This is a genomic window from Streptomyces sp. NPDC031474, from assembly GCF_055581185.1.
Genome location: NZ_JBVIJX010000007.1, coordinates 307,766 through 363,492, shown reverse-complemented (window position 1 = coordinate 363,492; position 55,727 = coordinate 307,766). Strand labels below are relative to the sequence as shown.

Annotated in this window: 49 protein-coding genes, 7 tRNA genes and 1 pseudogene (2 of these 57 running past the window's edge); 17 read left to right on the top strand and 40 right to left on the bottom strand. The window is 71.6% G+C overall.

Going from position 1 to position 55,727, the window contains the following annotated elements; all coding sequences use genetic code 11:
• The 5 genes and pseudogenes from pdxS to pgsA all read right to left on the bottom strand — a co-directional run.
• Positions 1–282: the start of a pyridoxal 5'-phosphate synthase lyase subunit PdxS gene (pdxS, locus tag ACZ5SK_RS16875; RefSeq protein WP_079663494.1), read on the bottom strand. It extends 630 nt beyond the left edge of the window; only the first 282 of its 912 coding nucleotides appear in the window; the start codon lies at positions 280–282; its stop codon lies beyond the left edge, outside the window.
• Positions 283–436: 154 nt separating this feature from the next.
• A complete protein-coding gene (locus tag ACZ5SK_RS16870; protein WP_334583251.1) occupies positions 437–979 on the bottom strand; it encodes a LemA family protein in 543 nt (180 codons plus the stop codon).
• A gap of 44 nt (positions 980–1,023) precedes the next feature.
• Positions 1,024–2,202 carry a glycosyltransferase family 4 protein gene (locus tag ACZ5SK_RS16865; protein ID WP_334583252.1) on the bottom strand — a complete coding sequence of 393 codons (1,179 nt, stop codon included), beginning with the start codon at positions 2,200–2,202 and terminating at the stop codon, positions 1,024–1,026.
• On the bottom strand, positions 2,199–3,116 hold the full coding sequence (locus ACZ5SK_RS16860; protein WP_334583253.1) for a phosphatidylinositol mannoside acyltransferase: 918 nt from the start codon (positions 3,114–3,116) through the stop codon (positions 2,199–2,201). The genes ACZ5SK_RS16865 and ACZ5SK_RS16860 overlap by 4 nt, the downstream gene beginning before the upstream one ends.
• A pseudogene (pgsA, locus tag ACZ5SK_RS16855) lies at positions 3,113–3,872 on the bottom strand (phosphatidylinositol phosphate synthase). Before pgsA ends, ACZ5SK_RS16860 begins: the two are co-directional and overlap by 4 nt.
• Before the next feature lie 233 nt (positions 3,873–4,105).
• On the opposite strand from pgsA, the gene ACZ5SK_RS16850 reads away from it, so the two are divergent.
• Both ACZ5SK_RS16850 and ACZ5SK_RS16845 read left to right on the top strand, forming a co-directional pair.
• Positions 4,106–6,301, top strand: coding sequence for an elongation factor G-like protein EF-G2 (locus ACZ5SK_RS16850; RefSeq protein ID WP_334583254.1), 2,196 nt, complete (start codon positions 4,106–4,108; stop codon positions 6,299–6,301).
• A gap of 186 nt (positions 6,302–6,487) precedes the next feature.
• Entirely contained in the window at positions 6,488–8,140 is a 1,653-nt protein-coding gene (locus ACZ5SK_RS16845; protein ID WP_334583255.1) for a hypothetical protein, read from the top strand.
• Between the two features lie 136 nt (positions 8,141–8,276).
• Here the strand turns inward: ACZ5SK_RS16845 and ACZ5SK_RS16840 are convergent, their stop codons facing one another.
• Positions 8,277–8,861, bottom strand: coding sequence for an HIT family protein (locus tag ACZ5SK_RS16840; protein WP_334583256.1), 585 nt, complete (start codon positions 8,859–8,861; stop codon positions 8,277–8,279).
• A 67-nt stretch (positions 8,862–8,928) separates the two neighbouring features.
• Between ACZ5SK_RS16840 and ACZ5SK_RS16835 the strand changes: the two genes are divergently transcribed.
• Entirely contained in the window at positions 8,929–9,597 is a 669-nt protein-coding gene (locus ACZ5SK_RS16835) for a potassium channel family protein (protein ID WP_334583257.1), read from the top strand.
• A gap of 100 nt (positions 9,598–9,697) precedes the next feature.
• Here the strand turns inward: ACZ5SK_RS16835 and thrS are convergent, their stop codons facing one another.
• The 3 genes from thrS to ACZ5SK_RS16820 all read right to left on the bottom strand — a co-directional run bounded on the left by thrS (position 9,698) and on the right by ACZ5SK_RS16820 (position 13,554).
• Positions 9,698–11,674, bottom strand: coding sequence for a threonine--tRNA ligase (thrS, locus tag ACZ5SK_RS16830; protein WP_457493944.1), 1,977 nt, complete (start codon positions 11,672–11,674; stop codon positions 9,698–9,700).
• 99 nt (positions 11,675–11,773) lie between these two features.
• A complete protein-coding gene (locus ACZ5SK_RS16825) occupies positions 11,774–12,991 on the bottom strand; it encodes a hypothetical protein (protein ID WP_334583259.1) in 1,218 nt (405 codons plus the stop codon).
• Complete coding sequence (locus tag ACZ5SK_RS16820; protein WP_319334893.1) at positions 12,988–13,554, bottom strand: DUF4365 domain-containing protein; 567 nt, start codon at positions 13,552–13,554, stop codon at positions 12,988–12,990. Before ACZ5SK_RS16820 ends, ACZ5SK_RS16825 begins: the two co-directional genes overlap by 4 nt.
• 168 nt (positions 13,555–13,722) lie before the next feature.
• Between ACZ5SK_RS16820 and ACZ5SK_RS16815 the strand changes: the two genes are divergently transcribed.
• The gene (locus ACZ5SK_RS16815) at positions 13,723–14,448 is read left to right on the top strand and encodes a 3'-5' exonuclease (protein ID WP_319671173.1); all 726 of its coding nucleotides are present in this window, start codon (positions 13,723–13,725) and stop codon (positions 14,446–14,448) included.
• Between the two features lie 55 nt (positions 14,449–14,503).
• Here the strand turns inward: ACZ5SK_RS16815 and ACZ5SK_RS16810 are convergent.
• Together ACZ5SK_RS16810 and ACZ5SK_RS16805 are read right to left on the bottom strand one after the other, a co-directional pair.
• Positions 14,504–14,575: transfer RNA gene (locus ACZ5SK_RS16810), tRNA-Val, on the bottom strand.
• Between the two features lie 39 nt (positions 14,576–14,614).
• Positions 14,615–15,061, bottom strand: coding sequence for an SRPBCC family protein (locus ACZ5SK_RS16805; protein WP_334583260.1), 447 nt, complete (start codon positions 15,059–15,061; stop codon positions 14,615–14,617).
• A 66-nt stretch (positions 15,062–15,127) separates the two neighbouring features.
• On the opposite strand from ACZ5SK_RS16805, the gene ACZ5SK_RS16800 reads away from it, so the two are divergent.
• Positions 15,128–17,533 carry an SCO7613 C-terminal domain-containing membrane protein gene (locus tag ACZ5SK_RS16800; protein WP_361701646.1) on the top strand — a complete coding sequence of 802 codons (2,406 nt, stop codon included), beginning with the start codon at positions 15,128–15,130 and terminating at the stop codon, positions 17,531–17,533.
• 7 nt (positions 17,534–17,540) lie between these two features.
• Here the strand turns inward: ACZ5SK_RS16800 and ACZ5SK_RS16795 are convergent, their stop codons facing one another.
• The 7 genes from ACZ5SK_RS16795 to ACZ5SK_RS16765 all read right to left on the bottom strand — a co-directional run bounded on the left by ACZ5SK_RS16795 (position 17,541) and on the right by ACZ5SK_RS16765 (position 25,606).
• Complete coding sequence (locus ACZ5SK_RS16795; RefSeq protein WP_468156900.1) at positions 17,541–20,276, bottom strand: exo-rhamnogalacturonan lyase family protein; 2,736 nt, start codon at positions 20,274–20,276, stop codon at positions 17,541–17,543.
• Positions 20,277–20,381: 105 nt separating this feature from the next.
• Positions 20,382–20,981: a hypothetical protein gene (locus ACZ5SK_RS16790; RefSeq protein ID WP_468416727.1), complete on the bottom strand. Its 600-nt coding sequence runs from the start codon at positions 20,979–20,981 to the stop codon at positions 20,382–20,384.
• Between the two features lie 10 nt (positions 20,982–20,991).
• Positions 20,992–21,867, bottom strand: a complete 876-nt coding sequence (locus ACZ5SK_RS16785) for a carbohydrate ABC transporter permease (protein WP_334583264.1) — start codon at positions 21,865–21,867, stop codon at positions 20,992–20,994.
• Positions 21,864–22,820: a carbohydrate ABC transporter permease gene (locus ACZ5SK_RS16780; protein WP_334583265.1), complete on the bottom strand. Its 957-nt coding sequence runs from the start codon at positions 22,818–22,820 to the stop codon at positions 21,864–21,866. Before ACZ5SK_RS16780 ends, ACZ5SK_RS16785 begins: the two co-directional genes overlap by 4 nt.
• A gap of 14 nt (positions 22,821–22,834) precedes the next feature.
• Entirely contained in the window at positions 22,835–24,124 is a 1,290-nt protein-coding gene (locus tag ACZ5SK_RS16775) for an ABC transporter substrate-binding protein (RefSeq protein ID WP_334583266.1), read from the bottom strand.
• A 787-nt stretch (positions 24,125–24,911) separates the two neighbouring features.
• Positions 24,912–24,983: transfer RNA gene (locus ACZ5SK_RS16770), tRNA-Val, on the bottom strand.
• Between the two features lie 161 nt (positions 24,984–25,144).
• On the bottom strand, positions 25,145–25,606 hold the full coding sequence (locus ACZ5SK_RS16765; protein WP_334583267.1) for a TIGR02611 family protein: 462 nt from the start codon (positions 25,604–25,606) through the stop codon (positions 25,145–25,147).
• A gap of 191 nt (positions 25,607–25,797) precedes the next feature.
• Between ACZ5SK_RS16765 and ACZ5SK_RS16760 the strand changes: the two genes are divergently transcribed.
• Both ACZ5SK_RS16760 and ACZ5SK_RS16755 read left to right on the top strand, forming a co-directional pair.
• A complete protein-coding gene (locus ACZ5SK_RS16760) occupies positions 25,798–26,211 on the top strand; it encodes an SsgA family sporulation/cell division regulator (RefSeq protein WP_004002642.1) in 414 nt (137 codons plus the stop codon).
• Between the two features lie 332 nt (positions 26,212–26,543).
• Complete coding sequence (locus ACZ5SK_RS16755) at positions 26,544–27,107, top strand: CGNR zinc finger domain-containing protein (RefSeq protein ID WP_334583268.1); 564 nt, start codon at positions 26,544–26,546, stop codon at positions 27,105–27,107.
• A 104-nt stretch (positions 27,108–27,211) separates the two neighbouring features.
• Here the strand turns inward: ACZ5SK_RS16755 and ACZ5SK_RS16750 are convergent, their stop codons facing one another.
• Entirely contained in the window at positions 27,212–27,364 is a 153-nt protein-coding gene (locus ACZ5SK_RS16750) for a hypothetical protein (protein ID WP_173877776.1), read from the bottom strand.
• A 224-nt stretch (positions 27,365–27,588) separates the two neighbouring features.
• Positions 27,589–28,035: a hypothetical protein gene (locus tag ACZ5SK_RS16745; RefSeq protein WP_468576222.1), complete on the bottom strand. Its 447-nt coding sequence runs from the start codon at positions 28,033–28,035 to the stop codon at positions 27,589–27,591.
• A gap of 283 nt (positions 28,036–28,318) precedes the next feature.
• Here ACZ5SK_RS16745 and ACZ5SK_RS16740 point away from each other — a divergent pair, with 283 nt between their 5' ends.
• The gene (locus ACZ5SK_RS16740; RefSeq protein WP_468156904.1) at positions 28,319–28,837 is read left to right on the top strand and encodes a DsbA family protein; all 519 of its coding nucleotides are present in this window, start codon (positions 28,319–28,321) and stop codon (positions 28,835–28,837) included.
• 90 nt (positions 28,838–28,927) lie between these two features.
• Here ACZ5SK_RS16740 and ACZ5SK_RS16735 read toward each other — a convergent pair whose 3' ends face one another.
• The 3 genes from ACZ5SK_RS16735 to ACZ5SK_RS16725 form a co-directional block, all read right to left on the bottom strand.
• Complete coding sequence (locus ACZ5SK_RS16735) at positions 28,928–29,752, bottom strand: GNAT family N-acetyltransferase (RefSeq protein WP_334583270.1); 825 nt, start codon at positions 29,750–29,752, stop codon at positions 28,928–28,930.
• Positions 29,753–29,859: 107 nt separating this feature from the next.
• Positions 29,860–30,681: an aminotransferase class IV gene (locus ACZ5SK_RS16730; RefSeq protein WP_334583271.1), complete on the bottom strand. Its 822-nt coding sequence runs from the start codon at positions 30,679–30,681 to the stop codon at positions 29,860–29,862.
• Positions 30,678–31,730 (bottom strand): chorismate-binding protein, encoded by a 1,053-nt coding sequence (locus ACZ5SK_RS16725; RefSeq protein WP_334583272.1) that lies wholly within the window; start codon positions 31,728–31,730, stop codon positions 30,678–30,680. Before ACZ5SK_RS16725 ends, ACZ5SK_RS16730 begins: the two co-directional genes overlap by 4 nt.
• A 188-nt stretch (positions 31,731–31,918) precedes the next feature.
• Between ACZ5SK_RS16725 and ACZ5SK_RS16720 the strand changes: the two genes are divergently transcribed.
• From ACZ5SK_RS16720 to ACZ5SK_RS16700, 5 genes are all read left to right on the top strand, one after another.
• A tRNA-Gly gene (locus ACZ5SK_RS16720) sits at positions 31,919–31,991 on the top strand.
• Positions 31,992–32,029: 38 nt separating this feature from the next.
• Positions 32,030–32,103 (top strand) — tRNA-Cys (locus ACZ5SK_RS16715).
• 1 nt (position 32,104) lies between these two features.
• Positions 32,105–32,176 (top strand) — tRNA-Val (locus tag ACZ5SK_RS16710).
• Between the two features lie 34 nt (positions 32,177–32,210).
• Positions 32,211–32,282: transfer RNA gene (locus ACZ5SK_RS16705), tRNA-Val, on the top strand.
• 18 nt (positions 32,283–32,300) lie between these two features.
• Positions 32,301–32,372: transfer RNA gene (locus tag ACZ5SK_RS16700), tRNA-Val, on the top strand.
• Positions 32,373–32,425: 53 nt separating this feature from the next.
• Here the strand turns inward: ACZ5SK_RS16700 and ACZ5SK_RS16695 are convergent.
• From ACZ5SK_RS16695 to ACZ5SK_RS16685, 3 genes are all read right to left on the bottom strand, one after another.
• The gene (locus ACZ5SK_RS16695; protein WP_079663466.1) at positions 32,426–32,734 is read right to left on the bottom strand and encodes a TFIIB-type zinc ribbon-containing protein; all 309 of its coding nucleotides are present in this window, start codon (positions 32,732–32,734) and stop codon (positions 32,426–32,428) included.
• A gap of 81 nt (positions 32,735–32,815) precedes the next feature.
• Entirely contained in the window at positions 32,816–33,751 is a 936-nt protein-coding gene (locus tag ACZ5SK_RS16690; RefSeq protein ID WP_468576220.1) for a phosphotransferase family protein, read from the bottom strand.
• Between the two features lie 204 nt (positions 33,752–33,955).
• The gene (locus ACZ5SK_RS16685; protein ID WP_079663464.1) at positions 33,956–34,150 is read right to left on the bottom strand and encodes a hypothetical protein; all 195 of its coding nucleotides are present in this window, start codon (positions 34,148–34,150) and stop codon (positions 33,956–33,958) included.
• A gap of 568 nt (positions 34,151–34,718) precedes the next feature.
• Between ACZ5SK_RS16685 and ACZ5SK_RS16680 the strand changes: the two genes are divergently transcribed.
• Positions 34,719–36,131 (top strand): serine/threonine-protein kinase, encoded by a 1,413-nt coding sequence (locus ACZ5SK_RS16680; protein ID WP_334583274.1) that lies wholly within the window; start codon positions 34,719–34,721, stop codon positions 36,129–36,131.
• Positions 36,132–36,185: 54 nt separating this feature from the next.
• Here ACZ5SK_RS16680 and ACZ5SK_RS16675 read toward each other — a convergent pair whose 3' ends face one another.
• The 8 genes from ACZ5SK_RS16675 to ACZ5SK_RS16640 form a co-directional block, all read right to left on the bottom strand.
• A complete protein-coding gene (locus ACZ5SK_RS16675; RefSeq protein ID WP_334583275.1) occupies positions 36,186–37,004 on the bottom strand; it encodes a TrmH family RNA methyltransferase in 819 nt (272 codons plus the stop codon).
• A 63-nt stretch (positions 37,005–37,067) separates the two neighbouring features.
• The gene (cobA, locus tag ACZ5SK_RS16670) at positions 37,068–38,300 is read right to left on the bottom strand and encodes a uroporphyrinogen-III C-methyltransferase (protein ID WP_334583276.1); all 1,233 of its coding nucleotides are present in this window, start codon (positions 38,298–38,300) and stop codon (positions 37,068–37,070) included.
• A gap of 154 nt (positions 38,301–38,454) precedes the next feature.
• Positions 38,455–42,573: a nicotinate-nucleotide--dimethylbenzimidazole phosphoribosyltransferase gene (cobT, locus tag ACZ5SK_RS16665; RefSeq protein WP_361701657.1), complete on the bottom strand. Its 4,119-nt coding sequence runs from the start codon at positions 42,571–42,573 to the stop codon at positions 38,455–38,457.
• Positions 42,574–42,939: 366 nt separating this feature from the next.
• Positions 42,940–44,157, bottom strand: coding sequence for a precorrin-6y C5,15-methyltransferase (decarboxylating) subunit CbiE (cbiE, locus tag ACZ5SK_RS16660; RefSeq protein WP_334583278.1), 1,218 nt, complete (start codon positions 44,155–44,157; stop codon positions 42,940–42,942).
• Positions 44,158–44,253: 96 nt separating this feature from the next.
• Positions 44,254–44,892 carry a GNAT family N-acetyltransferase gene (locus tag ACZ5SK_RS16655; protein ID WP_361701659.1) on the bottom strand — a complete coding sequence of 213 codons (639 nt, stop codon included), beginning with the start codon at positions 44,890–44,892 and terminating at the stop codon, positions 44,254–44,256.
• Positions 44,893–45,078: 186 nt separating this feature from the next.
• A complete protein-coding gene (locus ACZ5SK_RS16650) occupies positions 45,079–45,912 on the bottom strand; it encodes a MetQ/NlpA family ABC transporter substrate-binding protein (protein ID WP_334583280.1) in 834 nt (277 codons plus the stop codon).
• 82 nt (positions 45,913–45,994) lie between these two features.
• Entirely contained in the window at positions 45,995–46,753 is a 759-nt protein-coding gene (locus tag ACZ5SK_RS16645; protein WP_334583281.1) for a methionine ABC transporter permease, read from the bottom strand.
• A complete protein-coding gene (locus ACZ5SK_RS16640) occupies positions 46,750–47,790 on the bottom strand; it encodes a methionine ABC transporter ATP-binding protein (RefSeq protein ID WP_334583282.1) in 1,041 nt (346 codons plus the stop codon). Before ACZ5SK_RS16640 ends, ACZ5SK_RS16645 begins: the two co-directional genes overlap by 4 nt.
• 487 nt (positions 47,791–48,277) lie before the next feature.
• Here ACZ5SK_RS16640 and ACZ5SK_RS16635 point away from each other — a divergent pair, with 487 nt between their 5' ends.
• Entirely contained in the window at positions 48,278–48,637 is a 360-nt protein-coding gene (locus ACZ5SK_RS16635) for a hypothetical protein (protein ID WP_079663454.1), read from the top strand.
• Entirely contained in the window at positions 48,618–49,073 is a 456-nt protein-coding gene (locus ACZ5SK_RS16630) for a hypothetical protein (protein WP_457493937.1), read from the top strand. Before ACZ5SK_RS16635 ends, ACZ5SK_RS16630 begins: the two co-directional genes overlap by 20 nt.
• On the opposite strand, the gene ACZ5SK_RS16625 is transcribed toward ACZ5SK_RS16630, so the two are convergent.
• The 3 genes from ACZ5SK_RS16625 to ACZ5SK_RS16615 form a co-directional block, all read right to left on the bottom strand.
• Positions 49,063–49,560 (bottom strand): GNAT family N-acetyltransferase, encoded by a 498-nt coding sequence (locus tag ACZ5SK_RS16625; RefSeq protein ID WP_079663452.1) that lies wholly within the window; start codon positions 49,558–49,560, stop codon positions 49,063–49,065. The two genes, ACZ5SK_RS16630 and ACZ5SK_RS16625, sit on opposite strands and share 11 nt — an antisense overlap.
• A 45-nt stretch (positions 49,561–49,605) precedes the next feature.
• Positions 49,606–50,112 (bottom strand): RNA polymerase sigma factor, encoded by a 507-nt coding sequence (locus ACZ5SK_RS16620; protein ID WP_334583284.1) that lies wholly within the window; start codon positions 50,110–50,112, stop codon positions 49,606–49,608.
• Between the two features lie 67 nt (positions 50,113–50,179).
• Positions 50,180–51,370, bottom strand: coding sequence for a glycerophosphodiester phosphodiesterase (locus tag ACZ5SK_RS16615; RefSeq protein WP_468576215.1), 1,191 nt, complete (start codon positions 51,368–51,370; stop codon positions 50,180–50,182).
• Positions 51,371–51,882: 512 nt separating this feature from the next.
• Between ACZ5SK_RS16615 and ACZ5SK_RS16610 the strand changes: the two genes are divergently transcribed.
• On the top strand, positions 51,883–52,557 hold the full coding sequence (locus ACZ5SK_RS16610; RefSeq protein ID WP_334583833.1) for a lysophospholipid acyltransferase family protein: 675 nt from the start codon (positions 51,883–51,885) through the stop codon (positions 52,555–52,557).
• Positions 52,558–52,631: 74 nt separating this feature from the next.
• Here ACZ5SK_RS16610 and ACZ5SK_RS16605 read toward each other — a convergent pair whose 3' ends face one another.
• From ACZ5SK_RS16605 to ACZ5SK_RS16595, 3 genes are all read right to left on the bottom strand, one after another.
• Positions 52,632–54,179 carry an MFS transporter gene (locus ACZ5SK_RS16605; protein ID WP_334583286.1) on the bottom strand — a complete coding sequence of 516 codons (1,548 nt, stop codon included), beginning with the start codon at positions 54,177–54,179 and terminating at the stop codon, positions 52,632–52,634.
• The gene (locus tag ACZ5SK_RS16600) at positions 54,176–54,787 is read right to left on the bottom strand and encodes a TetR/AcrR family transcriptional regulator (protein WP_334583287.1); all 612 of its coding nucleotides are present in this window, start codon (positions 54,785–54,787) and stop codon (positions 54,176–54,178) included. Before ACZ5SK_RS16600 ends, ACZ5SK_RS16605 begins: the two co-directional genes overlap by 4 nt.
• Before the next feature lie 80 nt (positions 54,788–54,867).
• Positions 54,868–55,727: the 3' portion of an aldo/keto reductase gene (locus tag ACZ5SK_RS16595; RefSeq protein ID WP_334583288.1), read on the bottom strand. It continues 112 nt past the right edge of the window; 860 of the gene's 972 nt are visible here — the last part of the coding sequence; its start codon lies beyond the right edge, outside the window; the stop codon is at positions 54,868–54,870.

Sequence of the window (55,727 nt, the reverse complement as noted above, 5' to 3'; positions counted from 1 at the left end):
GCCGATGCGGGACTTGGCCATCACCGGGATGGACACGGCCTCGATGATGCCCTCGATCATGTCCGGGTCGGACATCCGGGCCACGCCGCCGTCCTTGCGGATGTCGGCCGGGACCCGCTCCAGCGCCATGACGGCGACGGCGCCCGCATCCTCGGCGATCTTCGCCTGCTCCGGCGTGACGACGTCCATGATCACGCCGCCCTTGAGCTGCTCGGCCATCCCGCGCTTCACGCGCGCGGTGCCGGTCTCGGGGGTCTGGTTTTCGGAGATCGTGCTGGACACGGGGTGACCTCACTCGTTGAAAAGAGGATTTCTGCACCACCGAGGAAACGCGAATGGACCAGTCCACAGCAAGGGCCAATGAACAGCCGGTGGATCCTTTTCGCTGCTCTCGCCGAACCCGGCGCTCACCTGGCCGGTGTTCTCCCGGTCCGGGTCAGCTCGCGCGGTCGGACAGGGCCGGCGGGGGTTCGTCGTCCATTTCGAAGGCCATCGGGAACGGGGCGTGGCCGGCCAGGCGGAACCAGCGGACCTTGCGGTGTTCGCGGAGGCGGCGGACCGCGCCCACCGCGTCGTTGTGGAAGCGGCGGGCCATGGGAACCCGGCGGACGGCCTCCGCCAGCTCGCGGGCCGCCGCGTCTCCCCCGGGCGCCTCGCGTACGACGTCCAGTTGCCGCGCGTCCGCGAAGACGGCCCGCAGGGCCTGGCTGAGCTCGCTCTCGGCGACCTCCCGCTGCTCCTCCTCGGCCTGGCGTGCGGCGTGCGCGGCCTCGTACAGGACGATCGAGGCGGCCGGGTCCAGGACCTTGGAGGTGGCCAGTTCCTGGGCCACGGAGGCCCGGCGCAGCAGTTGCGCGTCCAGCGCGGCGCGGGCTGCGTCGATACGGGCGTGCAGCCGGTCCAGCCGCCCCGCCGTCCAGCTCAGGTAGAGCCCGACGGCGACGAGGACGACCAGGGTCCAGATCAGGGTTGCGGTCACGGGCCGCAAGGCTACCGGGGCGCGCTACGGCGCCGGGGCAGCGGTCAGTCCCGCGCCAGCCCGAGCCGGGCCCGCAGGCCGGCTGTTCCCGCCGCTCCCCGGTCGTCGTCGGCCGCCACCGCCGCCGCGCCGGCCGTCACCGTCTCGTACACGGACAGGATGTCCGCGCCGACGGTCGACCAGTCGAAGCGCCGGACATGGGCACTGCCCCGTTCCCGCAGTCCGGCCCGCCGGGCGGGGTCGCCCAGCAGCCGTACCGCCGCCTCGGCCAGCGCGTCCGCGTCCTCGTTGGGAAACAGCTCGCCCGCCGCCCCCTGGTCGAGGACCTGGGCGAAGGCGTCGAGGTCGGAGGCGAGCACGGGAGCGCCCGCCGACATGGCCTCGACGAGGATGATGCCGAAGCTCTCGCCGCCGGTGTTGGGCGCCACGTACAGATCGACGCTGCGCAGGAACCGTGCCTTGTCCTCGTCGCTGACCATGCCGAGGAACTCCACGCGCGCGTGCAGCTCCTCGGGGAGGCCGGCCACCGCCTCCTCCTCGTCGCCGCGGCCCGCGACCAGCAGGCGGGCGGCCGGCCGCTCGGCGAAGATCCTCGGCAGGGCCTTGATCAGCACCGGCAGCCCCTTGCGGGGCTCGTCGATGCGCCCCACGAAGCCGATCGTGTCGCCCTGCCAGGCGGGGTTGGGCTCGGCCCGGGCGAAGAAGTCGACGTCGACGCCGTTGGGGATGACCACGGCGTCCCCGCCGAGGTGCTCCACCAGGGTGCGCCGGGCGTACTCGCTGACCGCGATCCGCGCGCTGATCTTCTCCAGGGCGGCCTGGAGGATCGAGTACGCGGCGATCATGGCGCGCGAGCGGGGGTTGGACGTGTGGAAGGTGGCCACTATCGGTCCGGACGCCGCCCAGCAGGTCAGCAGGCCGAGCGACGGCGAGGTCGGCTCATGGATGTGCACGACGTCGAACCCGCCGTCGTGCAGCCAGCGCCGCACGCGCGCGGCGGACAGGAAGCCGAAGTTGAGCCGGGCCACCGAGCCGTTGTACGGCACCGGGACCGCGCGGCCGGCCGAGACGACGTACGGCGGCAGCGGGGTGTCGTCGTCGGCGGGGGCCAGGACGGACACCTCGTGACCGAGCCGGATGAAGTACTCGGCGAGGTCGCGGATGTGGAACTGGACGCCGCCCGGGACGTCCCAGGAGTACGGGCAGACGATGCCGATTCTCAACGGAGGTCCCCGTCCGACGGGCGGGGTTCCAGGTCCGCGAGCCACAAACGCTGGAGCATGTGCCAGTCCTCCGGGTGGTCGGCGATGCCGGTGGCGAAGGCGTCTGCCAGCGCCTGTGTCATGACAGACGTCTTCTCGGCCCGCGTACCTGTCTCGGGTACCTCGATCGGGGGATGCACGCGCCCCTGCATGACGGGCGAGTCGTCGTACCAGAGGGTGACGGGCAGCAGCAGCGCGCCGGTCTGCTGGGCGAGCAGGGCCGGTCCGGCGGGCATCCGGGTCCGGTCCCCGAAGAAGTCCACCTCGACGCCGGAGGCGGACAGGTCGCGCTCGGCGACCAGACAGACCAGGCCGCCGTCGCGCAGCCGCCGGGCCAGCGTGCCGAAGGCGGCGCCGCCGGTGTGCGGCAGCACCTCCATGCCGAGGCCCTCCCGGTAGGCGACGAACCGGTCGTACAGCGTCTCCGGCTTGAGGCGTTCGGCGACCGTGGTGAACGGCGTCTCCAACTTGGTGGTGACCCAGGCGCCGGCCAGGTCCCAGTTGCCCATGTGCGGCAGCGCGAGGACGACGCCCCGGTCGGAGGCGATGCCGTCGGTCAGGTAGTGCACGTCCTTGGGGTCGAAGCCGCCGCGGACGCGCTCCGCGCTCCAGGCCGGCAGCCGGAAGGACTCCATCCAGTAGCGCAGATAGGAGCGCATGCCCGCGCGCGAGAGCTCGGCGAGGCGCTCGGGGCTCGCGTCCGGCACCACGCGCGCGTAGTTGCTCTCCAGCCGCTGCACGCCCTTGCCGCGCCGCTTCCACGCGACGTCGGCGACGGTGCGCCCGAGACGCACGGCGACGGGCTCGGGGAGCTTCTTGACGGTGCTCCAGCCAAGGCCGTACAGCGCGTCGGTCAGGCGCTCCTGGGCGCTCACTTCGCGGCCTCGCTCCCCCGGGCCTCGTGTCCCCGGGCCTCGTGTCCCTGGCCCTCCTGCGCCGCGGCGGCCTCCGCCTCGGCCGACTCCCGCCGCACCGTGACCACCCGCTGGATCAGCGTGACCAGGCTGCCGGCGGCGACGATCCACAGCGCGATCGGCAGCAGCACCTGGATGCCGGGCACGCCGAACGTGTGCAGCCCCGCCAGACCGGCCGCGACCAGGGAGATCACGAGCCGTTCCGCGCGCTCCACGAGCCCGTTGACGGCGACCGGCAGCCCGATCGACTCGCCGCGCGCCTTCGTGTACGACACCACCTGGCCGCTGGTCAGACAGAAGATCGACACGGCGCACAGGACGTTGTCGTCGCCGTTGCCCGCGTACCAGAGCGCGAAGCCGCCGAAGATCGCGCCGTCGGCGACCCGGTCCAGCGTGGAGTCCAGGAAGGCCCCCCAGCGGCTGGTGCGGCCCAGCTGGCGCGCCATGTTGCCGTCGACGAGGTCGGAGAAGACGAAGAGCGTGATGACGATCGTGCCCCAGAAGAACTCCCCCCGCGGGAAGAAGACCAGCGCGCCCGCCATCACTCCGGCGGTGCCGAGGAGCGTGACCGTGTCCGGGCTCACGCCCCGGCGGATGAGAAACGCGGCGAACGGTGTGAGGACACGCGTGAAGAATGCACGCGCGTACTTGTTCAGCATGGCCTTCCCGAGGGTTCGGTGTGGCCGCGCGGCCCCTGCTGGCCACCGGCTGGCCCATCGTAGCCACGCGCGCGTGTGTGCGACGGTCGGGCACCCGGACCCCCGTGTCACAGGCACCCCGCGGCACGGGCCGACGGCATCGGGGTCACGGCCGGGTCGCGTCCGCCGTATGGACGCGCGGTGACGGGAGTGGAAAGCTCGAAGGACCGCGGGCGTCGCCGGAGCCGCCATCGCACGCGGGGCCGTGGTGCCCGCGCCCCAGTGACCTCACCGTGCACGGGAGGCAAGGAAATGGGCGACAAGGCAAACGCACACCCCGGAGCCGCCGGCAGGGCTACAGCGGCCGACCACCCCGCGTCCGTACGGAATGTGGTGCTGGTCGGCCACTCCGGATCCGGCAAGACGACCTTGGTGGAAGCACTCGCGCTCACGGCGGGAGCGGTCAACCGCGCGGGCCGTGTGGAGGACGGCACCGCCGTCTCCGACTACGACGAGATCGAGCACCGGCAGCAGCGCTCGGTGCAGCTCTCCCTGGTGCCCGTCGAATGGGACGGCATCAAGATCAACCTTCTCGACACCCCCGGATACGCCGACTTCGTCGGGGAACTCAGGGCCGGTCTGCGCGCAGCGGACGCGGCCCTCTTCGTCGTCTCGGCGTCGGACGGCGTGGACGGCTCGACCCGCATGGTGTGGGACGAGTGCGCGGCCGTCGGCATGCCCCGCGCGATCGTGGTCACGCACCTGGAGGCCGCCCGCGCGGACTTCGAGGAGATGACCCGCACGTGCGCGGAGGCCTTCGGCGGCGACGATCCGGACGCGGTGCTGCCGCTGTATCTGCCGCTGCGCGGACCCGAGGGCCCGGACGGGCACGCGTCCGTGACCGGGCTGACCGGGCTGCTGTCCCAGAAACTGTTCGACTACTCCTCCGGCGAACGCAAGGAGGCCGAGCCGGGCGAGGACCAGCTGCCGGGCCTCGAGGAGGCCCGCAACCGGCTGATCGAGGGGATCATCGCCGAGAGCGAGGACGAGACCCTCATGGACCGCTACCTCGGCGGCGAGCAGATCGACGTCAAGACGCTCATCGAGGACCTGGAGCGGGCCGTCGCGCGCGGCACGTTCTTCCCCGTCCTGGCGGCCACCCCCGCCGCCGACGGCGCCCGCCAGGGTCTCGGCACGGTCGAGCTGCTGGAGCTGGTCACCAGGGGCTTCCCGACGCCCCTGGAGCGCGAGGCGCCGCGCGTGACGACCGTCGACGGCGCCCCGCGCGAGCTGAAGCGCTGCGATCCGGACGGGCCGCTCGTCGCGGAGGTCGTGAAGACCTCCTCCGACCCCTACGTCGGCCGCGTCTCCCTCGTGCGCGTCTTCTCCGGCACCCTGCACCCCGACGAGACCGTCCACGTCTCCGGGCACGGCCTGGCCGACCGCGGGCACGAGGACCACGACGTGGACGAACGCATCGGCGCGCTGTCCGCGCCGTTCGGAAAGCAGCAGCGGGTCCTGACGCACGCCATCGCGGGCGACCTCGCGTGCGTGGCGAAACTCGGCCGCGCGGAGACCGGCGACACGCTCTCCGCCAAGGACGACCCGCTCTTGATGGAGCCCTGGCAGATGCCCGACCCGCTGCTTCCGCTCGCCATCCAGGCGCACAGCAAGGCCGACGAGGACAAGCTCTCCCAGGGTCTGGGCCGGCTGGTCGCCGAGGACCCGACGATGCGCCTGGAGCAGAACCAGCACACCCACCAGGTGGTCCTGTGGTGCCTCGGCGAGGCCCACTCGGACGTCGCCCTGGAGCGACTGCGCTCCCGCTACGGCGTCCAGGTCGACGTCGTCCCGCACAAGGTCTCCCTGCGGGAGACGTTCGCGGCGAAGTCCGCCGGGCGCGGACGGCATGTGAAGCAGTCCGGCGGGCACGGCCAGTACGCGATCTGCGAGATCGAGGTGGAACCGCTGCCGGGCGGCTCGGGCATCGAGTTCGTGGACAAGGTCGTCGGCGGCGCGGTGCCGCGCCAGTTCATCCCGTCCGTCGAGAAGGGCGTACGGGCCCAGGCTGCGAAGGGGCTGGCGGCCGGGCATCCGCTGGTCGACGTCCGGATCACGCTGCTCGACGGCAAGGCGCACTCGGTGGACTCCTCCGACGCCGCGTTCCAGACGGCCGGCGCGCTCGCCCTGCGGGAGGCGGCCGCCGACGCCCGGATCCATCTCCTCGAGCCGGTGGCCGAGGTGACCGTCCTGGTCGGCGACGCCTATGTGGGCGCCGTGATGAGCGACCTGTCGGGGCGGCGCGGCCGGGTGCTGGGCACGGAACAGACCAGCGGCGGGCGCACGCTCGTACGGGCCGAGGTCCCCGAGATCGAGATCGGCCGGTACGCCGTCGATCTGCGTTCCCTCTCGCACGGCACGGCCCGCTTCCACCGCGCCTATGCCCGGCACGAGCCGATGCCGCCGCAGGTGGCCGAGAAGCTGCGCCAACAGGCGCAGGACAGCTGACGGTTGGGGCTGGTCCCCACTCAAGTGACGCGTGTGGAAGATGATCCTCCACATCGGCGGGCGGCTTCGGTCGTCCGCCGACGCATGTCAGTGGCTGGGGCTACCCTGATGACCTGATCAACAGGTGTGCGGAGTACGGAAGTCGGGAAAGCCGCAGGAGCGGGACGGCGGCGAGTGGGGGCGGGAATGACCGTGGAGGACTTCTTCGGGCCACAGGTGCCCCGGGCGGGCGGCGCGGGCGGTGCCCCGACGTTCGCACTGGCTTCGGCGGCCTACCGGGACACCCCGATGGAGGAGATCAAGAAGGCCGACAACGAGTGGCACCAGTCGACGGTCAAGGACGGCCGGAAGTGGGCGAAGATCTTCCGCCCCAACTTCGGTGAGGCGTACTCGCAGGCGGTCATCGACCGCATGCTGGGCGTCGGCCGCGCGCCGCTCATCCAGTCCTTCGGCAGCGAGCCCCAGGTCGTCGTCGAGCACTGCCTCGCGGCCAACCGCATCCGCCGGGAGCGGGACACCAAGCTGACCGCCCTGATGCTGCTGTGCGGAGTGCTCTTCCTGCCCGGCCTGCTGGTCTGGCTGCTCGTCTTCCAGCTCCGCGCCACCATGGGCAGGACGGACAACAAGCGGATATCCGGGCTCGGCACCGGCCTGCTGGTCGCCGTCGGCGCCCTCGCCGTGATCTTCCTGGTCCGGATGCCGTTCACCGGCTTGGCCGGGTGGTACGCGCGCGGGTGCATCGTGGCCCCCGTGGCCGGCTGGTTCCTGGCCAAGCGGGTCTGCGAGAGCACCGCGAAGGACCTGCGCGAGGCCTGGGACGGCCTGCTCTCGGGCGGCACCGTCGGGGCGAAGGTCCCCGAGGCGGTGCCGACCAGTCCCGACCAGGCCGCGGCCGAGCAGCTGCGGCAGTCCCTGGCCAGGCTCAGCGCCGAACAGCAGTCCAACTCGGTCTTCTACGCCGGTCCCAAGGGCATCCTCGGCATGGGCACCCGCTGGGGCTCCTGGCACCTCGCGGAGGAGTTGGCGCCGCTCGACCCCGTCAAGGGCATCCACGAGTTCCGCAGCTGGACCGTGGTCCGGGCGATCCACGACGAGCTGAGTGTGCTGCACCGGCAGAGTCTGAAGACCGGCGGCTTCCCGGAGCCCCAGGTACGGCACTGGATCGTCACGCATGTGGGCGAGGGCGCCAAGGAGGTGTCCAGGCCCGAAGGGACCGACGTCGAGGCCTACCAGGTCAAGCCCAGGGCCGTGGAGGACATCTGCAACAACCAGCAGTTCGACAGCGGCGACCGCCACTACCTGGGCGTGCAGTGGCCGCACCTGTGGAACGGCAATCTGATCCTGACCCTGATGATCACCGTCACGGTGCTCAAGGAGACCCTGCGCATCGAGGTCACCGGGCATGCCCTGGGGCCGGTCAACGGACTGTTCAGCGCCAAGCCGACGGCGCCCACCAAGGAGGTCGCCAAGACCGTCCGCTTCTGGGAGACCCGGAAGGTCAAGCTGCCGCTGGTCACCGCCGACGAGGTCGTCCGGCTCGCCGCGCGCGCCACGATCAGCTGGTATCCGCCCGTGCTGAAGTGGCTCGGCGGCTCCATAGGCCTGCCCGAGCCCTTCGGCCTGCGGCATGCCTGGGCGGACCAGCCCTGGAGGCACCGCTTCATGGCCGACGACGCGCTGCGCGCGGCGACGCCGGTGCTGCGCGCGGTGCACAGGGCGACGCTGAGGGTGCTCCGCGAGCATGACGTGGACGTGGACAAGTTCAGCTCGCGGGCGGCTGCCCTGAGCGGGGCGGTCCAGGAGGTGTCTCCGAAGAAGGCGGACACCTACGACGCGTAGGCCTCCGGCGGTTGGGCCGGGTTTTCGTGCGGGTGGGCTGGGGGGCCGTACCTGGGGGCCGTGCCCCCAGACCCCCTCCGCCCTTGAGGGGCCTCGTCCTCAAACGCCGGACGGGCTGTTAGAGCCGGCCTCGTCCTCAGACGCCGGACGGGCTGCTGGAAGCAGCTGTCGGCCAGGCCTCTGCCAGCATTTTCCTCGTGTCCGCGAGGAGTTGCGGCAGCACGCGCGTGTGGCCGACCACCGGCATGAAGTTGGTGTCGCCGCCCCAGCGGGGCACGATGTGCTGGTGGAGGTGAGCGGCGATGCCGGCGCCCGCGACGGTCCCCTGGTTCATGCCGATGTTGAAACCGTGCGCGCCGGACGCGGTGCGCAGGGCCGTCATCGCCTGCTTGGTCAGCTCGGCGAGCTCCGCGGTCTCGGGCACCGTCAGATCGGTGTAGTCGGCCACGTGCCGGTAGGGGACGGTCATCAGGTGGCCGCCGTTGTACGGGTAGAGGTTCAGCACCGCGTACACATGCTCACCGCGCCGGACGATCAGCCCGTCCTCGTCGGACTTCGCCGGGATCGAGCAGAACGGGCAGCCGTCCTCGGCCCCCGGGCCGGTCGGCTTGTTCTCGCCCTGGATGTACGCCATCCGGTGGGGCGTCCACAGGCGCTGGAACGCGTCCTGCGTCCCCACTCCGATCTGCTGCTCCGGCTCACTCGTCATGCAAGGCAGCATATGGCTTCGCCCGTTCGCGGCGTGTCGCCGGGGTTCCGCGAAAAGCCACGCGGGCCAAGCTGGGCCGATGGACGAAGACAGCCGTCAGACCCGCTGGGCGCAGCGCGTCGAGATCCCCCTCGCCTTCGCCTCACTGGTGTTCCTCGCCATGTACGCCGTCCTGGTCCTCGCCCAGGGCCTGCCGACAGCGTGGCGGGACGTGTGCACGGCCGTGATGTGCCTCGCCTGGTCGATGTTCGTGGTCGACTACGCGGTGCGCTGGCGGATCAGCGGACAGCGACTGCGCTTCGTCCCCGCGCACAAGCTGGACACCGTGGTCGTCGTCCTGCCGCTGCTGCGCCCGCTGCGGGTGGTCAGGCTGTACGAGGCCGTCCAGCGCCGGCGCGGTGAACCCCGGCTGTCGCTGTACGCGCGCGTGATCGCCTATGCCGGGGTGACGACGGTCCTGCTCGGCTTCGCGTGCTCGCTCGCCGTCTACGACCAGGAGCGGGGGGCGCCGGGCACCCAGATGCACACCTTCGGGGACGCCCTGTGGTGGGCGTGCGCAACGCTGACCACGGTCGGCTACGGCGATGTCGTCCCGGTCACGACCGGTGGCCGGGCGATCGCGGTGGGCCTGATGGCGTGCGGGCTGGCGCTGCTGGGCGCGGTGACGGGCTCGTTCTCGTCGTGGCTGGTGCAGGTGTTCTCGCTGGAGGGCGAACGCCGCGACGGCGAAGGGCCTCCGAGGAGCTGAATCTCCCCGGAGGCCCTTCGTAACGCCGGATCGCACCGGATCGCACCGAACCGGATCGCACCGAACCGGATCGCACCGGATCGCACCGGATCAGGAGGGATCAGACCTGCGTCCGCTCCTCGACGACCTTCGCGATCTTCGCGATGGCCTCGTCGAAGGGGATGCCGTTCTCCTGCGAGCCGTCGCGGTAGCGGAAGGACACCGAGCCGGCCGACATGTCCTCGTCGCCCGCGATGACCATGAAGGGCACCTTCTGCTTCTGGGCGTTGCGGATCTTCTTCTGCATACGGTCGGAGGAGGAGTCGACCTCCACCCGCAGCCCCTGCTTCTTCGCGGCCGCGGCGAACTTCTCCAGATACTCCACGTGCCCGTCGCCGATCGGGATGCCGATCGCCTGGACCGGGGCCAGCCACGCCGGGAAGGCGCCCGCGTAGTGCTCCAGGAGCACCGCGAAGAACCGCTCGATGGAGCCGAACAACGCGCGGTGGATCATGACCGGGCGCTGCTTGGCGCCGTCCGGTCCCGTGTACTCCAGGTCGAAGCGCTCGGGCAGGTTGAAGTCGAGCTGGATGGTCGACATCTGCCAGGTGCGGCCGATGGCGTCCTTGGTCTGGACGGAGATCTTCGGCCCGTAGAAGGCGGCGCCGCCCGGGTCGGGAACGAGCGGGAGGCCCTGCTTCTCGGCGACCTGGCGCAGCGTCTCGGTCGCCTCCTCCCAGGCCTCGTCGGTGCCGACGAACTTCTCCGGGTCCTTGGTGGACAGCTCCAGGTAGAAGTCGGTCAGGCCGTAGTCGCGCAGCAGGTTCAGGACGAAGGTGAGCGTCTTGTCGAGCTCCTCCGACATCTGCTCGCGGGTGCAGTAGATGTGCGCGTCGTCCTGCGTGAAGCCACGCGCGCGCGTGAGGCCGTGCACGACGCCCGACTTCTCGTACCGGTACACGGTCCCGAACTCGAAGAGGCGCAGCGGCAGTTCACGGTAGGAGCGGCCGCGCGCATCGAAGATCAGGTTGTGCATCGGGCAGTTCATGGGCTTGAGGTAGTAGTCCACGCCCTCGTCGAGCTGCATGGGCGGGTACATGCCGTCGGCGTACCAGTCCAGGTGGCCGGACGTCTCGAAGAGCTTCCCCTTCGTCGCGTGCGGGGTGTAGACGAACTCGTAGCCCTCCTCCTCGTGCCGGCGGCGCGAGTAGTCCTCCATGACCCGGCGGATGATGCCGCCCTTGGGGTGGAAGACGGCGAGGCCGGAGCCGATCTGCTCCGGGATGGAGAACAGGTCGAGCTCGGAGCCGAGCTTGCGGTGGTCGCGCTTCTCGGCCTCGGCGAGGAAGTCCAGGTGTGCCTTCAGCTCCTCCTTGGAGGGCCAGGCGGTGCCGTAGATGCGCTGGAGCATGGGGTTCTTCTCGCTGCCGCGCCAGTAGGCGGCCGCGTTGCGCATCAGCTTGAACGCCGGGATGTTGCGGGTGGTGGGCAGGTGGGGACCGCGGCAGAGGTCCTTCCAGCACAGGTCGCCGGTCCTGGCGTCGAGGTTGTCGTAGATGGTCAGCTCGCCGGAGCCGACCTCGACGTCCGCGCCGTCGTCGCTGGAGGCCGAGCCCTTGAGGCCGATCAGCTCCAGCTTGTAGGGCTCGTCGGCGAGCTCCTCGCGGGCGGCCTCGTCGGTGACCACACGACGCGCGAACTTCTGCCCGCGCTTCTGGATCTCCTGCATCTTCTTCTCGACGGCCTTGAGGTCCTCGGGCGTGAACGGCTTCTCGACGTCGAAGTCGTAGTAGAAGCCGTCCTTGACCGGCGGGCCGATGCCCAGCTTGGCCTCGGGGAAGAGCTCCTGCACGGCCTGGGCCATCACGTGCGCGGTGGAGTGGCGCAGGATGTTGAGGCCGTCCTGGGAGGAGATCTCCACGCCCTCGACCTCCTCGCCGTCGGCGAGCACGTACGACAGGTCCCTGAGCTCGCCGGCCACGCGCGCGGCGATGATCGAGCGCTCGCCGGCGAAGAGGTCGGCGGCCGTGGTGCCCGTCGTCACCGTGCGCTCTTCCCGCTCGGAATCGCGTTGGATGATCACACGGACGTCTGACACCGGTCTCTCCTGACTGAAGGTGGGTGCGGCGCCATACCGTGAGCGCGCGCAATAGGGGATCGTACCGACCCGCACCCGCCGACCGCTAAACGGTTACCCTCAGTCCTCGCCCCCGCACGCCTCCTCGAAGAAGTCCAGGTTCTCCTGCAGGGACTTCATCAGCCGGTCACGCTCGGCCTCCTCCACCTGTACGGGGACGACTCCGCTCGCGCCGGTGAGCCTGCGGAACCCGCCCCTGCTCTCCAGCCGGCCCTGCACCCGTACCGGCAGTCCGACGAGGTGGGCCTGTCCGGCGATGCGGTAGTCCTCCTCGTCGAGGGTGAGGCGGACGTGCGGGATCTCGGCGCCGGCCAGCACCCGCAGCCGGATGCTGCCCTCGCCGCGCGGCCCCGACCTGCGCATCCGGACCACGGTGCCGGTGACCCGCACGGGCACGGAGGGCTCCTCGCGCAGATAGCGGGCGCCGGCCTCACGCAGCACGGACAGGTCGCCGGGTGAGAACTCGACCGGCTCGTCGCTCGCGGCGCAGTCCTCGGGGACTCCGGCGGCGGGCGACCACTCGACGGCGATCCGGGCGCCCTCGGCGCCCCGCACGAGGGCGATGAGCGCCTCGGTGAGCTCGCGGCTGGCGCCGGCCTCCACGGCGCCGTCGAAGGCGTCCATGCCGCCGGTGGCCCGTTGGTAGTCGATGGCCTCGCGGACGGCGTACAGGGCCTGGTGGAGGCGGACGGCGAGGGGGCGGGCGCCCGCGACGGGCGCGAAGGCCGTCAGGCTGCGTCCACCGGCCGCGGAGCCGACGAGGACGCTCTCCAGGGTCGCGAGGGCCGCGCGCCGGTGTCGGGCGCCGTAGTAGCCCGCACGCGCGCGCGTGGCGAGCGCCCCGGCGAGCAGCATCTGGCGGGCCGCCCCGCGCAGTTGTTCCTCGACGGTCCAGGACGCGGCCCCGGCGGGTCCGCTCGGCGCGTCCCGCCACCAGCGGATCTCGTCGCTCGGCACGGCGAGCCCGACGAGCACCTCGCGCGCGGAGGGGGTGCCGCTGCGGGAGAGCGCGAGGAGCGCCTCGCCGAGCAGGTCCTCGCTGTCGGGGAAGGCACGGCTCTCGGGCACGAGCAGGCTGGTCCCCCCGCCGCCCGGGCCGGGCGGGGTCCAGCGGCCGTAGCGTCCGGCGGCGCCGCCGCGCCGCTGCCAGCCGTGCCGGCGCAGCAGGGCGCCCAGGACGGCCGGGTCGACCTCGCCGGGCTGCGGGGACTGGTCCCAGTGGGGCTCGGGGTGCGGTCGTACGGGCCGCAGCGGCTCGTCGAGGGGGCGGTGGATCATGGTCTGCCTCCCGTCCCGGCCCGCGTCATGATCTCGCACAGCGCCCGGTCGTCGAAGATGCGTGTGGTCGGTATCCGCACGGTGGTCCGGGTCCGGCCGGTGATCGGGTGGCCGGCGAGATTGACCCAGTAGCAGCAGTGCCGCAGGTCGAGTCGGTCGTGGCTGGCGCGCAGCCAGTCGTCCTGGGATCTGGGCACGAGCATCACGACGAGGATCTTGTGCACCGAGACCGGGCTGCGGGCGAGCTTGCGCAGGTGGTCGTTGTCGAGTGTGAAGGAGAAGAAGCGGCCCGGCGGGTTGGGCCGCACCTGGTAGGTGGCCTTGAGCTGCACCTTGATGGTGACCTCGTCGTCGACGGTGTGTCCGGGCGCGCTGTGGCTGACATGCCAGTCGATGCCGTTGTCCGGGAACGGCTGGGACAGCGAGCACCCCGCGGCCGCCGCGACCGCGTGCAGATAGCCCACCTGCAGCGTCTCCATGCACGCGGTGGTGGCGAGGGTGCCGCGATGAAGCCCCGCGTGTTCGGGCAGCAGCCCGCCCCGCTCGGGCTGCGCTATCGCCATGACCAACAGCCTTCCACGCAAAGCCAGTCCCCGTGACGGGCCGCTGAACTGCAAAGACCCGTAACCGTGTTGTGTCCGTCCGGCGTACGGCGCAAACAGCCCGGGTATCACCAAACAGGCAGAAGACGGTGCGTCAGCTGCCGTGGGTGAACGAGGGGTTGGGTAGGTATGACGTACTGGTACGAGGGGCCGCTGGCCGCTTTTGACACGGAGACGACGGGCGTCGACGTGGAGACCGACCGGATCGTGTCGGCCGCCCTCGTCGTCCAGGACGCGCCGGGGGTGCGGCCGCGGGTGAGCCGCTGGCTGGTGAACCCGGGCGTGCCGGTGCCGGCCGGGGCGACGGAGGTGCACGGGCTGACGGACGAACATCTGCAGCGCAACGGCCGCTGGCCGTCGCCGGTGATGTTCGAGATAGCCGAGCTGCTCGCGGAACAGGCCGCCGCGGCACGCCCGTTGGTGGTGATGAACGCGCCGTTCGACCTGACGCTGCTCGATCGTGAGCTGCGCAGGCACCGCGCCTCGGCGCTGGACCACTGGCTGGAGGCGGCGCCGCTGCGGGTGCTGGACCCCCGGGTCCTGGACAAGCACCTGGACCGCTACCGCAAGGGCCGACGCACGCTCACCGACCTGTGCGCGCACTACGGCGTGACGCTGTCCGAGGCGCACGACGCGGCGGCGGACGCGCTGGCCGCGCTGGAGGTGGTCCGGGCGCTCGGCCGACGGTTCGCGACGCGTCTGGAGCGGCTGACCCCGGCCGATCTGCACGCCCTGCAGACGGCCTGGCACGCGGCTCAGGCGCGGGGGCTCCAGGCCTGGTTCGCGCGCAGCGGGACTCCGGAGACGGTGGACACGTCGTGGCCCCTGCGCCCGGAACTGCCGGCGGCGGCCTGAGGCGTGGGCGGACACGAAAAAGCCGGCCCGCGGCTTGCGGACCGGCCTCTCCCGGTGGGCGATACTGGGTTCGAACCAGTGACCTCTTCGGTGTGAACGAAGCGCTCTCCCACTGAGCTAATCGCCCGGGAACGCACTGAACCATACAGGTCCCCCCGCGCTTCCTTCAAACCGCTTGCAGGTGGGCCCTGAGGCCGCGCCGCCCGGACCGCATCATCAGCCGGTGGTTCAGGCGGAACACCGGCCGTCCGGGGACGGCGAACCGGCGCAGCAGCGGCTTGTTCACCTGGACCACCTGGTCGTAGCGGGCGAGGGTGCCGGAGCCGTGGGCGGTGAGGGTCCAGCGCGCCCAGCCTTCGAGGTCGCCCGTCATCGCGATCTCCAGCACGCCTGCGGCCGGATCGCGCCGCACCTCACGTGCGGTGAAGGTCAGGTCGTACGGGAGGAGGGAGCGGATGCGGACGACGCCGCTCGTGTCGTCGACCCGGTTCACCTCGCGCACCTGGGGCCACCAGCGCGGGTAGTCCTCGGCCTGCTCCAGGGTGTCGTACACGCGGGCGGGGGGTGCGGGCAGGGCCCACAGGGTGCGGAAGCGGTACCGGGTCCAGTCCATGGGCCGAGTGTGCCCGCGCGGGCGTCCGGGCGGGGGCATTTGAGTACGTTCTGAGTATGTGCGCTCATGTCGTCGCACGTGACGCGGACCACACTCCGGAACATGACGCATTTTCCGCCTCCGGCCGAGGAGCTGCGCCTCCTCGACACCGAGCTACAGCAACTGGACGCCCGCCGGGCCCAGTTGCTGGCCCGCCGCGCCTGGCTGGTCGCCGCGCTTCAGCAGGCGGTACGGCAGGCCCCGCCGGTGTGGCCGAGCCGGCCGACGCCGGTGCCTTTGGCGCCGTCCACCCGTCCCGAGACGACCGGGCCCGGCGTGCAGAACGTCCTTCTGCTGCTCGGTGGCCTCCTGCTCACCATCGCGGCGATGGTGTTCACGCTGGTCAGCTGGGGTCATCTGGGCATCGTGGGCCGGTCCCTGGTGCTGGGCGCGGTCACGCTGGCGGTGCTCGGGGCGCCGGTGGCGCTGCTGCGGCGGGGGCTGCGGTCGACGGCCGAGTCGGTCGCGGGTCTCGGTCTCGCGCTGACGGTGCTGGACGCGTACGCCTTGTACGAGGTGGCGTTCACGGCTGCGGACGGTACGACGTACGCGGCCGCCGCGTCGACGGCGCTGGCGGTGCTGTGGGCCGCGTACGGCACGGCGCTCGCCGCGCTGCCGGGCTCGGCCACGGTACGACTCCCCCGCCCGGCAGCCCTGACGGTCGCTCAACTCCCGCTGCTGCTTTGGACGATCGCGGTCGGCGGTGGGGCGTACACGGTCACGGCAGCGGTGCTGTCGACGGCGGCCTTCGACGTGGTGGTCGCGCTGCGGGCTGCCGACCGTCCGGTGCGGCTCGTCGCCGTGGTGTGCGCGTTCGGCACGGGCGGCTGGGGTGTGCTCGCGGCCGGCCTGCTCTCCGTGAACGCGGCCGGTCCGGGCGCCGCCGCCCGTGCGGCGGCGCTCCTCGCCCTCGCGGCGGCGATCGCCCTGGGCGCGGCCCGGTTCCGCCCGGAGCTCGCGACGGGGACGGCCGCGGCCGGCGCCCTGTGCATGGTCGTCGGCATCGGCGGTGTCCTGCGGGTCCTGGTGCCCGGCGACTGGACGGTACCGGCGTATCTGGCATGCGGGATCGCCCTGTTGGCCGCCGCGCGGGGTCAGGAGGCGGTGCGCCGGGGCGTCGTCCGGGCCTCCGGCGCCGTCCAGGCGGGTGCGGTGCTGTGGGCGGTGCCGGCCGTCGCCGTCACACTGCTCGGTCCGGCGGCATGGCTCCGGCACCCGTGGTCCGGGGTTCCGGGCGACGCCCGCGCCGCGGCGACGCTGGACGCCTTCTGGCCGCCGTACGCCGTCACGGCTCCCCTGATCCTCGTCGCCGTGGCCGCGGTGCTGGCGACGACGGTCCGTAACGAGGAGTGGCGCCCGCAGGCGCTGACCGCCGCGCTGGCCCTGACCTGGGCCGGGGTCCTCGTCACCCCGACGGCGCTGCAACTCCCCTACGTGGTCGGCCTGTCGGTGCAGGGGCTGGCGACGGTGGCGCTCCTGGTGCCGGTGTCGCGGGCGGCCACCGGGCTCGCCCTGGCCACCTCCCTCGGCCTCGCCTTCCTCTCCCTGGCCACCGAACCGGCCACCCTGACCGTTCTCGCCGCGCTGACCGTGGTGTGCGCGACGGCGGCCCGGCGTGAGCGCCTGGCGCCGGTGTCGGCGGCCGCCGCTCTCGGCTACGCCACGGCCCTGGCCTGCGCCATCGGTGCCTCGGCCGGCTGGCGGCCGGAGCACATCGCGCTGCTGGTGCTGGTGGTTCCGGTGGCGGCGGCCCTGGTCGCACCCCGGATCGGCGACCCCGCGACGACGGTCGCGGTCGAGGCGACCGGGGCCGCGGCGGGTCTGGTCGCGATCGGCCTGGCGGTCTTCGACCTGCCGCTGCTCGCTCTGGTGCTGTCCCTGTGCGCGGTGATCGCCGCGGGCACGGCGCTGCGCCCGGATCGCCGCACTGTCGGATATGCGGCCGTCGCCCTCTTCGTGCTGGCCGCGTGGGTGCGCCTGGCGGCCTGGCGCGTCGGGGTCCCGGAGGCGTACACCCTGCCGGTGACGGCGCCGGCGCTGCTCGTCGGAGCCCTGCGCCGGCGCCGGGACCCGGCCGCATCGTCCTGGACGGCGTACGGCCCCGGCCTCACCGCCACGCTCCTGCCGAGCCTCGCCGCGGCCTGGGGCGACCCCGAGTGGATCCGCCCCCTGCTGCTGGGCACGGCCGCACTGCTGCTCACCCTGGTGGGCGCCCGGCGCCGGCTGCAGGCGCCGCTCGTGCTCGGCGGCTCGGTGCTCACCCTGGACACGCTGCACGAGCTCGCCCCGTATCTCGTCCAGGTGACCGACGCGCTCCCCCGCTGGGTGCCTCCCGCCCTCGCCGGACTGCTGCTGCTCGCACTCGGGGCGACGTACGAGCAGCGGCTGCGGAACGTCCGCAAGGCACGGGATGTCCTGGGGAGGATGAACTGACGGACGGCTACGGCATCTTGTCGCCGAGGAGGGCGAGGTTCTCGATGGCGGCGAGGCCGTAGAGCGCGGTGTCGTTGGTGGACACCCAGGCGGCCTCGCTGCCCGCGACCAGGGTGGCGGGGCCGCTCAGCTTCTCCGTCTTCCACGGCGAGGACTCCGTGTAGCCGTCGGAGCTGTAGAACTTCGTCCACGCCCGTTTGGCGAGCGCCGCGTCGCCGGTCTGGACGGCGGCGTACGCGTCGAGGCGCGAGTGCCCCTGGAAGAGCAGCAGGCTGCCGAAGTTGGTGCCGTAGCGGGCCGCCTGTTCCGCCTTGGTGGCGTTGAAGTAGCGGCAGTAGTCGAGGTAGGCCTCCTTGAACTTCGGCATGTCGACCAGGTGGATGAGCTCGGCGCACAGCTCGTTGAGGCCGAAGACGGCGGACAGGTGCGAGACGCCGACGACGGGCGCGGAAGCCACCGCGAACCTGCCGGTGTCGAGGTCGTACAGGCCACTGCCCTGTACGAAGCCGTTGGGCTGGGCGCCGATGGTCTCCATGGTGGACAGGACGCGGGCCTTGGCCTTCTCCCACTTCGGGCCCTTGCGCTCCCACTCGGTCAGCCACGCCGACACCAGACCGCTCCAGTCGGTGCCGAAGCCGATCGACAGGGCGTGCCGGTCGGGTGTGTAGGGCTCGGTGCGGATCTTGCGCAGTGGGTCGAGGGCGAGGAACGTCTCGTCGGAGTCGACGTTGGCGTGCATGAGGTCGCCGACCCGCTCGTCGCCGGTGAGGAAGTAGTAGTAGCGGCGGTAGGTGGTGTTGGCGATGCGCTGCTGCTTGGCGCTGTCGGCGTAGTGCTGGACGCCGTGCCGGGTGCCCAGGCCTGCCCACTGGCCGAGGTGGTAGACGTCGACCTCGCCGGTGTGCCGGGTCATCGCCTCGGCGAAGCGGAAGATGTCCGAGCGGCCGGATCGCAGGTACGCCATCCAGAGCCAGATGTCCGGCGACAGCTCGGAGTTGTCCCAGGCGTAGCCTCCGATGTCGTAGCGCCACTGGTGCCGGACGGCGTCGTAGGTGTGCATGATGTCGCCGTAGTCCCAGAAGCCGTACCAGCGGCGCTGCTCCACCTGGTCCTTGTAGTAGGTGAAGAGGAAGTCGAGGTGGTCCTCGATCTTCGCCTTGGCGGGGGTGGAGCGGTCGGGCTCGGAGTACAGGCCGGGGCCGAAGACCTTGGCCTTGATGAGCTGCTTGGGCGGGGCGGCGAGCTGCGGCAGCACCCGGACGGCCTCGACCTGTTCGGCGAGTTTCTCGGGGGCGGGCGTCGACTCGTTGGCCCAGAAGAGGAGTTCGGAGGTGCGGGCGATCCCGTAGGGGGTGCCGAAGCCGGGCTCGTAGTCCTCGTAGGTGATGTTGAGGCCTTCGAGCTGCTCGGGGAAGGTGTCCTGGCCCATGCCGTCGTGGTAGAAGCGCAGGTCCATGGGCTGTGCCTCGGGCGACCAGAGCCAGAGGGTGACCTCGGCCTCGTCGGTGTGGGCGTCACGGATGTCGAGCTGGCTCGGGTGCTTCTCCCAGAAGTCCCGCAGGCCGAAGGAGAATCCGCCGCTGACCCCGCCGACGTAGCCGAAGCCCGACGCCCGCTTGCCGCCGCCCGCGCCGATCCAGCCGTGGCCCTTCGTGGTGCGCTTGCGCAGGGTGAAGCCGTCGGCGGAGAGCTGGGAGAGGGTGTAGTCGCCCCACTCGGGGATGTACTGGAGGCGGGTGGTGACCCGCTGGTCCCAGGTGGCGGGGTCGGGCAGCTTCTGGCCCGCGTACTGGGCGGCCTGCACCGCCGCACCGGGGTCGCGGCGCAGTCCTGTGATGCCCTTGACGGCCTCGCGCAGCAGGCCGGCGCCCTCGCCGCCGATGCGGATGTGACGGTCGTAGGACTCGTCGCGCATCGGGACGGTGAAGCGGACGCCCAGGCCCCGGATGAAGTCGCCGCTCGCCTTGCCGGGCTCCTGCTTCCCGTCGTACGTGATGGTGTGCACCATGCGGAAGGAGTCGGCGCCCGCGTAGAAGTACAGGCGGATGGAGAACGGGAGCCAGCTGCGGCTGCCCTTGCGGTGCTTGCCGTCGATGCGGACGACCGCGCGGACCGGGCCCGACTGCTCGACGCTCACCCCGTCGATGGCGCCCTCGAAGCGCTCGGTCTTGACGGTGCCCTGGTCCTCGTCCTCGATCTCGGGCTGGCGGATCAGGACCAGACGGCCGTTCTTGGCGATCTCGGTGGAGCCACGGGTGACGGACTTGATGAGGGTGGCCCCGGACTTGCCGATCTTCGCGGTGATGACGCCCGTCGACACGTCGATGGTGCCGCCGCTCCTGTCGACGGTGACCTTCTTGGCGGGCGCGGCCGGCGCGCCGGCGGCGAGGGTGAGCTTGCCGGAGCCCGAACTGACCGCGTGGGCCGTCCACTTGAGGGAGCCGTCCGGCCAGTACGCGAGCGGCCAGGACTGTACGGGGACATCGCGGCCGTCGGCGTCGGTCAGCGCGAAGGTCTGGTTTTCCTGGTAGGCGCCCATGGGCCAGGGCACGCCGAGCGTGGAGCCGGGGGCGGCGCCGAGGCCGCCGTCCTCCAGCCAGTCCAGGGTCACCGGATCGGCGTCCGCCGCCGCGTCTCTCGGCGCGGCCTCGGCGTCTTTCGCCCCTAGCGCCCAGCTGAACTGTGCGGCGGCGCCGGCGACGGCCGCGGCCTTGAGGAGGGACCTGCGGGGGATGGGAGACATGAGATGCAGCCTTTCCTTCCGTGCGGGATGCAAGGGGGTGGTCAGGGGCATGACAGATGGAGGTACGGCGCTCGGGGCGCCGGCCTTGTGTGCGGGCGCCGCCCGTCAGCGGCGCCGGTGGCGCTCCTCCACGGCGACGGCCGCGGCGGCGACGGCACCGAGGACCGGGACCGCCAGCGGCGCGACGAACCAGGCGGAACACGCCACCACCGCCAGTCCGCCGACGAGCAGGAAGGACCCGGCGGGGTCGAGCACGGTACGGCGGCCGGCCTGCCCGAGCAGGGCACGCCAGGAGTCCCCCGGCGTCCAGACCGCCGCCGCGCGCAGCCCGGCCACCATGAGGCCGATCAGCGCGAACACCCCGACGGCCCCGACGAACGGCCCGCCGGGAAGCCCGGCCCGCGCGGCCCGGACGTCCACCCAGACCGCGGCCAGCGCCGCCCACCCGACGATCCCCGCCGCCCAGCCACCGCGCAGGGCGGCCCGGAGGTCGGCGACGAACTCCCGCCAGCCGCCGTCCTCATGGGTCGTACGACGCCGCAGATGCCGTGCGCCGGCGGCGAAGGCCGCGGGGTAGGTGACGACCCCGAGGCAGGCCACGGCGATCCACACTCCGGTGAGCAGGCACTCGGCGAAGAGCGCGAAGCGCTCGCCGAACACGGACTCCCTGCGCGCTGAGCGTCCCTTCACGCGTGCTTGCGCCATGGTGACCGCCTCAGCCCTTCAGGCCGGAGGTCGCCATACCGTCGATGAGATAGCGCTGGAAAGCCATGAAGAAGGCGATGACCGGCACCAGCGCAACCAGCGACATCGCGATCATGCTGCCGTAGTTGGAGATGCCCTCCTGGTCGCGGAACATCATCAGGCCGAGCGAAACGGTGTACTTGGACGGGGTGTTGAGGTAGATCAACGGCCCCATGAAGTCGTTCCACGCGTTGATGAAGGTGAAGATGGCGCTGGTGATGATGGCGGGGCGGGACAGCGGAAGCACGATGGACCAGTAGGTCCTCAGATGCCCGCAGCCGTCGAGCTTGGCGGCCTCGTCCAGCTCGCGCGGCAGCCCGCGCATGAACTGCACCATCAGGAAGACGAAGAACGCCTCCGTGGCCAGGAACTTCCCCGCGACGAGCGGCACGAGCGTGTCGATGTAGCCGAGGTTGCGGAACAGCACGTACTGCGGGATGAGCAGCACGTGGTACGGCAGCAGCAGTGTGCCGATCATCAGCGTGAACAGCAGGTTCCGCCCGGCGAAGCGGATCTTGGCGAAGGCGTACGCCGTCAGCGAGCTGGAGAGCACCACACCGATCACGGCCAGGACCGCGTACATCAGCGAGTTGGTGAAGAAGCTGGTGATGGAGATGCCGGAGATGCCGTCGGCGAGCCCGGAGAAGTTCGCCCAGACCGGCTTGGTGGGCAGCAGGTCGAGGCTGGCGATGATGTCCTTGCTCGGCTTGAACGAGGCGCCGAGCACCCAGATCACCGGATAGAGGACGACCGCGAGCACGAGGAGCGCGCCCACGTGCCAGGCAAGGGATCCGATGCGCCGCCGCTCGTGCGCGGGGCGCGTGACGGGGCTGGTGGCACTGCTCACTTGGCGGCCTCCTCGTAGTGCACCCACTTCTTCTGCGACCAGAACAGGACCGCCGTGACGAGCGCCACCGCGACCACCAACGTCCAGGCCATCGCGGAGGCGAAGCCCATCTGGGCCTCCTTGAAGCCCTTCTGGTAGAGGTAACAGGTGTAGACGAGCGTGGCGTCGGCGGGCCCGCACCGGGTGTCGGAGACGACATACGCCGAGCCGAACACCTGGAACGCGTGGATGGACTCCAGCAGCACGTTGAAGAAGAGGACGGGGGAAATCATCGGCAGCGTGATGTTCCAGAACCGCCGGAACGGACCGGCCCCGTCCATCTCGGCCGCCTCGTACAGTTCCTGCGGGACCTGCTTGAGGCCGGCCAGGAAGATGACCATGGGTGCGCCGAACTGCCAGATGCTCAGAGCCACCAGGGCGTACAGGACGTAGTCCGGGTTGCCGATCCAGCCGCCGACGTTGAGCCCAAAAATCTTCTGCGTACGGTCCACGACGGCGTCGTCGGAGAACAGCGCCCGCCACACGAAGCCCACGGAGACGCTGGCGCCGATGAGCGACGGCATGTAGAACGCGGCCCGGTACAGGGCCTGTCCACGCCGCTTCTGCGCCAGCAGCAGCGCCACTCCGAGCGCGAGGAGCAGCTTCAGCGGGGTGGCCACGACGACGTACTTCAGGGTGACCTCGACCGACTTCTGCCAGCGCGGGTCCTGGAACATCGTCGTGAAGTTGTCGAGCCCCACCCACTTGGGCGGCGTGAACAGGTTGTAGCTGGTGAACGCGTAGTAGAGCGACGCGATCATCGGTCCCGCCGTGAGCAGCAGGAACCCCGCGATCCACGGCGACATGAACAGGTAGCCGGCGAGGTTCTCGCGGCGCCGCCCGCGCCGCCCGGCGGCAGGAGCGGCGGACCGCTTCTTCGCCGGACGCGCGGGCGCTTCCTTGACGAGCGTCATGGTGGTACGTCCCCTCAGCCCGCGAACGCGGCCTTGGCCTCGCTGAACAGCGCCTTCGCGGCGTCGGCCGGCTTGGTCTTGCCCTGGGCGACCTCACCGCCGAGCCGCAGGAAGGCCGCCTCGATGACGTCCGCGCCGGACGGGTGCGGGGTGATCTTCCCGAGGACGCCGGCCTTGGCGACCTCGTCCTCGTAGGCCGCGACGCCCTTGTTGTTGGGGTCGGTCGGCTTGAAGGCGTCGTACTGCTCGGTGGTGGCGAGGATGCCTCGGTCGTAGCCCATGATCTTGCCGACCTCGGGGTCGTGGACCATGAAGTCGATGAACTGGGCGACTTCCTTGGGATGCTTGGTCCCGGAGAAGGCGCTCAGCATCAGCGAACCGAGGTACTGGCCGGTGGCCTTGCCGTCCGTGGTGGGGATCGGCGCGAGGCCGTAGTCCGAGTCGCCCTCACCCTGGTAGCGGATGGAGAAGTTGTCCCAGGTGAACTCGGAGGCGGCGAGGCCCGCCGAGAGACCGGACTTCGGCTTGACCTGCTCGATCTTCTTCGGGTCGGCGACCAGCCCGGACTTCACGCGCTTGTAGCCGTCCTCCCACCACTGCGTCAGATCGGCCTCGGTGAAGCCGAGATCGGTGTCGGTGTAGAAGGCCTTGCCGTTCTGACGCAGATACAGGTCGTAGAGGTACATGATGGCGAAGTAGCCGGTGTCACCGGCGATCTTCGCCTTGTCCTGGATCGTCTGCAGCGCGGCGAAGTACTCGTTCCAGGTCCAGCCGAACTTCGCCTCCACGCCGGCCTTCTTGAAGGCCTTGAGGTCGATGACGAGCGACATGGTATTGGCCCCGACGGGGATGCCGATCTGCTTGCCGTCGACCTGACCGTTCGCCAGAACGCCGTTGCGGAAGTTCTCCAGGCTCAGATTCCCCGCGTCCGCCTGCGACTTGAGATCCATCAGAACGCCGCGCTTGTCGTACTTGCGCAGAAAGCCGACCGCATTCTGGAAAACATCCGGCGGATTCCCGCCGGAGGCCTGGGTCTGGAACTTCTCCCAGAACGCCTCGTAGTCGGTGAATTCGGGCTTTATCTTGATCTTCGGGTACTTCTTCTCGAAGAGCGCGATCGTCTTCTTGATGGCGATGGTGCGCGGCTCGCCACCCCACCACGCGTAACGGATCGTCACCGTCCCGTCCGCGGAAGTCCCGCTGTCTCCCCCGCACCCCGTGGTCGCGGCCAGGCCCAGAGTGGCCGCCGTCGCCCCCGCGGCCTTCAGGATCGTTCGCCTCTCAACATTCCTGCTGGTTCCCACAGTCGGGCCCTCCCCGCAGCGTCGTTGCCGCTTGCATGAATCGTTTCAAGAAAGCGCTTGCTGGCACAAGGTACGAGGGGGTTGAGAGAGCGTCAATGATTCGGACAGGAATTTCTTGTGCGCGGGCCCTGCGGGGCGCGGAGGAAGACCGGAGGCGTCGGCTCTCCCCGGGGGACGAACTCGCAGGTGAGGGACTTCTGTTCGGCGATCCGAACCAGCGATCGCCCGTCAGGGGGGCGAAGAGGGGGGCCGAAATACGCCTGGGGGGTTGGGGGTTGCGGGGGTGGCGAGGTGGATGTTGTGAGTCAGGAAAGAAGTTGACGGTGTGAAGGCGGGGGGAGCGGTGGGGAACAGTGGGGCGAGGCGGGAATGCCTTGCGACGGGTTTGGACGAGGTGCGCGACGAGGCAACGATGAGGGCTCGTAAGGGGCGCGAAGGGGTGGTGTTCGGGGGCGCGATGACTGCGTACCGTTGTCGCCCGCCGTCGCCTCCCGTCGCCGCCCGCCGTCGTCCGCGACGTCGCCCCCCCCGCCCTCACAGTCGCCGACGAGGAGGCGCGGTGACCGGGTCGACAGCCGGGTCGGAACCTGCATCAGAGCTGGGTAACGGTGTCGGTGTCGGTATCGGTGCCGACGTCGGTATCGGAACCTGCATCAGAGCCGGTATCGGCGTCGGCGACGACGTCGGTAGCAGCGTTGGCACCGGCACGAGCGGACGCCGGAGGGGTGCTGGTTGCGCGAACGACGGCGGCCCGTCTGCACTCTCGCAGACGGGCCGCCGGTCCGGGTGGGCGATACTGGGTTCGAACCAGTGACCTCTTCGGTGTGAACGAAGCGCTCTCCCACTGAGCTAATCGCCCGGACGCAGGAAGAACATTACCCCAAGTCAGGGGGTGGCCGTGACCACGACCGACCGGTCCCCAGGCTCGCGCCGAAGATCGACGGAGGGCCGGCCGAAGGTCAGCCGAACATCACTGGTCCTCGGTCTTCCGAAGATCACTGGTCCTCGGTCTTCCGAAGATCACTGGTCCTTGATCTTCCAGGGCATCTCCAGGCCGAACTTCCACAGGTAGACGCCCACGAGCACGCCGATGATCACCAGCCCGACGACGGTCAGGATGATGTTGCGGCGCCGCACCTTCGGGTCGAGGGCTCGCTGTGCCGCCTCGGTGACTTTGCGCTTGGTCCAGCGCAGTACCAGCTGGGCCCAGACGAACTCGGTCGCCCAGATCGCCATGCCGCCGAAGATCACGACCCAGCCGGGACCGGGCAGCGGCAGCATGATGATGCCGGCGACCACCACGGCGAGGCCGATCACGAAGACGCCGACCTGCCAGCTCAGATGCAGCATGCGGCGCGCCTTGACGAACTCGGGCGCCCGGGAGCCGAGCCCCTGCGCGTGCGGCTCCTCCGCCGTCCCGTCCGGCTTCGCCCCGTCCAGCGCCACGACCACCTCACCCGGCTCGTTACTCCCCGTATTCATACAGCCAAACCCTACCCGAGAGATTCCAGTCACCGGAATGGTGGTACTTCGCGAACGAGCCCTCGGCCGGAAGAGTTACGTAAAGGCACGCAAAACACGCAGAGGGGTTTACAACGGCACCGTAGGTGGCATGTCGATTTCGCCGACGTGCGAATCCCCGAGCGCACACTGAGCGAAAGGCCCTGGCGCTTATGAACACCACGGTCAGCTGCGAGCTGCACCTGCGCCTCGTTGTGTCGAGCGAGTCCTCCCTGCCTGTCCCCGCAGGCCTGCGGTACGACACGGCCGACCCCTACGCCGTGCACGCCACCTTCCACACCGGAGCCGAGGAGACCGTCGAGTGGGTGTTCGCCCGCGACCTCCTCGCCGAGGGCCTGCACCGGCCCACGGGAACCGGCGACGTCCGTGTCTGGCCGTCGCGCAGCCACGGTCAGGGCGTCGTCTGCATCGCCCTGAGCTCTCCTGAGGGCGAGGCCCTGCTCGAAGCCCCGGCGCGGGCCCTGGAGTCCTTCCTGAAGCGGACGGACGCGGCCGTGCCCCCGGGCACGGAACACCGGCACTTCGATCTCGATCAGGAGCTCTCGCACATCCTGGCGGAAAGCTAGGGCGAGGCTCACACCATGCCGCCCGGCGCCGTCCACTCGGGGAGACGGCTCGGGCCCATACAACCGCATAGGGCATGCGCCGACGCCGCGCCACGGGCTTCCCGTGGGGCGGCGTCGGCGTGCGTGCGGCACGCCCGGACGGCGCTCCGCGAAACCGTGGGGGCTGCCGGAACCCGGTGCTCCGGCCTTCCGTCGGGCGGTGCCCGACCCCTCCGGCACCGGACGCCCACGGCATCCGGGCCGCGATCGGCCGTGGTTCGGCGGCCCGGTGCGGCTACCATCGGCCAGCATCGGCGGGCGCCCGCCCGACCCTCCAGGCCAGGGAGCGAAATGTGCTGATCACCCACGACACCCGGTGCGCGCTCGATGCCGTGGTGGATCTGGTGAACACCGCACCGGAGGACGACACGGCCCCGGACGCGCTGCCGGATGTCGCCGCCCTCGAGAATTTCGTACGAACGCACGATTTCAGTGACGTCGGTGTGCTCTCCGAGTTCGACCTGTCCGCGGTGCGCAAGGTCCGCGGGCGGTTCGCCGCGATCTTCTCGGCCTCGGATCCCCGCACCGCCGCCGGTCTGATCAACGAGCTGGTCGCCGCCGCGGGCACCACGCCGCGCCTCACCGATCACGACGGCTACGACTGGCATGTGCACTACTTCGCCCCTGGCGCCTCGGTCGCCGACCACCTGGCGGCCGACTGCGGGATGGCGCTGGCGTTCTTCGTGGTGGCCGGGGAGCAGGAGCGACTGCGGCGCTGCGAGGCCCCGGACTGTCGACGCGCGTTCGTCGACCTCTCCCGCAACCGGTCCCGCCGGTACTGCGACAGTCGAACCTGCGGCAACCGCCTCCATGTGGCCGCCTACCGGGCGCGCCGCAAGGAGGCTGCCGCGGGCTGAGGGGGCCCAAGGCACAGGGTCCGTCAAGGCTCCTGAGGGGGTCCTCCGGGTCGGACGATGCCGACGCGGCCCCGGCGGGTGACGCCGGGGACCGCGGGTACGGCTCAGAGCAGCAGCAGGTCGTGCAGCGAAGCCATGAGCAGCAGACACCCGATCACCGCTAGGAAGATCATCAGCGGTGGCTGGGAAAGGGCGAAGAGGCACCCGCGCGGCTCGTCCTTGGGCGGCGCGGCGTCGCTCTGTGTCGTGTCCAGCATCTCGCGGGCGATGATGACGCAGGTGACACCCCCCGTGCGATCAACACGCACGGATTGAGCGGGAGTTCGCCGGATTCCGTGACGTCGGTTTCAGGCCGTGATCATTTCCGCGCGACGTCAGGCCGACTGTGTCGTTTCAACGCGAGCCCGCCTCACGGCCGCATCCGCCGGCCGGGGTCCCATGCGGGGCCGCCACGGGTGCGGCCCCGGCTTCTGTGCGTGCCTCATATGCCGTGCTTCTTGAGGATGGCCTCGATGTCGCTGAAGTCTTCGGAGCCGCCGGTCGCCCGGGGTGCGGCTGCGGGACGGGACGCCGGGCGGGAGGCCTCGCCCAGCGAGGGCGCCGAGGCAGTGGGGGCCACCGCCCCGGACTCTGCGGAGCGGGCCGCCGCCTTGCGCTCCTTGCGGGTGCCGCCGCGGCGGCGCTCCACGGCACGGGTGGTGGCGAACAGCGCCCAGGCGCCGCCGAGCACGGCGAAGCCCGCCCAGGCCGTGGGGCTGAAGGCGGTGTCGGCGACCCATCCGACGACGCCGGTCATCACCAGGCCGAGCGGCACCAGGGAGTAGGCCGCGATACGGGCGGCCGACAGGAAGCGCTTGCGGTAGGCCGTGAGGACCGCGATGCCCAGGCCGGCCGCGGCGACGGCGGAGCAGACTGTCTCGGCGATCATCCGGTCCTCCAGGCGTGGCTCACTCGGGCAAGGTTCAGAGCGACTCGGCGGCACGGCCGGCAGGCCGGCGCTTCGTCCCTTCCATCCTGCACCTGCACACCGCTCGCGGGCCACGGTCCGGCCGGACATCAGGGACATCTCCGGGTCGGCTCCTCCGCAGGTGCCGCACATCCTCCTCCGTCGGGGTTCCCTCAGGGGCGCTGTCGGGGGCGAGCGGGTCCGCGTGAAGTGCGGGCGGTGATCCGGATTGGGGCGGTCGGGCAGGGGCTGGGAGACTGGCGTCATGAGCGACTCGTCCCCGACCTCCTCCCCCACCCGTGCCGTCGTCCTCGACGTCTGGTGCGAGCTGCAGTGCCCGGACTGCCGTGGCGCCCTCGACGATCTGCGCGCCCTGCGCGAGCGCTACGGCGACCGGCTGGAGCTGCGGTTGCGCCACTTCCCGCTGGAGAAGCACCAGCACGCCTTCGCCGCCGCGCAGGCCGCCGAGGAGGCCCTGGAGCAGGGGCAGGGGTGGCCGTACGTCGAGGCCGTGCTGGGCCGGGTGGCGGAGCTGGACCGTGAGGGGGAGCCCTTCCTGGTCGAGGTCGCCGGTGAACTCGGGCTCGACGCCGAGGAGTTCGACACCGCGCTGATCGACGGCCGGCACATCCTGATCGTGGACGCCGACCAGGCCGAGGGCAAGGCGATCGGCGTCACCGGGACCCCGACGTACGTCATCGGCGGTGAGCGTCTCGACGGCGGCAAGAGCCAGGAGGGGCTGCGGGAGCGGATCGAGGAGATCGCCGACCGGCTGCTGGCCTAACAGGCGTGAGGCCGGGTCGGCGCAGACCGGTTCAGAGCAGGCCGGTTCAGCGGGGCCGGTCCAGAGCGGGCCGGTTCAGAGCGGGCCGGTTCAGAGCAGGTTCTTGTACATCGAGTAGCTCACCGGCACATACCCCAGCGACTCGTACAGCCGTTCGGCCGGGGTGTTGTCGGCGAAGACGTTGAGACCCAGGAGCCGCTTGCCGGCCGCTGTCGCCTGGGCCTCGGCCAGCAGCATCAGGGAACGCCCGTGGCCCCGGCCGCGGAAGGCGGCGTCGGCCTCGACGTCGAACACGAACGCCCTGTCGTCGGCGAGCGACAGCCAGAGGGTGCCGACCCGGGCGCCCTCGTGCTCCAGGACGCTGAACAGCATGTTCTCCGTCGCCAGACCTTGCGGCAGCAGTACTTCATGATCCCGTCGCGACTTGGCCCACGCCTCGTCCTCGGGCACCCCGCGATCCTGCCAGTCCTGGGCGTACTCCGCGAGGCCGCGCTCGAACCAGGCGCCGTACTCGGATTGGGTCATCGGCCTCGCCCGGCTGCCCTCCGGCAGCCGGGGGGCGGTGGCGCCGAGGGGCTTCTCCATGCCGCGGTTGCGATGAACGTAGCCGAGCGCCGTCGCCAGGCGCAGCGCGGCCTGCGCGTCGGCGGGCACCCTGACGTCGATCCGCTTGCAGCCCCAGCCGCGGGCCACCTCCTCGGCGGCCAGCGCGGCCACCGTGCCCCGGCCGCGCCCGCGGTCCGGTTCCTCGATGCGCAGGTCTTCGATCACGGCGACGCCGGCCCCGAAGCCCGGGGACGTCAGGACGCGGACCGCTCCGACGGGACGGCTGTTCACACACACCCGGTAGTGGCGTGACAGTGCCCCGTCGGCGGTGCGCTGAAGCGGCTCGGTCGGCCGCAGAGTCGTGGTCATCAGGGGCTTTCTACCCGCAGTGGAGCGAGACGTCAGCCTGTTTTCCGGGGTCTTGCGGATTCGACGCCGTGGACCTCCCGGCCTTTCGGCCTCCCGGCCTCACGGCTTCACGGGTCGAGGTCGTCCCCGGCCCGCTCGGCGAAGATCCGCATCGCCTTGGCGGTCACCGGCCCCGGCGTGCCCGGCAGTTCGCGGTCGTCGACGCGGTGGACGGCCTGGACGTCGCGCAGGGTGGAGGTGAGGAACACCTCGTCCGCGCGCTCCAGGACGTCCAGCGGAAGGTCGGTCTCCTTGGCGCCGGTCCACTCGACGGTCAGCTCACGGGTGATGCCCGCGAGGCAGCCGGAGGCGAGCGGCGGGGTGTGGATCTCGCCGTCCAGGACGACGAAGACATTGGACCCGGTGCCCTCGCAGAGCCGTCCGACCGTGTTGGCGAACAGCGCCTCGGTGGCGCCGTGCTCGTGGGCACGGGCCAGGGCGACGACGTTCTCGGCGTACGAGGTCGTCTTCAGGCCGGTGAGCGCGCCGCGTTCGTTGCGGGTCCAGGGCACGGTGACGACGGCCGTGGAGTCGGCGCGCCGGACGGTCTCGCCGAGGGCGACGACGAGGGTGGGCCCGTGGTCGCCGCGGTCGGAGCCCAGGGGGCCGTGGCCTCCGGTGTAGGTGATGCGCAGCCGGCCCAGCGGCATCGGGTTGGCCTCCAGGACGGCGGCGCAGGCGCGCCGGACCTCGTCGTGGTCGGGGTCGGGCAGGCCGAGGCCGCGTGCGGAGCGGGTCAGCCGGTCGAGGTGGCGGGTGAGCGCGAACGTCGTGCCGTCCACCGCCTTGACCGTCTCGAAGATGCCGTCGCCCACGGTCAGCCCGTGGTCGAAGACGGAGACGCGGGCGGACTCCATGTTTTGCAGCCCGCCGTCGAGCCAGATCTTCACGTAAGCGTCCCTTCACTCACCTCGTACGCTCCCGACGCTACCGCGAGCAGTCGGGACGCCTTGAGCTCGGTCTCCTCCCACTCGGCCTCGGGGTCGGAACCCCAGGTGATGCCGGCGCCGGTGCCGAAGCGCAGCACGGCCGCGCCGTCGGCGGCGCGGTCGATCCAGAAGGTGCGGATGCCGACGGCCAGCTCGCCCGTCCCCCGGTCGGCGTCGACCCAGCCGATGCCTCCGCAGTAAGGGCCGCGGGGGGCCGTCTCCAGGGCGTCGATGATGCCGAGAGCGCTGGACTTGGGGGCGCCGGTGACCGAGCCGGGCGGGAAGGCGGCGTCGAGCAGGTGCGGCCAGCCGGCGCCGTCGCGCAGCTCGCCGCGGACCGTGGACACGAGGTGGACCAGGCCCGGATGCTTCTCGACGGTGCACAGGTCGGGAACGCTCACGCTGCCGGTGGCGCAGACCCGCCCGATGTCGTTGCGGACGAGGTCCACGATCATCACGTTCTCGGCGTAGTCCTTGTCGAGGAGGTCCGCCTCGGTGCGCCCGGTGCCCTTGATGGGCCCGGACTCGACGACCCGCCCGGCACGGCGCAGGAAGAGCTCGGGGGAGGCGGTGGCCGTCTCTATGCCGTACGCGGGCAGCCGAATCGTTCCTGCATACGGTGCCGGGTTGCCCCGGGCCAGCAGGGCGGTGAGCGCGTCCACGTCGGCGTCGGCCGCCACGGGAGCGGTCAGGACGCGGCAGAGGTTGGCCTGGTACACCTCGCCGGCGGCGATGTACTCGCGGACGCGGCGCACCCCGGCCGTGTACCCGGCGCGGTCGAGGGAGGACGTCCAGTCACCGGCCGCGGGCCCCCGCCACGCCCCCGGGACCGGAGCGGGCACCGGCTCCTCGTGTACATCGGCGAAGCGTGCGCAGGTCAAACGGCCCTCGAAGTCGGCGCAAACGGCCCAGAAACCGGCGGAGTCGAGGGCCGCGGGATCGCTGGTGACGTCTAGGAGGCCGGTGGCCACGCGGCCGCCGAAACGGGCGAGAGGAGGGAGGTCGGGCACGTTGTCGAGTCTATGGCGAGTCCGTCGGGGCCGGGTCGGGCATGTCCCGCTTGTCCCGCCCGGGCGGCCTGACCAGGTCCGCGAGTGGGCGCAGCGCAGCACGCTGCACAAACGCGTTTTTGTACTGGACCGGGAATCCGCTAGAGTTCAACACGTCGCCGGGACGCGAGAGCCGACCGAACCGACAGGCGGACGTAGCTCAGTTGGTAGAGCGCAACCTTGCCAAGGTTGAGGTCGCGAGTTCGAGCCTCGTCGTCCGCTCGAAGGAAGAAGGGGTCTTCCAGGTCCCCTACACTCCTGGTGGAGTGGCCGAGAGGCGAGGCAACGGCCTGCAAAGCCGTCTACACGGGTTCAAATCCCGTCTCCACCTCCAAGGACGATTAGCTCAGCGGGAGAGCGCTTCCCTGACACGGAAGAGGTCACTGGTTCAATCCCAGTATCGTCCACTGGATCTTGGCCGAAAGGTCTGAGATCTGCCCCGCGCGATTAGCTCAGCGGGAGAGCGCTTCCCTGACACGGAAGAGGTCACTGGTTCAATCCCAGTATCGCGCACGCAGCACCACCCCTCCCGGACGATTAGCTCAGCGGGAGAGCGCTTCCCTGACACGGAAGAGGTCACTGGTTCAATCCCAGTATCGTCCACACACCGAGAGCCCCCGGCCGCCTTCGCGGTCGGGGGCTCTCGGTGTGCCGGGTCAGCTGGAGAACAGCATGTGGCCGAAGCTCTTGTGACGGTTGTGGCCGCCGTGGTGACCGCCGTAGTGCCCACCGCCGTGACCGCCGCCGTGCGGGGCGCCCCAGGCGGGCGCGACCGGGGCCGACGGGTACGCCTGCGGGGCGGCCGGGGGCGGCGGCGCCGGCTGGGACCACTGGGCCTCCACCCGGGTCAGCGCCTCCAGCTCGCCGTAGTCGAGGAAGATCCCGCGGCAGTTGCTGCACTGTTCGATCTGGACGCCGTTGCGGTTGTACGTGTGCATCTGAGCGTGACACTTCGGGCACTGCATGGTTCGGCTCAACTCCTCGCCGGTCGGTCCTGTTTCGCGTACCGCCAGGACAGACACTGTCCGGCCGCGGTCGGTTGCACCCTACTTCGCGAAGCCTGTCGCCAACTGCGGGGGTTCGCAGTCCATTCGGGCACAGGCGTCGATCAGACACTGCTCCACCTCGTCCAGCGGCCGCCCCTGCGCCACCGACTTGGTGACAGCGCGTGCGGCGGTCTGGACGGTGAGTGCGCGGGCCGGGACGTCGAGGGCGGGCCAGGGATCGCCGGTCCCGGGGACGGCGGGCCCGGATCCTTCGCGGTACGCGGTCAGGAAGCGGGTCCACTCGTCGGGCGGCAGCAACCCGCAGGCGTACCAGGCGGCGGGGCGGGCGAGGTCCCAGGCCGGGACGCCGACGCCGAGGTCGTCGACGTCGATCAGGCGCCAGGGGCCGTCAGGAGCGGGATGGCGGACGAGCTGGCCGAGGTGGAGATCGCCGTGGCAGAGCGTGGTCGCGTCGGGCATCGGGGCCTCGGCGCGGGCCCAGGCGGGCAGCGCACGCCAGGCGTTCAGGACGGGGGCGACGGCGGGATGGGGTCCGGCGGCGCCCAGCCGGGCCACGGCGTGCGCGGCCTTGACGGGGCCGCGCATCGGGGGGAGGGCGACGGGAGCCGGCGTGCGGTGGAGCCGGGCGAGCAGGGCGCCCGCCGCTTCCCAGGGGGCCGCGTCCGGGGCGTCCGGGTCCACCGGGGCGCCGTACGGCCAGAACGTGACGAGTCTGCCGTGGAGAACGGCCGGGGTCGGCGCCAGCGGAGGCAGGAGAACGTCGGGGAGACGGGCGGCCGTGGCGAGGCGGGGGGCCAGGCCGGCCGGCTCGGTACCGGGGGCGTGGGCCTTCGCGACCGTGCCGGCGTGCCGGACGACGGTGGCGTCGGGACGGTCCGCGAGGGTGGCCGCGCCGCACGGGCAGGCCGCGTCGGTTTCGTGAGCCTGCGCTCCGGCTCGGAACGTGAGCTCGTTGAGCAGGGGGTGGGCGGTCACGGGGCTCCCTGGGCGACGGCGTGCGGTCTCCTCGCGAGGGTACGCAGGCGGGACCGTCGGCGATCGCGCGTCCGGGAAAAGCAATGCAGGCGCAGCTCCCCAGCTGCGCCTGCATTATTTGCCGTCCGCCGCACCCCCGTCCCCACGGGGTTTCATGGGTGGATGTCCCCGCCCGGACCGCTCTTCCGGGCCTGGGGTCGCCGCTCAGCGCCCCAGCATCACTCCCACGGACGACGCCTGTGTGGCCACTGTCTCCCAGCCGTCGAAGACGACGAGAAGCAGGACCGCCAGGGGAAGGGCCATCAGCGTCGCCACCAGGGGGTGGCGGCGACCCGTGCGGCGGGGGCGCGTGGTGCGTCCCTGCGTGCGGATCATCGTCCGCGGTGCCGTGTGGGCCATGGTCCCTCTCCTGACCTGATCAGTTGTCGTTGGCAGCGGCGGGTGTCTGACCTCGGGGGACGAGTGCTGCACCCGCCGCTTGACCTCAAATCTAGGCGGATGGCGGCTGCTGGTCGTCATGCCCTCGTACCGATTGCCGGGCCTCCCGGAGGATGAGCCGTGACCTGCGGAGTACTCCCCTGGGTGGAGAACAGGTCCTAGGTCTCGGGGTCTTCCCGGAAGGGTGCCCGATCAGGGAGTGACTTCGCTCACTTCCACCGCCCTTGGCCGTGCCGCCATGGCCCGCCGGCGGCCCGCTCCGCCGACCGTCCCCCCGTAGGTCCGCATCGCGTCACCGGCGTCGGCGACCCTCTCGGCACGGTCACCCTTCATCGGTTCAACCACCCTTCTGTCACACGTGGTTGACGTCACGGAACAACCGAAGTGGGCCTGTCGGCAGGCCCCCTGACCGCCTTTCACGTCCCCCGCCGGGCACCGACAATCGGTCGGGACCAGAGGGCGCGGCCTCTGCGCGCCGACGGCCGTGGAAACGTAAGCTGTGCCACGTCAAACGGACCGGGCAGCGGGGATGAACATGGCGATGATGCGCCTGAGGCGCGAGGACCCGCGCGTCGTCGGCTCGTTCAGGCTTCACCGGCGGCTCGGGGCGGGCGGGATGGGCGTCGTCTACCTGGGCTCCGACAAGAAGGGGCAGCGGGTCGCGCTGAAGGTGATCCGGCCCGATCTGGCGGAGGACCAGGAGTTCCGGTCGCGGTTCGCACGCGAGGTCTCGGCGGCGCGGCGGATCCGGGGCGGGTGCACGGCACGGCTGGTCGCGGCGGATCTGGACGCCGACCGGCCGTGGTTCGCCACCCAGTACGTGCCCGGGCCCTCCCTCCATGACAAGGTCAACGACGAGGGACCGCTCGGGGCCGCCGAGCTCGCCTCCATCGGGGCCGCGCTGTCGGAGGGCCTCGTCGCCGTGCACGAGGCCGGGGTCGTGCACCGCGACCTGAAGCCCTCCAACATCCTGCTCTCCCCCAAGGGCCCGCGGATCATCGACTTCGGCATCGCCTGGGCGACAGGCGCCTCCACACTGACGCACGTCGGCACGGCGGTCGGCTCCCCCGGGTTCCTCGCGCCGGAGCAGGTGCGCGGGGCCCTGGTCACCCCGGCCACCGACGTGTTCTCGCTCGGCGCGACGCTCGCGTACGCCTCGACGGCCGACTCGCCCTTCGGGCACGGCAGTTCCGAGGTCATGCTGTACCGCGTGGTGCACGAGGAGCCGCAGCTGCACGGCGTTCCGGACGCGCTGGCCCCGCTGGTGCGGGCCTGTCTGGCGAAGGATCCCGAGGAGCGGCCCAGCACCCTCGATCTCTCCCTGCGGCTCAAGGAGATCGCGACCCGGGAGTCACAGGGCCTGTCGGACGCGCGGCCCGCGGTGCCCCGGGCGGCCGAGGCGGACCGTCCCACCGGACGGCTCTCCGACCCCGGACACCCGGAGCGCACGCTGCGCCAGCCGAGCGGGCCGCGCACTCCCCCGCCGCGGAACGGAGTGCCGTCCTCGCGTGGTGCGGTTCCTTCCCGGGGCGGGGCTCCCGCTCGCGGGACCGGCGGCCCGCGCGGTGGCGGTGAGCGCGGTTCGTCGTCGCGGTCCGGCGCGCGGCCCGCTCCCGGCTCCCGGCCCACCCGTCCCGGCAGCGGCAGTGGCAGTGGCAGCAGGCCGGCGCCCCGCGGCGGGGCCGGACGGCAGGGGCCGAGGACCACGGGCACCGGACGGCGGCCCGCCAACCCGCGTCTGCTGCGTCAGCGGCTGTTCGTCTTCGTCGTGGTGACCCTGCTCGTCGCGCTCGGCATCGCCCTCGTCCAGGGCTGCGAGGGACCGGCGCGCGGGCTCGGCGGGGACAACGACGTCGTACGGCAGGGACAGGGCCAGGAACTGGGGCACGAGCAGCAGCATGTCCGCCCGGAGTCGGGGGTCGGCGGTCCGCTGGGGGACTGAGCGCCTGTGGCATGTCCCCGGCCGGGGGTATGACACAGGCCCTGATCCCGTGGGCTATGTCTGCGGGCGGCCCGTCGCCACCGCGTAGAAGGCGACCGCTGCCGCCGCGCCCACGTTGAGGGAGTCCACGCCGTGGGACATCGGGATGCGGACCCATTCGTCGGCGGCGACCAGGGCCTGGGTGGAGAGACCGTCTGCCTCCGCGCCCAGCATGAGGGCGACCCTGTCCATCGTGTGCGGGGCGGCCTCGTCGAGGCTGCGGGCCTTCTCGTCCGGGGTGAGGGCGAGAAGCGCGAAGCCGGCCTCGCGGACCGAGTCCAGGCCCTTGGGCCAGGTGTCCAGGCGGGCGTACGGGACGGAGAAGACCGCGCCCATCGAGACCTTCACGCTGCGGCGGTACAGGGGGTCGGCGCAGTCCGGTGAGAGCAGGACCGCGTCCATGCCGAGGGCGGCGGCCGAGCGGAAGATCGCGCCGATGTTGGTGTGGTCGTTGACCGACTCCATGACGACGACCCGGCGGGCGCTCTGCAGGAGTTCGGCGGCGGTGGGCAGCGGTTTGCGCTGCATGGAGGCCAGCGCGCCGCGGTGGACGTGGTAGCCGGTGACGCGTTCGGCGAGCTCCGGGCTGACGGCGTACACCGGTGCCGGGAGCTCGTCGATGACGTCACGCATGACGTCGACCCACTTCGCGGAGAGCAGCATCGAGCGCATCTCGTACCCGGCGTCCTTGGCCCGGCGGATGACCTTCTCGCCCTCGGCGATGAACAGGCCCTCGGCGGGCTCGCGCTTGCGGCGCAGCTCGACGTCGGTCAGGCCGGTGTAGTCGCGCAGGCGCGGGTCGTCGGGGTCCTCAACGGTGATGAGATCGGCCACAGGGTGATACTGCCTTGTCCTGGGTGTGGTGCCAACGGCTCGGAACGGTTGTGTTACCCGCGGTTACTCGGATGTCCGCGGGCCGACGGTCACGACCGCGCCGATGACGATGACCGCCGGCGGCTTGACCTCCTGGGCGCGGACCGTCTCCGCGACCGTCGCGAGCGTCGCGTCGACGCGACGCTGGGCGGCCGTCGTGCCCTCCTGGACCAGGGCGACCGGGGTGTCGGGCGACTTGCCGTGCGCGACGAGCGTCTCGGCGATCTTCCCGATCTTGTCGACGCCCATGAGGATCACCAGGGTGCCCGTGAGCTTCGCCAGGGACGGCCAGTCCACCAGGGAGCGCTCGTCGTCGGGGGCGACATGCCCGCTGACCACGGTGAACTCATGGGCGACGCCCCGGTGGGTGACGGGGATGCCCGCCGCGCCCGGCACGGAGATCGAACTGGAGATGCCGGGGACGACCGTGCAGGCGATCCCCGCCTCGGCGAGGGCCTGGAGCTCCTCCATGCCACGGCCGAAGACATACGGGTCGCCGCCCTTGAGGCGGACGACCGACTTTCCCTGCTTGGCGTGCTCGATCAGCGCGTTGTTGATGGCCTCCTGGGCCATGTAGCGGCCGTAGGGGATCTTCGCCGCGTCGATCACCTCGACGTGCGGCGGGAGTTCGGCGAGCAGGTCGCGCGGGCCGAGCCGGTCGGCGATGACGACGTCCGCCTCGGCGAGCAGTCGGCGGCCGCGGACCGTGATCAGGTCCGGGTCGCCGGGGCCGCCGCCGACCAGGGCGACGCCGGGGGTGCGGGTGCGGTGGTGGGGGGCGACGAGGGTGCCGTCGCGCAGGCCCTCGACGACCGCGTCGCGGATGGCCGCGGTGTGGCGGGGGTCGCGGCCACGGGCGTCGGTGGTGAGGACGGCGACCGTGACGCCCTCGCTGTGGCCGGTGGCCGGGGTCCACGCGGTGGCCCGGTCGGCGTCGTCCGAGCGGACGCACCAGACGCGGCTTCGCTCCGCTTCGGCCGAGGCCCGGGTGTTCGCCTCCTGGTCGCTGGTGGCGATGAGGGCGTACCAGGCGTCCGCCAAGTCGCCTTCGGCGTAGGGGCGCTGGTGCCAGGTGATCTCCGCCGCGTCGGACATCGCCTCGACGGAGGGGGTCGCCTGCGGGGATACGAGGTGGATGTCGGCGCCTGCCGCGATCAGTGCGGGGAGGCGGCGCTGGGCCACCTGGCCGCCGCCGAGGACGACGACCCTGCGGCCGGTGAGGCGGAGGCCTACGGGGTAGGCGGGGTGTTCGGCCATGAGGTGCGGCTCCTCGTGCGAGCAAGGGCGGGGGGCGCTGCGGCTCTGGAGCGGCCCTGACGTGCGGATTTTAGAGGTGGGCTCAGGGTACGGCGGGGCCGGGGGCCGCGCAGGGGCGCAGGCCCGCCGACCGCCGCCGGGGTCCCGGCGGGTCCTACTTCTCGGTCACCCCCGCCGAGTCGAACGTCGCCACCTCGTGCATGGCGCGGGCCGTGCTCTGGACCAGGGGCAGGGCCAGCAGGGCGCCGGTGCCCTCGCCGAGGCGGAGGTCGAGGTCGACCAGGGGGCGCAGGCCCAGCTTGTTCAGGGCGGCCACATGGCCGGGCTCGGCGCTGCGGTGGCCGGCGATGCAGGCCGCCAGCACCTCGGGGGCGATCGCGCGCGCGACCAGGGCGGCGGCGCCGGCGCTGACGCCGTCCAGGATCACCGGCGTACGCAGGGACGCGCCGCCGAGGAGAAGGCCGACCATCGCCGCGTGTTCGAAGCCGCCGATCGCGGCCAGGACGCCGATCGGGTCGGCCGGGTCCGGCTGGTGGAAGTCCAGGGCGCGGCGGACGACCTCGGTCTTGCGGGCGAGGGTCTCGTCGTTGATGCCGGTGCCGCGGCCGGTGACCTCGGCCGGGTCGGCACCCGTGAAGACCGCGATGAGGGCCGCGGACGCCGTCGTGTTCGCGATGCCCATCTCGCCCGTGAGCAACGCCTTGTTGCCGGCCGCCACCAGGTCACGGGCCGTCTCGATGCCGACCTCGATGGCCTGCTTGGCCTCCTCGCGGGTCATCGCGGGGCCGGTCGTCATGTCGGACGTGCCCGCGCGGACCTTGCGGGGCAGCAGGCCGGGGGTCGCCGGGAGGTCGGCGGCCACGCCCACGTCCACGACGCAGACCTCGGCGCCCACCTGGGAGGCGAACGCGTTGCAGACCGCGCCGCCGCCGAGGAAGTTGGCGACCATCTGGGCCGTCACCTCCTGCGGCCAGGGGGTGACTCCCTGGGCGTGCACCCCGTGGTCGCCGGCGAAGATCGCGACGGCCGCGGGCTCCGGGATCGGCGGCGGGCACTGCCGGGACAGGCCGGACAGCTGCGCGGAGATGATCTCCAGCATGCCGAGCGCCCCGGCCGGCTTCGTCATGCGCTTCTGCCGCTCCCAGGCCTCGCCGAGCGCCTTGGCATCCAGCGGGCGGACACTGGCGACGGTCTCGGCGAGCAGGTCGTGCGGGTCCTCGCCGGGCAGCGCGCGACGGCCGTATGTCTCCTCGTGGACGACCCACGACAGCGGGCGGCGCTTCGCCCAGCCCGCCTGCATCAGCTCGGGCTCGTCCGGGAACTCGTCGACGTAGCCGACGCACAGGTAGGCGACCACTTCGAGGTGCTCGGGCAGGCCCAGCGCACGGACCATCTCCCGCTCGTCGAAGAAGCTGACCCAGCCGACGCCCAGGCCCTCGGCGCGGGCGGCGAGCCACAGGTTCTCGACCGCGAGCGCGGAGGAGTACGGCGCCATCTGCGGCTGCGTGTGCCGGCCCAGGGTGTGGCGGCCGCCGCGGGTCGGGTCGGCGGTGACGACGATGTTCACCGGCGTCTCGAGGATGGCCTCGATCTTCAGTTCCTTGAACTGCTTGGCCCGGCCCTTGGGCAGGGACAGCGCGTACGCGTCGCGCTGACGCGTCGCCAGTTCGTGCATCGCGCGCCGGGTGTCGGCCGAGCGGATCACGACGAAGTCCCAGGGCTGCGAGTGGCCGACCGAGGGCGCGGTGTGGGCGGCCTCCAGGACGCGCAACAGCACCTCGTGCGGGATCGGGTCGCTGCGGAAGCCGTTGCGGATGTCCCGGCGCTCCCGCATGACCTTCAGGACGGCCTCGCGCTCGGCGTCGTCGTACGCGGGCGCGGCGGGGCCGGTGGACTCTCGAACTTCTTCCACTGCAGCGGCCGGGCTCTCTTCCTGGTCGGCGGCCCTGGTGTCCAGGTCCTCCGGGCTCTGTGCGACATCGGGGTCGATGATGTCGGTCGCGTGCTCCGTGTCCGGGGTCGCCGGGGCGGGAGCATGGTCGGCGCCGCGCGGGGCGGGGACCGTGACGGTGGGGCCAGTGACCGTGGGGCCCATGACGGTGGAGGGCAAAGCGGCCGATTCGGCGGCCTGTTGCTGTTCCGCGACCGCCTCGGGGGCCGGCGTCATCTCGGGGGCCGACTGTTCCTGCGTGGGGAGCTGCGCGCCCGCGACCGGCACGAACTGGCCCAGGGGCTGGTCCGGTTGGGCCGGCTGGTCGGCCGGGGGCCGGTTCTCCGGCCGGACGTCCTGGGGAGCGGCAACCGGCGGGGCGGGAGTGGCGTCCACCGGGAGTGCCTCGACGGGCGGCGGCGCAGTCTCCGTCACGGCCTGCTGCTCCGGCTGCGGTTGCGGCTGTGGTTCCGGCTCCGCATCGGTTGCGGCGGGGACGGGCTCGGGCTGGGACTGGGCAACGGGAGGTGCGGTCTCGGGTGCGGGCTCCGCCGGCGGGGCCGTCCCCGGGGCGACGGTGTCCGGGATGTGAGACACGGCGTCCGTGGGTTGGGCGGGCTCGGCGGGAGGCTCGCTGACGGCCTCCGCTTCCGGCTCCGGTCCGGGCTGCGGCTCCGGCTGCAACTGCGGTGTCGGCTCGGGCTCCGCCTGGTGGGCGGCCGGCTCGGCGGGGGCGACGGGCGCGTCGATGAACTGCACGCCCTCGGGGGCCGCGGAGACCTCCGGTCCGGGCGCGGGGGCCTCGGCCTCGGCGGCGGGCGCTTCCGCCACGGGGGCCGCCGGTTCCGCCGTCTCAGGCGTCACGATCGCCACGGGCTCGGAGGCCTGAACGGCTTCGGGCGCGGGGGCAGGGGCGGGGTCGGCCTCAGGGGCCACGACCGGGTCGGGAACGGGGGCCTCGGAAGCGACCTGCGGTGCGACGACGGCGTCAGCGACCGGATCCGGCACCGGAACCGGAATCGGCTCTGCCACGGGCGTCTGCGGGGCCGCCGCGGCGCCGACGCTCGCATCGGCGCTCGCGTCGGGCTCCTGCGGCTGCGGCTGAGCCGCCTCGGCCTCGGCGGGCATCGCACCCGCGGCCTCGACCGCCTCGGTGACGGGCGCCTCCACGGGGTTCGTCGCGGCAACCGCTACCGGCTCTGCCGCCTCCAACGCTACGGCCGGCTCCACCACTTCGGCCGTTTCTGCCACCTCGGCCGACTGGATCACCGCCGGCTCGACCGCCTCGACCTCAACCACCTCGACCGCGACCGGCTCGACGGTTTCGACCGCCTCGGCCGCGACCGGCTCAGCCGTCTGCGCGGTTTCGGGGGCGACGGCCGGGTCCTCCGCGGCCTCCGGCGCCTCCGGTACCGCCTGCGCCGCGTCCACCGGCTGTTCGGCGACGGCGGAGACGGCGGCGACGACGGGCTCGTCCACCGGCGCGACGGGGGCGTCCGGCGTTCGGTCGTCGCCCGAGACGGGGACGTCGGCAGCGTCCTGCCCGGCCTCGACGACCACGCCGACGGGGACCTGCTCGGCCTCCGCCATCATCGCGGCTCCGAACACCTGACCGGGGTCGACGACTCCGTACGTCTCGGCGGCGGGCGCGACCTGGGCGCCGTCGGCGTCGCTCCCCTCCGGGGCGGTCGCGGCGATCGCCTCGGTCGCCACGCGGGCCACGACCGCCTGGGCCACGCCCACCGGCTCGGCCTGCTGCGGCTCCGTGACCGCCACTGTCGGAGCAACCGTTTCCGCAGTCCTCACCCCGGGAGCGACCTGGGTCTGGGCGGGCGCCTGGGCCGTGGCCTGGGCGGCGCCCCAAGGGGCCGCGCCCTGCGGCATCTCACGCACGGGCGGGACGTCGAGGTACTCGGGACCGGACGCGGCCGGGCCGGGCTGTCGCACCGGCGCGCCCGCGGGGCCGCGGTCGGCGAGGGAGCGGACCGGGCTGGCGGAGGCGTCGGGGATCGGCGGGCCGAGGTGCAGGGGGCGGCGCGGGGCCGACTGGGGCGTCGACGGGCCGGGGAGGCGGACGGCGCTGAGGTCGACCGACCCGCTGTCGCGGCCGGAGGTCTCGTGCGGACCCGGCTCGTGCAGCGCCTCGACCACCGGCTCAGGGGCGGGCGGCGCCACCTCGTTGCCCCACGCGCTCTGGGCACCCGGCAGCAGCAACAGGTCTTCGTCCTCGGCGGTGCTCTCGGAGAGGTAGGTGTACGCACCGTGCGCGGAGGCGCCCGGCTGCTCCACCATGCCTGCGTTCTCCGGCAGCCCCTCGCCCGGGACCTGGCCGGTGTCGGTCATGCGTACCCCTCGCCCATCGGTTATTGCTTCTGCGGCCGGCTCACCCGGAGCGGCGCACCGCCCGCCCCGTAGTGAAGAACGAGCGTCCGTGCCCAGCGGCACGTACGACCCGCCCGAAAAAGCGACAAAGCCATTCAGTGGCATTGTCCCGGCCGTCGACGCGTCGCGACAGCTTGATCCGCGACGCTCCGCTGTGGACTGCGCCACGTTGCGCGCCCTCCGGTGCTGCCGTACCACACACCCCCCAAAAGGGATGTGTTTTCCGGACATTGACCGACGAAGCGCCGGGCGAACGGAAGCGGTACGACGATCGGCCAGCCTACCGCGCGCGGTACGACAACAGGATCACGGGGAGGGCGGAGCGGGTCATGTGCGACGGTCCGGCAGTACCCCGCTGAGCAGGAACGCGACGCTCCGTTCTGTTTCCGTCCAGGCCCGTGTGTCGAGTTCGACGGACTGGACGAGGGCGCATTCGACGCGGTAGCCGTGCTCGGACAGGTCGCGGCCCACGCGTTCGGCCGCGTCGCGGGTCGCCGCATGGGTGACGATGCGCTGCGGGCGGCGGTCGGCGACCGCGGAGACCACGGCCGCTCCCCCGCCGCCGACCCGGACGACATCCGGCTCGGGCAGGTTCTCCAGGACGTGCGGGGCGGTGCCGTGGACGATCTGCAGTTGGACGCCGTGGCGGCGCGCGGAGGCGTCGGTGCGACCGCACGCGTCCAGGGTTTGGTCGACGGCGATGACAGCGGCGCCCGCCCGCGCCGCCTCGGTCGCGAAGGCGCCGCTGCCGCAGCCGATGTCCCACACGAGGTCGCCGACCCGCGGGCCGAGCCGGGCGAGTTGGCCCGCGCGCAGCAGCTCCGCCTCCCCCTCGCCGAGTCCGCCGCCGTACGCCTCGCCCGGCAGGGCCCAGCCGCGCGGACCGGCGCCCGGGTCGCGGCCGGCGATCCAGCCGCTGTCGCCGGAGACGACCGGTCCGGTGGGGCCGCCGATGACGATGACGACGTTGGGGTCGCGCCAGGTGTGGTCGGCGGCCTTGTCGGAGGTGACGACGCTGACCTGTTCGCGGGTGGTGCCGAGTTCCTCGCAGACCACGAAGGTGCGGTGCACGCCCTCCATGAGCAGGCCGAGTTCGGCGGGGCCGGCGCCCGGGGAGGTGAGGACGGCGACCTTGGTGTGGGCGCGGCACACGTTCACCGCGCGGCGCAGGGTGCGCCGGTGGGCGACGACGACCTGGGCGTCGTCCCAGGGCATGCCGGCCCGGGCGAAGGCGGCGGCGACGGCGGAGACGGCCGGGACGACCTCGACCTCCAGGCCGAAGTCGGGTGCGCGCAGGGTGCGTACGACGCCGAAGAAGCCCGGGTCGCCGTCGGCGAGGACGACCGCGGTGCCGCGGTGGCCGGCGATGCGGCGGGCGGCGAGGGCGACGCTGCCGAGCCGGATGCGTTCCGCCGCGGGCGGCACCTCGGGCAGCGCCAGATGGTGGGCGGCGCCGGCCACCAGTGTGGCGGCGCCCAGGGCCGAGCGGGCCGCGGCGGTCAGTGGCGAGCCGTCCCAGCCGATCACCGTGACGCGGTCGGCCATCGTCGTCAGTCTCCCCGGGGGTTCACGCTGGTAGCGGGCTCCGTGAGGGTACCTGGTCGGTAGGGCCGGACGGGGGCGCCCGCACGGGCCCCGGGTTCAGTTCCAGTCGCTGTAGGAGGGGTAGCCGCCGCTCTCCGCGAAGTGCTCGCCGGGTCCCTCCAAGTCCTCCGGGAGCAGGCTCCACACGATGTAGTCGGTGCGTACCTCGGTCCACGTGCCGTCCTCGGCGCGGGCGCGGGCTATACAGGCGCCGCGCAGCACGCCCTCGCTGATGCAGCCGATCTTCTGGGCGACCTGCTGGGAGGCGGTGTTGTCGGCGGCGGTGCGCAGCTCGATGCGCTCGAACTTCTGGTCGGTGAGCAGCCATTGCGCGGTGGCCAGCGCCGCCTCTGAGGCGTAGCCCTCGCCGCGCGCCCAGGGGGCGATGATGTACGACAGCTCGGTGGAGCGGACATGCCAGTTGGTCTTGGCGAGTTGGACTATGCCGACCAGGCGCTGGGTGAGGAACTCGGTGACGGCGAGGTCGAGGCCGCGGCCCGCGCTGCGTTCGGCGGGCGCGTACTCGGTGATCCAACGGCGGGCCGCGGCCTCGCTGTAGGGCTGGGGCGCGGCGGTCCACGCCCCTACCTGTTCGTCGTTCATCATGTCGGCCAGGGCGGGCACGTCGTCCTCGTCGAGGGGACGCAGCACCAACCGCTCCGTGCTGATGGAGATGGTGGGGAAGGTGCTCGTCATGAAGCCGCTCCGTAGCCTTCGAAACCGTCAGGGCCCGACCTGCTGGGCCGTCAGGGCCTGCTGAACTGCCCAGCATGCAGCATGTGAGCACCGCGCCGCACCACGGGGTCCACCCCGAGTGATGGAGTGGACCCCGTGGGTGCGCAGGTCAGCCGGGGGTGACCGGCACACCCGCGCGCGGACGCCTCAGAAGGAGGCGATGACGGAGCCGGCGTACTTGTCCGCGATGAACTTCTTGACCTCGGGGGACGTGAGGAGCGCGGCGAGCTTCTTGACGCGCGGGTCGCTCTCGTCGCCCTTCTTCACGGCGAGGAAGTTGCCGTAGGGGTTGTTCTTGGCGGACTCCAGGACGAGGGCGTCCGAGGCGGGCTTGAGGTCGGCCTCGATGGCGTAATTGCCGTTGATGACGGCCGCGTCCACGTCGTCGAGGGAGCGCGGGGTCTGGGCCGCCTCCAGCTCCTTGAACCTGAGCTTCTTCGGGTTCGCGGTGATGTCCGCGGGCGTCGCGTCGTTGCCCACGCCGTCCTTGAGGGTGATGAGCTTGTTCGCGGCGAGCAGCTTCAGGGCGCGGGCCTCGTTGACGCTGTCGTTCGGGACGGCGATCGTCGCACCGCTCTTGAGGGCGTCGGCGCTCTTGACCTTGTGCGAGTAGAGGCCGAGTGGCTCCAGGTGGACCGTGACGACGGGCACGATGTGGGTGCCGTTCTTCTTGTTGAAGTCGTCGAGGTACGGCTGGTTCTGGAAGTAGTTGGCGTCGACCGAGCCGTCCTCCGTCGCCGTGTTCGGCGTGACGTAGTCGGTGAACTCCTTGACCTCCAGGTCGAGGCCCGCCTTCTTCGCCAGGTTGTCCTTGACGAAGTTCAGGATCTCGGCGTGCGGGGTGGGGCTCGCGGCGACGACCAGCGGGCCGCCGGAGGAAGACGAGGAGTCGGAGCCCTTGTCCGAGCCGCAGGCGCTGAGTCCGAGGGTGAGGGCTCCGGCGGCGAGGACGGCGGTGGTGATCTTGGCGGTGTTACGCACGAAAAGTGCCTTTCCTGAGGTGGTGCGGCCCCGCGTGGGGTGAGCGGGGAGTCTGTGGGGTGGGGCGGCGCCTCTTGGGCGCTTAAGCGACCTTGCCGACGTCCGTGGCTGCCTTGCCGACGTCCGCGGCCGCGGGCTCCTTCGCCTTCAGCAGGCGGAGCTTGGGCGCGGGGCCCGAGCGGCCGCCGCGGCGGTGCAGGGAGCGGGCCGCGTAGTCGCCGGCGAACTGGATGAGGGAGATGACGACGGCGAGGATCGCCACCGTGATCCACATCAGCTCGGTCTCGAAGCGCTGGTAGCCGTAGCGGATGGCGATGTCGCCGAGGCCACCGGCGCCGACCGTGCCGGCCATGGCGGAGTAGCCGATGAGGGCGACGATCGTGGTGGTGGTGCCGGCGATGAGGGAGGGCAGGGACTCCGGGACGAGGACCTTGCGCACGATCGTCCAGGTGTTGCCGCCCATCGCCTGCACGGCCTCGACGAGCCCGCCGTCCACTTCGCGGACAGCCGTCTCGACGAGGCGCGCGAAGAACGGGATGGCGCCGACGGCGAGCGGCACGATCGCGGCCTCCCGGCCGATGGTCGTCCCGGTGATCGTGCGGGTGAAGTTCATCAGCGCGACCATCAGGATGATGAACGGCAGCGAGCGGGCGACGTTCACGACCTGCCCGAGCACCCTGTTGGCGAGGACGTTCTGCAGCAGGCCGCCCCGGTCGGTCAGGACCAGCAGGACGCCGAGCGGGAGGCCGCCGACGACGGCGATGAGCGTGGACCAGCCGACCATGTAGAGGGTGTCCCAACACGCCTGGGACAGCAGGGGCTGCATCTCCGACCAGGTCACTTGGCACCTTCCTGCACCAGCACGGATGCGGGCTCCTGGCCCACGACGTCGATCTGGAGGCCCTGTTCGCGCAGGAAGCCGATCGGCACGACGTTGTCCTCGTAGCGGCCGGGCAGTTCGATGCGCATGCGGCCGACCTGGAGGCCGCCGACGGTGTCGATGGCGGCGCCGAGGATCGATATGTCGATGTTGTACGTGCGTGACAGCTGGGAGACGACGGGCTGGGTGGCGCTCTCGCCGTGGAAGGTGACGTCGACGACGGTGCGGTCCTCGCCGGTGGCTTCGCCGCCCACCGGGAAGAGCGCGGCGGCCAGTTCGGAGCCGGGGGTGGCGAGCAGTTCGCTGACCGTGCCGGACTCGACGACTCGGCCGTTCTCCATGAGCGCGGCGGAGTCGCAGATCGACTTCACCACGTCCATCTCGTGGGTGATGAGCAGGACGGTCAGGCCCAGCCGGCGGTTCAGGTCGCGCAGCAGTTGGAGGATGGAGCGGGTGGTTTCCGGGTCGAGGGCGCTGGTGGCCTCGTCGGAGAGCAGCACCTTCGGGTCGCCGGCGAGGGCTCGGGCGATGCCGACGCGCTGCTTCTGGCCGCCGGAGAGCTGGGCGGGGTAGGACTTGGCCTTGTCGGCGAGACCGACCAGGTCGAGCAGCTCCAGCGCCTTGCGGGAACGTTCCTTCCCCGAGATGCCGAGGATCTCCAGGGGGAGTTCGACGTTGTCCTGCACGGTGCGCGAGGACAGCAGGTTGAAGTGCTGGAAGACCATGCCGATCCGGCTGCGCGCCTGCCGCAGCTCCTTGCCGGCGCGGGGTCCGCGCCCTGCGAGCGCGGTGAGGTCCTGTCCGGCGACGGTGACCGTGCCGGCGGTGGGGCGCTCCAGGAGGTTGATGCAGCGGATCAGCGAGGACTTGCCGGCGCCGGACTGGCCGATGACGCCGTACACCTCGCCTTCACGGACGTGCAGGTCGACGCCGTCGAGGGCGGTGACCTCACGGCCGCGCGAGCGGTAGACCTTGGTGAGGTCCGTGGTGGTGATCACGTGGATTTCCGTCACTGTCGAGTGCGCGGGCGTGGGTGTGCCAGGGCGCACGGCTGCAGGCTGTCAGGGACGCGACACGGTTCTCGCTGTGGCGGGGAACCGGGGAGAAACATGTGCGCGGGGCGCGGCTGGTGTCCTGTACGGCGGACATGCGGCGTACGGACGTGCCACGGCGGCTCGCTTCGGGGCGCGAGCTCGGGGGGTGGTGCGGGGGCCCTCTAGAAGGCGCACATTCGACACATACAACGAGCACCGGGCGTCATGGTCGCCTCGGTCGCAAGGGTGCGGCTGCTCGTCGTGGTCATGAGCATCAGTAAACCAGACGTACGGTCCTGACCGAGACCCCGATGTCCGGATACTGGACAGCCGTGGACAGTTCGCACGTGAGCGCCCGGTGGGCCGGGCGGCCTGTGGTCGACGCCACCGTCGGCGGCCGGGCCTCGGGGCCGATCGCGGGGTGTCGATTACGCCGTAATAAGGTCACTGCATGCTTGATGCCCTGACGCTGGTGACCGGCGTCGCCGCGTTGCTGCTCGCCGCCTGGTGCGGCTGGGCCGCCTACCGTGACCAGCCGACGAAGGACTGGCACTTCATCGGGATGGCCGTGGTCTCGGCTCTGGCCACGGTCCAGCTGGTGGTCGGGATCGTGCAGTTGGCGCGGGGCGAGAAGCCGGAGCAGGGCACGACGATCTTCGTGGCGTATCTGCTGGGCGCGTTCGCGTGTGTGCCGACCGCGGGGTTCATGTCGCTGGCCGAGCGGACCCGCTGGGGTTCGGTGACGGTCGCCGCGGGCGGTGTGGTGCTCGCCGTGCTGGAGGTGCGGCTCTATGACATCTGGGGAGGCTGAGATGGCGGCGGTGCAGGAGAAGAAGCCGACCCGGCTCATCGGCGGGCCCGGGATGCTGCTGGTGTGGTTCTACGGCGTGATGGTGGTCGGGGCCGTGTCGCGGTCGGTGTACCAGATCGCGACGGAGTTCGACCGGGCGCCGCTGTCGTACACGCTGTCCGCGGTGGCGGGTCTCGTGTACGGGTTCATCACGTACTCGCTGGTGCGCGGCGGGGAGACCGCGCGGAGGGCGGCGCAGGTGTGCTGCGCCGCCGAACTCGCGGGCGTGCTGATCGTCGGCACCTGGACCGTGATCGAGCCGTCGGCCTTCCACGACGCGACCGTGTGGTCGGACTACGGCATGGGGTACGTGTTCATCCCCGTGCTGCTGCCGTTGTCCGCGCTGTACTGGCTGCGGAAGTCCCGGACCGCCGCGGCCACCGCCGTTACGCGGTAGCCGCGTACTCCCCCGCCTGCTTCTCCAGGACGATCATCAGTACGCCGTCCGTGCCCTCGGAGGTGCCGACCGTCTCGTAGCCGACGCGGCGGTAGAGGCGGAGGTTGCCCTCGCTGCGGTGGCCGGTGAAGAGGCGGAACTTCTTGGCGCCGCGCTCCTCGGCGAGCGCCGACTCCGCCGCGCGCAGCAGTCTCGCGCCGATGCCGTGCCCCTGGAGGCGGGGGTGGACGCAGAGCTTGCCGATGGCGGCGGCGCCGTCCTCGGTGAGGCTGCCGCGTACGGAGCCGACCACCTCGTCGCCCAGGCGGGCCACGAAGACGCAGTCGGTGGCGAGTTCCTGCCGGACGGAGTCGAGGCTCTGCACGAGCGGGTCGATGCGGTAGTTGCCGTACAGCGCGGCTTCACTCTGGAAGCACAGGTACTGCAGCCTGAAGATCTGCTCGACATCCTGCTCGGTCGCCACCGAGATGGTCACGCTCATGCCCATGTGCGCACGCCTCCCGCTCACCTGATCACCTATGGTCCCTCACTCCTATCCCCGCACTTCGTGAGCCGCAACCTCCGGCGCAAGCAAACGCCGCAGACATCCCAGACATCTGGAACGTTCCGGGCCGAGACTGCCCTGTGAGATACCCAACTCCCCCGCGATCTCGCGGTAGGTGAGGTCCTCCGGTGAGAGAAGCGCCTGGAGGAGCCGGGAGCAGCGGCCGGGGAGTCGGTGCACGGCCTCGCGCAGGGCACGGTGGCGGGCGGCGGTGAGGGCGAGCTGCTCGGGACCGCGGGAGGCGTCGTCGGCGGGGTCGCTCTCGTAGGGCTGCTCGCGGCGGGTCGTACGGCGGGTGCGGCGCACCTCGGCGCGGACGGCCCTGCGCAGCCAGCCCTGCGGGTCGGGTGGCGGGCCGTCGGAGGCGAGGTGCTCCAGGAGGCGGAGCCAGACCGCCTGTTCCAGGTCGCAGGGTTCCGTGCCGGTGGCGTGGGCCTCGGCGGAGGCCTCCGCGGTGAGCAGGGGGCGCAGGGCGATGAGCAAGTCGTGCGTCATATGCCAAACGATGCGGCCGCCCGGGCGGCTGGTTGCCGGGGCGGCCGACTGTCACTCCAACGGGGACTCAGCCCTTGACGAAGTCCGCGCGGGCGAGGACGCCCGTGTCGGCGTTGTCGGTGAAGACGCCGTCGATGCCGGTCGCGAAGTAGGTACGGAACGCGCCGAAGGGGTCGCCGTACCCGTCCGCGTCCGTGCCCTTGCGGAAGTTCGTGGGCAGGAAGGGGTTCTCGTTGCGCATGGTGTAGGGGTGCAGGATCAGGCCGACCGCGTGGGCGTCCTTCACCAGGGAGGTCGGGGTGGTGAGGTTGCCGGCCGCGTCCTTCGGGATGACGAGGTCGAGGGTGGGGCCGATGCCCTGGGCGTAGCCGGCGATCTCCCTGAGGCCGGCCCGGGTGATCAGGTCGGCGACGGTGCGCGGGTCGCCCGTCTCCACGAAGTCCCAGGGGCGGGTGTTCGCGGCCGACAGCAGGACCACGAGGGGGTTGTCGACCAGCTTGTTCAGGCGCTGGATGCTGGTCGGCTCGAAGGACTGCAGGATGACCGGCGAGTTCTTCCTGTCCTTGCCGTGCTTGTGGAGCAGCTTGGCGACCCGCTCCTCCAGGCCCAGACCCAGCTTGCGGAAGTAGGTGGGGTGCTTGGTCTCGGGGTAGATCCAGACCTGCTTGCCGCGCTTACGGGTCTGCTCGTCCTGCCACTTCAGGACCTCCTCGAAGGTGGGGATCTCCCAGCGGCCGTTGTAGAGCGTGTTGTGCGGGCGGTTGGCCGGGATGCGCTCGATCGCCCGCAGGGTCTTCAGCTCGGCGAGCGTGAAGTCCTCGGTGAACCATCCGGTCGTGGAGACGCCGTCGAGGACCTTGGTGGTCTTGCGGCCGGCGAACTCGGGATGGTCGGCGACGTCCGTCGTGCCGCCGATCTCCGGCTCGTGCCGGCACACCAGGTGACCGTCCTTGGTGGGGACGAGGTCGCCGGCCTCGACGATGTCGGCGCCCAGGTCGAGGGCCAGCTGGTAGGAGCCGAAGGTGTGCTCGGGGCGGTAGCCGCTGGCGCCGCGGTGACCGATGATCGTCGGCACGGGCAGGCTCTTCAGGCCCCCGCCATGGCCGCCGCCGGTCCGCGCCCCGGCGGCTCTCGCGGTGCCCGACAGGCCGAGGACGCCTCCGGTGGCGCCGAGCACGGCCGCGCCGAGAAGCGCCCGCCGTCCGGTTCCGCTCACGCTCGCCTGCTGGTTCGACTCCTGCGTGTCCTGCGTTCCCATGAGGGGCCTCCTGACCGTCGCCTCGTTCGTGCGGGCCGATCGTAAGGGCGTGGACATGACCGTCGGGAGACCTCGGTCCTAACACGCGGGTGACGGTGGATGGCGTGTGCCGTACGACGACCTGACGGACCGTCGGACGGGAGGAATGGGAGGAATGGGCGGGGGCCGCCGGGGAAGGCGGTCAGTACCGGCTGTGGTCAGTACCGGCTGCGGTCGTCCCGCTCGCGCAGTGCGCCGAGGGTGCCGGGGGCGGCGAGTACGAGCAGCAGCGGTACGGCGAAGGCGACGACGATGCCCATGAAATCCCTGACTCCCCTGACTCCCCCGGTTTCACGGCGTCGTTCCCGCCGTTCCGCCCAGGTGAAGGGCGGGCGGCGATTGCGCCGTCCAGGTAAACGTACGTCAACAGTGCGTAAGACCTGGGTGACCCGATGTGCGCCGGGGCCCGGGCCGCGAGTATCGTCCTCACCTGCACAGACTCATACCGTTTTCCCTTGACATCGGAGGGCTCGTTGTCCCGCTTCGCGCTCATCAAGGCAGTGCTCGGACCGGTCATGCGCCTGATGTTCCGCCCCCGGGTCGAGGGCGCGGAGCACATTCCCGGCGACGGCCCCGTCATCCTGGCGGGCAATCACCTCACGTTCATCGACTCGATGATCCTGCCGCTCGTGTGCGACCGGCAGGTCTTCTTCATCGGCAAGGACGAGTACGTCACCGGCACGTCCTTCAAGGGCCGGCTCATGGCCTGGTTCTTCACCGGCGTCGGCATGATCCCGGTCGACCGCGACGGCGGCCGCGGGGGCGTGGCCGCGCTGATGACCGGGCGACGGGTGCTGGAGGAGGGGAAGGTCTTCGGGATCTACCCCGAGGGGACGCGGTCGCCCGACGGCCGCCTGTACCGGGGGCGCACCGGTATCGCCCGGCTGACGTTGATGACGGGTGCGCCCGTCGTTCCCTTCGCGATGATCGGCACGGACAAGTTGCAGCCGGGCGGGGCGGGGATGCCCCGGCCCGGCCGGGTCACCGTTCGGTTCGGCGAGGCGATGGAGTTCTCGCGGTACGACGGGATGGACCGCGACCGGTATGTGCTGCGCGCCGTGACGGACTCCGTGATGACCGAGGTCATGCGGCTGTCCGGGCAGGAGTACGTGGACATGTACGCGACCAAGGCGAAGGAAGCTGCGTAGCGGCTTCGTTGTCCTACGGGGGCGCGACTGTCGTGCGGGGCGCGGCTGCGGGTGGGTCCCCGGGGGCGTGGGCGTCAGTCGTGCGCTTCCCCGCGCCCCTCACGTCCGCCGTCCAACCGTTGCCCGCGCAGCATGAACCACGCTGCCACCGCCGTCGCGAGCAGCACGATCGCGCCCGCGCCCGCCGCCAGCGTCAGGCCGTCCACGAACGCCTCGCGCGCCGAGGACAGCAGCTCCTGGGCCGTTTGCGACGGCAGCCGGCCCGCCGCCTCCACCGCGCCGCCCAGTGACTCATGGGCGCCCTCCGGTGTGCCCGCCGGGGCGGGGAAACCCCGGTAGACGCCCGTCACGATCGAGCCGAGTACGGCGATGCCCAGGGCCGCGCCCAGTTCGTAGGCCGTTTCGGAGACCGCGGAGGCCGCGCCCGCCTGATCCTTCGGTACCGAGCTCAGGATGACGTCGGCCGTCACCGTGAAGGAGAAGCCGGCGCCCACGCCGACCACCAGCAGGGCGGCTCCCAGCAGGGGGTAGCCGGTGGACTGGTTGATCGTCGTCAGGGCGGCCAGCGCCAGGCCGATCGCCGCGAGGCCGCCGGAGACCACGGCCCGTACCGAGAAGCGGCGGGCCGCGCGGCCGGCGATCAGGCCGGCCGCCACCGCGCCTACCGCGGCGGGCAGTTCGGCCAGGCCGGCCTCGAACGGGCGCCTGCCCTGGACGAGTTGCAGATACTGGGAGAGGAAGAACACCAGGCCGGACAGGCCCAGGATGGTCAGCAGGTCGGCCAGGACCGCGCCGCTGAAGCCGCGGTTGCGGAACAGGCGCATGTCCAGCAGGGGCGCTTCAAGGGTCAGCTGGCGGCGGACGAAGCCGTGGAGCGCCGCCGCGCCCAGCAGGCCCGTGCCCACCGAGGCCCAGGTGAGGCCGTGCGTCGCGGCCTCCTTGACGGCGTAGACGATGCCGATCATGCCGACCAGGGACAGGACGACGCTCACCAGGTCCCACGGGCCCGGGTTCGGGGTGCGCGACTCGGGGAGCGTCCTGATGCCGACGAGGACCAGGACGACCATCACGGGCAGGTTGATGAGGAAGACCGAGCCCCACCAGAAGTGCTGGAGGAGGAAGCCGCCCACGATGGGCCCGACGGCGGTGCCCGCGGAGGCCGTCGCGCCCCAGATGCCCACGGCCAGGCTGCGTTCGCGCGGATCGTGGAAGAGGTTGCGGATCAGGGCGAGGGTGGCGGGCATGAGGGTCGCGCCGGCCACGCCGAGCAGGGCGCGGGCCGCGATCATCGTCTCCGGGGTCGTCGCGTAGGCGTTGAGGACCGATATCAGGCCGAAGGCCGTGGCGCCGACGAGCAGGATGCGCTTGCGGCCGATGCGGTCGCCGAGGCTGCCCATCGAGACGAGCAGGCCGGCGATGACGAAGGAGTAGACGTCGCCGATCCAGAGGAGCTGGGTGCCCGAGGGCTTGAGATCCTCGCTGATGAAGGGGGTCGCGAGACCGAGGACGGTCGCGTCGACGGCCACCAGCAGCACGGCGAGCACGAGGACGCAGAGCGCGAGCCAACGGTCCGGCCGCTTCACCGCCTCGGTCGTGCTCGCCGGCCGCAGGGTGCTGGTCATGATTCCTCTCTCTGTCGTGCGGGGTCCCGTGGCGCTAGGTCCTGTGGTGCGGGGTCCTGTGGTGCGGGATGCCGTAGTGCGCCGCCGAGGAGCAGCTCGGCGATCATGTGCTGGAAGTCCTTGGGCGCGCCCTTGCCGCTCTGCACCAGCCACGTGCCGGAGGCCAGCAGGCCGAACAGCGCCTCGGTGAGCCAGGCGGGCGTGAGGTCGATGCGGAACTCGCCGTTCAGCTGTCCGCGCCGGAACAGGGCGGAGATGCGGTCGTCGATCCTGGTCCAGCCCGGGTTCTGTTCCTCGCCCTCGAACAGCTGGTTCTCGGTGTAGAGGAAGGCGAGCAGGCCGGCGGCCGACTCGATCTCGGCCACCAGACGGCGTACGGCGTCGCCGGCCGGGCCCTCGTCCAGCCGGGCCGCGTCCAGGGCGTGGTCGCACTCCGTGATGCCGAGGGCCTCCAGGGCGCGGACGAGGGCGTCGCGCCCGGCGAAGTGCCGGTGCAGCGTGGCGCGGCTGATCCCGGCCGCCTTGGCGACCTCGTCCATCGTCGCGGTGGATTTGCGGGTCAGCAGGGCGGCAGCGCTGCGGAGTACGTGCTCACGGTCGACGGCCATGAGACAACAATAACCCATGTGAGACATTCATGTCTCACTGCGGGCACGGCTGACTCACTGACGTCGGTCGAGCGGGGTTCTCAGTGCCAGGGCAGGCCGCCGCGCCGCTCCCAGTACGTCTGCGGGGTCTCCGCCAGCGCGGACAGCCGGTCGAGCTGGTCGTCGTCGAGGTCCACGACCGCCGCGTGCAGGTTGGAGGCGAGCTGGGTGGCCGTCGCGGCGCCGGAGAGGACGACCCCGGCCCAGGGCCGGCGCAGGATCAGGGCGAGGGCGACCGCGTCACAGCCGAGAGACGTCTCTCCCGCGACGGTCTTCAGGGCGTCCGGCGCGTACGGCTCCGCGAGGCGGCCGTTGGCCATGCCCTCCTTCACGATCACCGTGAGTCCGGCGTCGTGGGCCTCGGCGAGGGCGGGGCCGGCCGAGGTCTCCAGGGCGTTGTACGTCGACTGGACCGTACGGAAGAGGGGCTCGCCGTCGACCGTCACGGCGAGGGCGGCGCGGATGGCGTCGGCCTGGGCGGGGCCGCTGGTGGAGAAGCCCACGGTGAGGCCCTGGGCGGCGGCTTCGGCGAGCCTGGCGTGGAGCTCCTTGTCGGTGAGGGCCGGGCTGTCCGGGGTCACCGAGTGGATCTGGTAGAGGTCGAGCCGGTCGCCGAGGAGTTCCTCCGTCTCGGCGCGCTGACGTTCGTAGGCGGCGAGGCTGTGGTCCTTGACCTCGTGCCGCTCCGCGTCCGTCGTCCAGTCGGCGGTATAGGTGTAGCCCCACTTGCTGCCTACGACGATGTCGTCGACGTCGGGCCTGACCTTCAGCCAGTCGGCCAGGAACTCCTCGGCGCGGCCGTAGGAGCGGGCCGCGTCGAAGTAGCGGACGCCCTGGGCGTAGGCGGCGTCCAGGAGTTCGTGGGTGCGGGTGCGCAGGGCGTTGACGCTGCGGTCGGCGC

Bases quoted from the DNA above. Each gene is read 5' to 3' on its own strand.
- ACZ5SK_RS16790 (WP_468416727.1), bottom strand. From the start codon at position 20,981: ATGGCGCAAGCACGCGTGAAGGGACGCTCAGCGCGCAGGGAGTCCGTG.
- ACZ5SK_RS16760 (WP_004002642.1), top strand. From the start codon at position 25,798: ATGAACACCACGGTCAGCTGCGAGCTGCACCTGCGCCTCGTTGTGTCG.
- ACZ5SK_RS16655 (WP_361701659.1), bottom strand. From the start codon at position 44,892: ATGACGAGCACCTTCCCCACCATCTCCATCAGCACGGAGCGGTTGGTG.
- ACZ5SK_RS16795 (WP_468156900.1), bottom strand. From the start codon at position 20,276: ATGTCTCCCATCCCCCGCAGGTCCCTCCTCAAGGCCGCGGCCGTCGCC.
- ACZ5SK_RS16600 (WP_334583287.1), bottom strand. From the start codon at position 54,787: ATGGCCGTCGACCGTGAGCACGTACTCCGCAGCGCTGCCGCCCTGCTG.
- ACZ5SK_RS16740 (WP_468156904.1), top strand. From the start codon at position 28,319: ATGAGCGACTCGTCCCCGACCTCCTCCCCCACCCGTGCCGTCGTCCTC.
- ACZ5SK_RS16605 (WP_334583286.1), bottom strand. From the start codon at position 54,179: ATGACCAGCACCCTGCGGCCGGCGAGCACGACCGAGGCGGTGAAGCGG.
- cobT (WP_361701657.1), bottom strand. From the start codon at position 42,573: ATGACCGACACCGGCCAGGTCCCGGGCGAGGGGCTGCCGGAGAACGCA.
- ACZ5SK_RS16625 (WP_079663452.1), bottom strand. From the start codon at position 49,560: ATGGGCATGAGCGTGACCATCTCGGTGGCGACCGAGCAGGATGTCGAG.
- ACZ5SK_RS16845 (WP_334583255.1), top strand. From the start codon at position 6,488: ATGACCGTGGAGGACTTCTTCGGGCCACAGGTGCCCCGGGCGGGCGGC.
- ACZ5SK_RS16825 (WP_334583259.1), bottom strand. From the start codon at position 12,991: ATGATCCACCGCCCCCTCGACGAGCCGCTGCGGCCCGTACGACCGCAC.
- ACZ5SK_RS16635 (WP_079663454.1), top strand. From the start codon at position 48,278: ATGCTTGATGCCCTGACGCTGGTGACCGGCGTCGCCGCGTTGCTGCTC.
- ACZ5SK_RS16680 (WP_334583274.1), top strand. From the start codon at position 34,719: ATGAACATGGCGATGATGCGCCTGAGGCGCGAGGACCCGCGCGTCGTC.
- ACZ5SK_RS16620 (WP_334583284.1), bottom strand. From the start codon at position 50,112: ATGACGCACGACTTGCTCATCGCCCTGCGCCCCCTGCTCACCGCGGAG.
- ACZ5SK_RS16805 (WP_334583260.1), bottom strand. From the start codon at position 15,061: ATGGACTGGACCCGGTACCGCTTCCGCACCCTGTGGGCCCTGCCCGCA.
- ACZ5SK_RS16835 (WP_334583257.1), top strand. From the start codon at position 8,929: ATGGACGAAGACAGCCGTCAGACCCGCTGGGCGCAGCGCGTCGAGATC.
- ACZ5SK_RS16745 (WP_468576222.1), bottom strand. From the start codon at position 28,035: ATGATCGCCGAGACAGTCTGCTCCGCCGTCGCCGCGGCCGGCCTGGGC.
- ACZ5SK_RS16850 (WP_334583254.1), top strand. From the start codon at position 4,106: ATGGGCGACAAGGCAAACGCACACCCCGGAGCCGCCGGCAGGGCTACA.
- ACZ5SK_RS16815 (WP_319671173.1), top strand. From the start codon at position 13,723: ATGACGTACTGGTACGAGGGGCCGCTGGCCGCTTTTGACACGGAGACG.
- ACZ5SK_RS16765 (WP_334583267.1), bottom strand. From the start codon at position 25,606: ATGAATACGGGGAGTAACGAGCCGGGTGAGGTGGTCGTGGCGCTGGAC.
- ACZ5SK_RS16820 (WP_319334893.1), bottom strand. From the start codon at position 13,554: ATGGCGATAGCGCAGCCCGAGCGGGGCGGGCTGCTGCCCGAACACGCG.
- cbiE (WP_334583278.1), bottom strand. From the start codon at position 44,157: ATGGCCGACCGCGTCACGGTGATCGGCTGGGACGGCTCGCCACTGACC.
- ACZ5SK_RS16685 (WP_079663464.1), bottom strand. From the start codon at position 34,150: ATGGCCCACACGGCACCGCGGACGATGATCCGCACGCAGGGACGCACC.
- ACZ5SK_RS16735 (WP_334583270.1), bottom strand. From the start codon at position 29,752: ATGACCACGACTCTGCGGCCGACCGAGCCGCTTCAGCGCACCGCCGAC.
- ACZ5SK_RS16615 (WP_468576215.1), bottom strand. From the start codon at position 51,370: ATGGGAACGCAGGACACGCAGGAGTCGAACCAGCAGGCGAGCGTGAGC.
- ACZ5SK_RS16800 (WP_361701646.1), top strand. From the start codon at position 15,128: ATGTCGTCGCACGTGACGCGGACCACACTCCGGAACATGACGCATTTT.
- ACZ5SK_RS16695 (WP_079663466.1), bottom strand. From the start codon at position 32,734: ATGCAGTGCCCGAAGTGTCACGCTCAGATGCACACGTACAACCGCAAC.
- cobA (WP_334583276.1), bottom strand. From the start codon at position 38,300: ATGGCCGAACACCCCGCCTACCCCGTAGGCCTCCGCCTCACCGGCCGC.
- ACZ5SK_RS16750 (WP_173877776.1), bottom strand. From the start codon at position 27,364: ATGCTGGACACGACACAGAGCGACGCCGCGCCGCCCAAGGACGAGCCG.
- ACZ5SK_RS16840 (WP_334583256.1), bottom strand. From the start codon at position 8,861: ATGCTGCCTTGCATGACGAGTGAGCCGGAGCAGCAGATCGGAGTGGGG.
- ACZ5SK_RS16780 (WP_334583265.1), bottom strand. From the start codon at position 22,820: ATGACGCTCGTCAAGGAAGCGCCCGCGCGTCCGGCGAAGAAGCGGTCC.
- ACZ5SK_RS16630 (WP_457493937.1), top strand. From the start codon at position 48,618: ATGACATCTGGGGAGGCTGAGATGGCGGCGGTGCAGGAGAAGAAGCCG.